Origin of the sequence: Streptomyces sp. NPDC048521, from assembly GCF_043199855.1 — a bacterium.
Lineage (GTDB): Bacteria > Actinomycetota > Actinomycetes > Streptomycetales > Streptomycetaceae > Streptomyces.
In genome coordinates, this window is the sequence record NZ_JBICWR010000025.1 from 1 (window position 1) to 40,478 (window position 40,478).

28 protein-coding genes, 2 tRNA genes, 1 pseudogene and 1 riboswitch are annotated in these 40,478 nt (G+C 73.1%); of the genes and pseudogenes, 13 read left to right on the plus strand and 18 right to left on the minus strand.

The window, feature by feature from the left end; genetic code table 11:
- Positions 1-458: 458 nt before the first annotated feature.
- Entirely contained in the window at positions 459-1,007 is a 549-nt protein-coding gene (locus ACGFRF_RS37030; RefSeq protein ID WP_393747732.1) for a MarR family winged helix-turn-helix transcriptional regulator, read from the minus strand.
- Between the two features lie 110 nt (positions 1,008-1,117).
- Between ACGFRF_RS37030 and ACGFRF_RS37035 the strand changes: the two genes are divergently transcribed.
- Entirely contained in the window at positions 1,118-2,404 is a 1,287-nt protein-coding gene (locus tag ACGFRF_RS37035; protein WP_393747734.1) for an MFS transporter, read from the plus strand.
- A 225-nt stretch (positions 2,405-2,629) separates the two neighbouring features.
- Here ACGFRF_RS37035 and ACGFRF_RS37040 read toward each other — a convergent pair whose 3' ends face one another.
- Positions 2,630-4,276, minus strand: a complete 1,647-nt coding sequence (locus ACGFRF_RS37040) for a SpoIIE family protein phosphatase (RefSeq protein ID WP_393747736.1) — start codon at positions 4,274-4,276, stop codon at positions 2,630-2,632.
- 130 nt (positions 4,277-4,406) lie between these two features.
- Positions 4,407-5,783, minus strand: coding sequence for an NAD(P)/FAD-dependent oxidoreductase (locus tag ACGFRF_RS37045; protein ID WP_393747738.1), 1,377 nt, complete (start codon positions 5,781-5,783; stop codon positions 4,407-4,409).
- Positions 5,784-6,163: 380 nt separating this feature from the next.
- Here ACGFRF_RS37045 and ACGFRF_RS37050 point away from each other — a divergent pair, with 380 nt between their 5' ends.
- Positions 6,164-6,937, plus strand: a complete 774-nt coding sequence (locus ACGFRF_RS37050; protein WP_393747740.1) for a TetR/AcrR family transcriptional regulator — start codon at positions 6,164-6,166, stop codon at positions 6,935-6,937.
- Positions 6,938-7,451: 514 nt separating this feature from the next.
- Positions 7,452-9,371, plus strand: a complete 1,920-nt coding sequence (locus tag ACGFRF_RS37055; RefSeq protein ID WP_393747742.1) for a sigma-70 family RNA polymerase sigma factor — start codon at positions 7,452-7,454, stop codon at positions 9,369-9,371.
- 6 nt (positions 9,372-9,377) lie between these two features.
- Here ACGFRF_RS37055 and ACGFRF_RS37060 read toward each other — a convergent pair whose 3' ends face one another.
- Together ACGFRF_RS37060 and ACGFRF_RS37065 are read right to left on the minus strand one after the other, a co-directional pair.
- The gene (locus ACGFRF_RS37060) at positions 9,378-12,707 is read right to left on the minus strand and encodes a BTAD domain-containing putative transcriptional regulator (protein ID WP_393747744.1); all 3,330 of its coding nucleotides are present in this window, start codon (positions 12,705-12,707) and stop codon (positions 9,378-9,380) included.
- Between the two features lie 654 nt (positions 12,708-13,361).
- The gene (locus ACGFRF_RS37065) at positions 13,362-15,440 is read right to left on the minus strand and encodes an asparagine synthase-related protein (RefSeq protein WP_393747746.1); all 2,079 of its coding nucleotides are present in this window, start codon (positions 15,438-15,440) and stop codon (positions 13,362-13,364) included.
- Positions 15,441-16,198: 758 nt separating this feature from the next.
- On the opposite strand from ACGFRF_RS37065, the gene ACGFRF_RS37070 reads away from it, so the two are divergent.
- From ACGFRF_RS37070 to ACGFRF_RS37085, 4 genes are all read left to right on the plus strand, one after another.
- A complete protein-coding gene (locus tag ACGFRF_RS37070) occupies positions 16,199-17,623 on the plus strand; it encodes an MFS transporter (protein WP_393747748.1) in 1,425 nt (474 codons plus the stop codon).
- 167 nt (positions 17,624-17,790) lie between these two features.
- Positions 17,791-18,999: an L-2-hydroxyglutarate oxidase gene (gene lhgO, locus ACGFRF_RS37075; protein WP_393747750.1), complete on the plus strand. Its 1,209-nt coding sequence runs from the start codon at positions 17,791-17,793 to the stop codon at positions 18,997-18,999.
- A 101-nt stretch (positions 19,000-19,100) separates the two neighbouring features.
- Positions 19,101-19,925 carry a tRNA (guanosine(46)-N7)-methyltransferase TrmB gene (trmB, locus tag ACGFRF_RS37080; RefSeq protein WP_393747752.1) on the plus strand — a complete coding sequence of 275 codons (825 nt, stop codon included), beginning with the start codon at positions 19,101-19,103 and terminating at the stop codon, positions 19,923-19,925.
- A gap of 158 nt (positions 19,926-20,083) precedes the next feature.
- Positions 20,084-21,382 (plus strand): PrsW family intramembrane metalloprotease, encoded by a 1,299-nt coding sequence (locus tag ACGFRF_RS37085; protein ID WP_393747754.1) that lies wholly within the window; start codon positions 20,084-20,086, stop codon positions 21,380-21,382.
- 769 nt (positions 21,383-22,151) lie between these two features.
- Here the strand turns inward: ACGFRF_RS37085 and ACGFRF_RS37090 are convergent.
- The 5 genes from ACGFRF_RS37090 to ACGFRF_RS37110 form a co-directional block, all read right to left on the minus strand.
- Positions 22,152-23,096 (minus strand): aldo/keto reductase, encoded by a 945-nt coding sequence (locus ACGFRF_RS37090; protein ID WP_393747755.1) that lies wholly within the window; start codon positions 23,094-23,096, stop codon positions 22,152-22,154.
- Positions 23,097-23,190: 94 nt separating this feature from the next.
- Positions 23,191-24,222, minus strand: coding sequence for a M23 family metallopeptidase (locus ACGFRF_RS37095; protein ID WP_393747757.1), 1,032 nt, complete (start codon positions 24,220-24,222; stop codon positions 23,191-23,193).
- A 7-nt stretch (positions 24,223-24,229) separates the two neighbouring features.
- Positions 24,230-24,398, minus strand: a riboswitch (cyclic di-AMP (ydaO/yuaA leader).
- A 234-nt stretch (positions 24,399-24,632) separates the two neighbouring features.
- Positions 24,633-25,814, minus strand: coding sequence for a PP2C family protein-serine/threonine phosphatase (locus ACGFRF_RS37100; protein WP_393747759.1), 1,182 nt, complete (start codon positions 25,812-25,814; stop codon positions 24,633-24,635).
- Between the two features lie 199 nt (positions 25,815-26,013).
- Positions 26,014-26,087: transfer RNA gene (locus ACGFRF_RS37105), tRNA-Met, on the minus strand.
- Positions 26,088-26,176: 89 nt separating this feature from the next.
- On the minus strand, positions 26,177-27,310 hold the full coding sequence (locus tag ACGFRF_RS37110) for a dihydrofolate reductase family protein (protein ID WP_393747761.1): 1,134 nt from the start codon (positions 27,308-27,310) through the stop codon (positions 26,177-26,179).
- Positions 27,311-27,385: 75 nt separating this feature from the next.
- On the opposite strand from ACGFRF_RS37110, the gene ACGFRF_RS37115 reads away from it, so the two are divergent.
- Together ACGFRF_RS37115 and ribA are read left to right on the plus strand one after the other, a co-directional pair.
- On the plus strand, positions 27,386-27,916 hold the full coding sequence (locus tag ACGFRF_RS37115) for a MarR family winged helix-turn-helix transcriptional regulator (RefSeq protein WP_393747763.1): 531 nt from the start codon (positions 27,386-27,388) through the stop codon (positions 27,914-27,916).
- Between the two features lie 138 nt (positions 27,917-28,054).
- Positions 28,055-28,699, plus strand: a complete 645-nt coding sequence (ribA, locus tag ACGFRF_RS37120; RefSeq protein ID WP_393747865.1) for a GTP cyclohydrolase II — start codon at positions 28,055-28,057, stop codon at positions 28,697-28,699.
- 64 nt (positions 28,700-28,763) lie between these two features.
- Here ribA and ACGFRF_RS37125 read toward each other — a convergent pair whose 3' ends face one another.
- Positions 28,764-30,206 (minus strand): DHA2 family efflux MFS transporter permease subunit, encoded by a 1,443-nt coding sequence (locus tag ACGFRF_RS37125; protein WP_393747765.1) that lies wholly within the window; start codon positions 30,204-30,206, stop codon positions 28,764-28,766.
- Positions 30,207-30,220: 14 nt separating this feature from the next.
- Positions 30,221-30,871 carry an NADPH-dependent FMN reductase gene (locus ACGFRF_RS37130; protein ID WP_393747767.1) on the minus strand — a complete coding sequence of 217 codons (651 nt, stop codon included), beginning with the start codon at positions 30,869-30,871 and terminating at the stop codon, positions 30,221-30,223.
- A gap of 130 nt (positions 30,872-31,001) precedes the next feature.
- Between ACGFRF_RS37130 and ACGFRF_RS37135 the strand changes: the two genes are divergently transcribed.
- The 4 genes from ACGFRF_RS37135 (at position 31,002) to ACGFRF_RS37150 (ending at position 33,778) form a co-directional block, all read left to right on the plus strand.
- A complete protein-coding gene (locus tag ACGFRF_RS37135; protein WP_393747769.1) occupies positions 31,002-31,688 on the plus strand; it encodes a TetR/AcrR family transcriptional regulator in 687 nt (228 codons plus the stop codon).
- 117 nt (positions 31,689-31,805) lie between these two features.
- Positions 31,806-32,393 carry a TetR/AcrR family transcriptional regulator gene (locus ACGFRF_RS37140; protein WP_393747771.1) on the plus strand — a complete coding sequence of 196 codons (588 nt, stop codon included), beginning with the start codon at positions 31,806-31,808 and terminating at the stop codon, positions 32,391-32,393.
- A 231-nt stretch (positions 32,394-32,624) separates the two neighbouring features.
- A complete protein-coding gene (locus ACGFRF_RS37145; protein WP_393747773.1) occupies positions 32,625-33,173 on the plus strand; it encodes a hypothetical protein in 549 nt (182 codons plus the stop codon).
- A gap of 122 nt (positions 33,174-33,295) precedes the next feature.
- Positions 33,296-33,778 carry a DUF5994 family protein gene (locus tag ACGFRF_RS37150; RefSeq protein ID WP_393747775.1) on the plus strand — a complete coding sequence of 161 codons (483 nt, stop codon included), beginning with the start codon at positions 33,296-33,298 and terminating at the stop codon, positions 33,776-33,778.
- Between the two features lie 402 nt (positions 33,779-34,180).
- Here the strand turns inward: ACGFRF_RS37150 and ACGFRF_RS37155 are convergent, their stop codons facing one another.
- The 6 genes and pseudogenes from ACGFRF_RS37155 to ACGFRF_RS37180 form a co-directional block, all read right to left on the minus strand.
- Entirely contained in the window at positions 34,181-34,681 is a 501-nt protein-coding gene (locus ACGFRF_RS37155) for a DUF5994 family protein (protein WP_393747777.1), read from the minus strand.
- Positions 34,682-34,785: 104 nt separating this feature from the next.
- A complete protein-coding gene (locus ACGFRF_RS37160; RefSeq protein WP_393747778.1) occupies positions 34,786-35,793 on the minus strand; it encodes an STAS domain-containing protein in 1,008 nt (335 codons plus the stop codon).
- A gap of 364 nt (positions 35,794-36,157) precedes the next feature.
- A tRNA-Lys gene (locus ACGFRF_RS37165) sits at positions 36,158-36,230 on the minus strand.
- A gap of 98 nt (positions 36,231-36,328) precedes the next feature.
- Positions 36,329-37,843 (minus strand): amino acid permease, encoded by a 1,515-nt coding sequence (locus tag ACGFRF_RS37170; protein WP_393747780.1) that lies wholly within the window; start codon positions 37,841-37,843, stop codon positions 36,329-36,331.
- 57 nt (positions 37,844-37,900) lie between these two features.
- Positions 37,901-40,021 carry an FG-GAP repeat domain-containing protein gene (locus tag ACGFRF_RS37175; RefSeq protein WP_393747782.1) on the minus strand — a complete coding sequence of 707 codons (2,121 nt, stop codon included), beginning with the start codon at positions 40,019-40,021 and terminating at the stop codon, positions 37,901-37,903.
- Between the two features lie 233 nt (positions 40,022-40,254).
- Positions 40,255-40,478, minus strand: a pseudogene (locus tag ACGFRF_RS37180) (RNA helicase); the annotation flags it as partial.

Genomic DNA, 40,478 nt, shown 5'->3' on the forward strand with positions numbered 1-40,478 from the left:
GCTTCCTTCGTACTCACCCTCTCGGGCTTTCCTCCGGGCGCTTCCCTTCGGTGTTTCCGACTCTATCAGATCTTTTCTCGATCCGATTTCCTCGGTGCTTTCCAGGTTCCCGCTCTCGCGGTTTCCTTTCCGGCGGTTCCGACTCTATCAGATCCTTTCGGCGTCTGACTCCCAGTCAGGGGGGTTTGCCTTCCCGGCCGTTGGGCCGTTCCGACGTCTCAAACCTTAGCGGATCCGTCCGGCGATTCCCAATCGAGCCGCCGAGTCCCTATTCGAATTGAATTCGGGCAAGCCGAAATCAACCCGGTCGGGAGGTCCTGCTGAAGGTGTGAGGGGTGCCGCTCGAGGCGGCTGAGGTGCTACCGCAGAACCGTTACGGCCCCGTGGCAACCCGAAGAACCTTACGGATGCGGCGGGGGCGTGTCAAGCACCCCCTGTCAAGATCTTTTAGGGCGGGGTCAGTCGAGGTCGGTGAGTCGGCCGCCGGCATCCGGCTGCGCGTGTTCCACCCTGCGCAGGAGCCGGGTCAGGACCTCGCCGAGCACCGCTCGTTCCGTCGGCGTCAGGTCCTGGAGCAGGTCCTCCTCGAAGACGGTCGCCAGGCGCATCGCCTCCAGCCACTTCTCGCGGCCCTCGGGAGTCAGTTCGACGATGACCCGCACGCGGTTGGACTCGTCGCGCTCCCGGGTGACCAGGCCCTCGGCGACCATGCGGTCGATCCGGTGGGTCATCGCGGCCGGCGTGAGACCGAGGCGCTTGGCGAGGTCGCTGGGGCCCATCCGGTACGGGGCGCCCGAGAGGACGAGCGCCTTGAGGACCTCCCAATCGGCGTTGCTGATGCCCAGCTCGGCGGTCTGGCGGCCGTAGGCGACGTTCATGCGGCGGTTCAGACGGGACAACGCCGACACGATCTTCTCGACCTGGGGGTCGAGGTCCTGGAACTCGCGCTGGTACGCGGCGATCTGTTCTTCGAGTGTCGGCTCTGTGACGCCGGGGGTGTCGGCCATGGCCGCAGTATCGCATGCAGGCCCTTTGCTTTGAAGTCCTTCAGTGTGTACTCTTTAGCTTCGAACTTTAGCTTTGAAGTCTTCAGGTCTAACTAGTGAGAGAGGTGAACGTGACCAGGGCGATGGGCGCAGCGATGCGCCGGATCCACGTGGGCAACGCACTCAGCGCGTTCGGGCTCGGCTTCACGGTCCCCTACCTGTACGTCTACGTGGCGCAGGTGCGGGGGCTGGGAGCCATGACGGCGGGGCTCGTGCTCGCCGTGTTCGCCGTGGCCGCGCTGATCGTGCTGCCGTTCGCCGGCCGGGCGATCGTGCGACGCGGCCCGCTTCCGGTCCTGCTCGCCGCCCTGGTGACCGCCGCTCTGGGCGCGCTGAGCCTCGGTCTCGCGGGCAGCGCCGTCGGCGTGCTGGCGGCCGCGGCGGTCCTCGGTGCCGGGCAGGCCGTGATGCAGCCGGCGCTGGCGACGATGATCGTGGACTGCTCGTCGGCGGACACGCGGTCGCGGGCGTTCGCGATGCAGTTCTTCCTGCAGAACCTGGGGCTCGGCGTCGGTGGTCTCATCGGGGGTCACCTCGTCGACACCACACGCGTGTCCTCCTTCACGCTGCTGTTCGCGATCGAGGCGGCGATGTTCCTGCTGCTGGTCGTGGTGATGGCGACGGTGCGGATGCCGCACTCGCCGCGGATGGACGCTCCCGCGCGGTCGGCGAAGGGCAGCTGGAAGCAGTTGCTCGGGAACCGGGCGATGGTGCAGCTGTCCGTGCTGGGCTTCGTGCTGTTCTTCGCCTGCTACGGCCAGTTCGAGTCGGGGCTGAGCGCGTTCGGCGTGGAGGCGGCCGGGATATCCACCTCGGCGCTGGGTACGGCGCTGGCCGCGAACACGCTGATGATCGTGGTCGCCCAGTTCGCCGTGCTGAAGTTCGTGGAGCGGCGTCGGCGGTCCCGGGTGATCGCCGGGGTCGGGCTGATCTGGGCCGTTGCCTGGCTGGCCGCCGGGTACGCGGGGCTGGGCCACGGCAGCCAGGAGATGGCCACGGCCGCGTTCGTGTCGACGTACGCCCTGTTCGGGCTGGGTGAGGCGATGCTGTCGCCTACGGTCGCGCCGCTGGTCGCCGATCTTGCGCCGGAGGGCTTGGCCGGGCAGTACAACTCGGCGTTCGCGCTGGTCAAGCAGTTGGCGTTGGCGGTCGGTCCGGCCGTGGGCGGGCCCATGGGGGCCTCCCTGCACGCGCCGTACGTGCTGACCTTCCTGCTGTTCTCGCTCGGGATCACCGTGCTGGCGCTGCGGCTGGGGCGGCGGCTGACCGCCGTACAGGACCAGCCGTGGCCGGCGCGGGGCAGCCGGGTGGTCACACGCGGCGGGACACCCGCGGAGCCGGTGGCTGCGGAGGCGTAAGGCACCGTGTGCCGGTGCCGGCCGGGGGCGGGGTCGCTTGCTCCGCCGCCGGACGAGAGCCGGCCGGGCGGGGGGAGCGACGGCAGCTCCCCAGGGGTGCGGGGAGCTGCACGGTCGGTCCACCACACACCCACGGCCGGAGCCGGCCCACCCTCACGGGGCCTAGGGCCTGTCTGACAACTCCCGTCTGCCCTTCGGGCAACGACGCGAATGGTCAGACAGGCCCTAGCTGCTCGGCAGCAGGAACTCGCACCACACCGCCTTGCCGCCGCCAGGCGTTCTGCGGCAGCCCCAGCCGGAGGCGATCGTCGCCACGATCGCGATGCCGCGGCCGGACTCGTCGCCCGGCTCAGCGCGGCGGCGGCGTGGGAGGTGGTCGTCGCCGTCCGTCACCTCGATGATCAGCCGTCGGTCGGTGCGGCGGAGCCGGAGCCGCATGGGCGGGGTGCCGTGCTGGAGGCTGTTGGCGACCAGCTCGCTGGTGGCGAGTACGCCGAGGTCGTGCAGCTCGGCGGGGAAGCGCCAGCTGGTGAGGACGCCGGAGGCGAACGCACGCGCGCGAGGGGCCGCCTCGACGCCGCCGAGGAGTTCCAGGGCCGCGTTGCGGAAGAGATCGCCGTCGGGCCCCGTACGCGCCGGGTGCTGGAGGACGAGGACGGCCACGTCGTCGTCATGGTCGGCGGTGACGCCGGCCGAGCGGACCAGTCGGTCGCAGACGACCTGCGGGGTGCCGGTCGCGCCCGCGAGGGCACCTGCGAGCGCGGCGATGCCCTCGTCCAGGTCCGCGTCGCGGCGCTCGACCAGTCCGTCGGTGTAGAGGACCGCCGTGGCGCCGGGGCCGAGCGCGATCGAGCCGGAGGTGTGGATCCAGCCGCCGGTGCCGAGCGGCGGGCCCGTCGGTTCGTCGGCGCGGCTGACCGTGCCGCTCTCGTCGCGGACCAGGATCGGCAGGTGGCCGGCCGACGCGTACACCAGGCGGCCCTCGTTCGGGTCGTGGACGGCGTACACGCAGGTGGCGATCTGGTTGGCGTCGATCTCGGTGGCGACTCCGTCGAGGAGTTGCAGGACCTCGTGCGGGGGCAGGTCGAGACGGGCGTAGGCGCGGACGGCGGTGCGCAACTGGCCCATGACCGCCGCCGCCCGCACTCCCCGGCCCATGACGTCGCCGATCACCAGGGCCGTGCGGCCGCCCCCGAGGGTGATGACGTCGTACCAGTCGCCGCCGACCGCGGCCTCGGTGCCGCCCGGCTGGTAGGTGGCGGCGATGCGCAGGTCGTCGGGCTGCTCCAGTTCCTGGGGGAGCAGGGAGCGTTGCAGGGTGACGGCGGTCTCGCGCTGCCGGCGCTCGCTGGCGCGCAGGCGTTCGGCGGCCTCGGCGTGGTCGGTGACGTCGGTGGCGAAGACGAGTACACCGCCGTCGCGGTCACCGTCCTCGGCGACGGGGGTGCAGGTGAAGGTGTACGAGCGGCCGTCGACGGCCTTGCGGGACTTCAGCGTGCGGGGCTTGCCGCTGCGCAGCACCTGGTCGAGGAGCGGGAGCAGGCCCAGTTCGGCGAGTTCGGGCAGCGCCTCGCGCGCCGGTGCGCCGACGGGCCGGGCGCCGAAGGCCGCCGAGTAGGCGTCGTTGACGTAGTCGATGCGGTGGTCGGGGCCGTGGACCAGGGCGACGAGGGCCGGGACGCGGTCGAGGACGTCGCGCACGGGCAGTTCGTCGACGGCGGGCGCCGGGGGTGTCTCGTCGGGCTGCTGTTCGGCGCGGGCCGCGGGCACGGAGCCTTCCCCCCGCCGGTCCGGGGAGACCGGGGTCTCGGTCCGCGCTGCGGCGCGGCGCTGCGTTCCGGGGAGCCGGGCGCTCCAGCGCGTGAAGTTCACTGTGGGAAAGGCCTCGTGGGTGCGGAGGGCGGGCGGGTGGCCCGGCAGGGGACGTGGGCAGTCTGGCAGGGGGCGGGCCGCGGCGACATTCGTCAGACGCCTGGGCGGTCCGTGGAGTTCCTCGCTCCCGTCAGGACGACCCCTTCGGGTCGTCCGAGGGGCTGTGAGGAGGCTTTCCACCGGCCGCGAGTTCGAACTCCGCTCGCGGATGTTCGAGCGAACCGAGCGAGACGATCTCCCTCTTGAAGAGCCCGGCGAGGGCCCATTCGGCGAGCACTCGGGCCTTGCGGTTGAAGGTGGGCACCCGGCTGAGGTGGTAGACGCGGTGCATGAACCAGGCAGGGTAGCCCTTCAGCTTGCGTCCGTAGACCTGGGCGACGCCCTTGTGCAGGCCGAGCGAGGCGACGGAGCCGACGTACTTGTGCGCGTACGTCTGCAGGGGCTCGCCGCGCAGCGCGTGGACGATGTTGTCGCCGAGGACCTTGGCCTGGCGGACGGCGTGCTGCGCGTTGGGGGCGGTGTCGGTGCCGGGTTCGGCCGCGGTGACGTCCGGGACGGCCGCCGCGTCGCCCGCTGCCCAGGCGTGCTCCACACCGTCGACGGTCAGCTGTGCGGTGCACTTGAGGCGGCCGCGGTCGGTGAGCGGAAGGCCGGTGGCGGCGAGCAGCGGATGCGGTTTGACCCCGGCGGTCCACACGAGTGTGCGGGTCGGGAACCGCTGGCCGTCGCTGAGGACGGCGACGCGGTCGGCGCAGGAGTCCAGCCGGGTGTTCAGCAGGACCTGGATGTTGCGGCGGCGCAGCTGGGTGACGGTGTAGCGGCCCATCTCCTCGCCGACCTCGGGGAGGATGCGGTCGGAGGCCTCCACGAGGATCCACTTCAGGTCCTCGGGGCGGACGTTGTGGTAGTAGCGCGCGGTGTAGCGGGCCATGTCCTCCAGTTCGCCGAGCGCCTCCACGCCCGCGTAGCCGCCGCCGACGAACACGAAGGTGAGGGCGGCGTCGCGGATCGCGGGGTCGCGGGTGGAGGAAGCGATGTCCATCTGCTCGATGACGTGGTTGCGCAGGCCGATGGCCTCTTCGACGGTCTTGAAGCCGATGCCGTACTCGGCGAGGCCGGGGATGGGCAGCGTGCGGGAGATCGAGCCGGGGGCGAGCACCAGTTCGTCGTAGCCGACGAGTTCGGCCGCCTTGCCCTCCTCGGCGGTGGCGAGCGTGGTGACGGCGGCGGTACGCACCGTGTGGTCGATGGAGGTCACCTCGCCGATGACGACGTGGCACTGGTCCAGGACGCGGCGCAGCGGTACGACGACATGGCGGGGGGAGATCGAACCGGCGGCCGCCTCGGGGAGGAACGGCTGATACGTCATGTACGGGTCGGGAGTGACGACGGTGATCTCGACGTCACCCCGTTTCAGCTCACCCTTCAGCTTCCGCTGCAGGCGCAGGGCCGTGTACATCCCGACGTAGCCGCCGCCGACAACCAGAATGCGCGCACGTTCCTTCACCGTCCCATGACGCACCCGGCGCTGTTGTTTGTCCACAGCCCCGGCAATTTGTGTGACCGGCGGCCTGGTGTTCGCGACGCCGGCCGCGGTGTCCGGACGGGACGAAAGGGGCCAGGTCAGCGGGGGCGGACGGCAGGGCGCGAAGGTGGGGAATCAGGACGTACATGCCCCGTACTCCGATCGGGGGGCGCACTGTGCGGAACCTGCCCCTTCTGAATTGACTCTCTCTCAACTATGTTCGTGTGTCGACGGAGTGTAGGGAATGTGGTTGATCGGGTCCGCGACGGGCGGTTCCGGTCGAGACCGACGCCAGTTCCGCGCACTTCGCATTCAGTGGCGGGGAGAGTCTCCGGGGGGAGACGTCATTACCGGGGGAACACATGCATGTTCAGGACACGCATTGGTCATCTGCAGCCGCCATCGCGCCCGGTGGCGGTGTGGTGAGCGCGGCGACGGGCAAGGGACGCGCGGACGGGGCGCGTACGACGCCGCTGCGCGTGGACGCACAGCGCAATCTGGAGCACGTGCTGCGTGCGGCGCGTGAGGTGTTCGGCGAGCTGGGGTACGGCGCGCCGATGGAGGACGTGGCCCGGCGGGCGCGGGTCGGGGTCGGCACGGTGTACCGGCGCTTTCCCAGCAAGGACGTACTGGTCCGGCGGATAGCCGAGGAGGAGACGGCGCGGCTGACCGAGCAGGCGCGGACCGCGCTCGGGCAGGAGGACGAGCCGTGGTCGGCGCTGTCCCGGTTCCTGCGGACGTCCGTGGCGTCGGGAGCGGGGCGGTTGCTGCCGCCGCAGGTGCTGCGGGTGGGTTCCGGCGACCCGGCCGACGCAGAGGGTCCGGCCGGCTCCGTCGACGCGGCCCGGGTGCCTCAGCAGCGGGTGCAATCGGGGGCCGGTGAGCTGCGGCTGGTCGCGGACGAGGCCGCGGTGATGGCCGACGACACCGCGGTCGGGGTGCTGCTCGAGGTGGTCGGGCAGCTGGTGGAGCGGGCGCGGGCGGCGGGTGAGCTGCGGGCGGATGTGTCCGTGTCCGACGTGCTGCTCGTGATCGCCACGGCTGCGCCGTCGCTACCGGATGCCGCGCAGCAGGCGGCGGCGTCCGCGCGGTTGCTGGACATCCTGCTGGAAGGGCTGCGGTCCCGGCCGGCGTAGCTTGCCGTTGCGGCTCGCGTGTGGCTCGTCCCGGCTTCGCATTCGGCGGTCTTCGGGTTCCCACCCGCACTACCCGTGCGGCTGTCACGGTCGGGTGCGGGTGGCCCCCGTTGGGCGCCTTCGCCGTCGGCGACTGCGCGTGGGTGGAGAGCCGGCGCCGGTGCGGGTGACCCGTGGGTGCGTTCGCTGTCGGTCGCGGCGCGAAGCCGCCCCGAGATGGGTGACCCGTAGGTGCGTTCGCCGTCCGCGGGTGCCGGGGGCGGTAAGAAGCGGTGCCGATGCCGGTGACCGCCGTAGGCGTGTTGTGGGTGGTCGGTGTCGTGGTTCCCGGTGGCTGTGGGTGTGAAGCGTGCCGGTGGTTCTTGGTCGCTCGTTCGGGTGGGGTTCTGGACGGGGTGGTGACAAGTCCGCTCGGATGAGTGGATGGGGCGTTCGGGGGGCCTGGGAGAAAGGGCGGTGTGGCACTCTGAGCCGGTGACGGATGGGGCTGGGCCGGTGTCGGGGGCTTTCCGCGATGAGCGTTGACAGGTGGGACGGGTCCCGCGGTGACGGTGACGCGGAGACCGGCGGGCTGACCTCTCCCCAGGTGCCGAGTCAGGGCGGGCGCGCCGCGTCCTCCGGTGGGCCGCGCGACCGCAGTGTGCCGGCCCAGCGCGAGCGGAGCGTCCTGCCGCCGTCCCAGGAGGTGCCGCCCGCCGACGGCGAGCTGATCGAGCGGATGCGCGGCGGTGACGACTCCGCGTACGAGGAGCTGTACCGGCGGCACGCGGACGCCGTGCGCCGGTATGCGCGCACCTGCTGCCGGGACGGGCACACCGCCGACGACCTCACGGCCGAGGTCTTCGCCCGGATGCTGCAGGCTGTCCGCGGCGGTTCGGGGCCCGAGCACGCCGTGCGTGCCTATCTGCTGACCTCCGTACGCCGCGTGGCCGCGCACTGGACCAAGTCCGTCCGGCGCGAGCAGCTCGTCGACGACTTCGCCACCTTCGCCCAGCAGGCCCCACGGGTCACGGAGGTGTCCGACGACGCCACGCTGGGCCTCGGTGCCGATGTGCGCGCGATGCACGAGGCCGAGCGGTCCATGGCGATGCGGGCCTTCCGCTCGCTACCCGAACGCTGGCAGGCCGTGCTGTGGCACACCGAGGTCGAGGACGAGTCGCCGAGCGAGGTGGCCGTCCTGTTCGGGCTGGACGCCAACGGCACCCGGGTGCTGGCCAGCCGCGCCCGCGAGGGCCTGAGGCAGGCCTATCTCCAGGCCCACGTCAGCGCCGCCCTCACCGACGACGAGGAGTGCGCCCGCTACGCCGACCAGCTCGGCGGCTACGCCCGCCGCAAGTTGCGCATCCGAGCCGAACGGGGCCTGCGCAAGCACCTGGAGGAGTGCGCCAGGTGCCGGCTGGCGGCAGCGCAGATCGAAGAGGTCGCGAGCGGTATCCCCGGTGTCGTCCCGGTCGCGGTCATCGGCTGGTTCGGGGCCGCGGGGTACGCCAAGGCCCTCGGGATCGTCGCCGGAAGCGCCGGGGCCGGCGCCGCGGGTGCCGCCGCGGCGGCCACCGGGTCGTCCGGCGGCGCGGGGGGCGCCGCGGCCTCGGAGGGACTTGGGGCGCCGGTGAAGGCGGGTATCGCGGCCGGTGTCGTCGCGGTGGCTGCCGCCGCGGTCGCGCTGGCCCTGGCGAACGACAGCCGGCCGGCGCGGGAGGTCGCCGAGCCACCGCCGTCGGCACCGTCGGCACCGTCAGCACCGTCAGCACCGTCAGCACCGTCAGCACCGATCGTGCGCCCCGAGACGCCCTCGCCCGCACCGCCGGAGGACCCGGCAAAGAAGCCCTCACCGAAGCCGGTGGTGCTCGCGCCCGAGCCGGCTCCGACGCCGACACTCACCCCCACCCCCACCCCCACTCCGACGCCCACGCCGAAGCCCACGCCGCCACCGACACCGACGCCGGCACCGAAGCCGAGGGCCGAGCCGACTCCGACGCCCACTACCCCGCCGGCGCCCGCTGTCTACGAGTTGAGCGACCTGCGGTACGACGCCGTCGGCGACGGCACCCGGCCGGAGATCGCGCTGCGCGGGAGCAGCTGGGTGTGGCAGCGCTACGGCATGTCGATCGGCGGCAAGCAGTACGCGCGCGGGGTGACCGTCCACGGCGAGTCCTCCGTCACGATCGTCCTCAACCGCCGGTGCACCGCCTACGACGCGCTGGCCGGCGTGGACGACCTGACGCTGGGGCTCGGCAAGGTCTCCTTCGCCGTCCGCGCCGACGGCGTCCGGCTGTGGCGGTCCGGGATGGTCAAGGGCCGCGACCAGGCCGTCCCCGTCCATGTGGACCTGACCGGGCGCAAGACCGTCCAGCTCGTCGTGGAGCCGCACAGCAACACCTTCGACCGGGCGGCGCTCGCGGACTGGGCGGAGTCCCGGTTCAGCTGCCGGTAGCCGCTCCTAACGGCCCTCGGCAGCCGCCGCCGTCCTCGCACGCAGCTCGCGCAAGACGTCCGCCACGTCGAGGGTCGCGCCCCGGGCACACTCGGCAGCGAACCGCTCGGCCGGCAGTGCCGCGCGGGCGCCGGCGTGCACCCGGGCGGCCTCGCTGCGCTCCGGCTCGGGGCGCTGCCGGCCGTCGCGCCAGTGGTCCGCGGCGGCGAACAGCCGGAGCGCGCCCGGCAGATCGCCGAGCCGGGCCAGCAGCCCGGCACCGGTGTCCACCAGCCCTGCCGTGATCGACTCGGCACACCGCTGCACCACGGCCTCGCTCAGCGCCTCGGCGACGACCGGAAGCCCGTGCGCCGGACCCGACTCGTCGGCGGCGAGGAGCGCCTCGACCGTCCGCAGGGCCGCAACGAACTGCGGTGGCGGGGTGCCCCCGTGCGTCACCGCGCAGGTCGCCTCGTACAACTCGCGGGCCCGGGCCGGCTGCCCGTCGTGCAGCGCGATGTGGGCGCGCATCAGCAGCACGAAGGCACGTGACTCCGGCACCGCGTACCGGTCGGCAGCCGCCCCCGCCTCGTCCAGGGCGGTGAGCGCGGTGTCCCGGTCACCGGAGCGGTAGGCGATCTCGGCGAGCCTCGCCATGAGGAACGGCGACTCGGCGTACGCGCCCACCTCGTAGGCGAGCCGCAGCGCCTCCTCGTACTCGCCGCGTGCCTCGTCGAACCGGCCGCGTGCCATGGCCGCCTCGCCGGCCGCGCTGCACACCTGCGCCCGCATCCAGCGGTCCCCGACGCGTCGGCTGAGCGTCCGCAGCTCGGCCAGGTCCTCGTCCACGCCGCGCAGGTTGCCCGGGGAGTCGACCATGACGTGGGTGCGGTACATCAGGGAGACCCCGACCTCCCAGTCGCCGCCGTGTCTGCGGCAGTTGGCGACGGCGGCGGCCATGTCGGGGCCGGCGTCCGCCGGGCCGCCCAGGTAGTAGGTGGTCAGCGGCCAGACGATGCCGGGGAGCCGGGCGGCCGGCGGACCGCCGCGTTCGTAGGCGGCCCGGACGCGCGTGACGTACTCCGGGGCCCGCTCGTCGGCGCCCAGGTGGTCCATGCTCAGCTCCGACGTCAGGAACAGGTCGAGCATCCGCAGGTCCATGCGCAGCTCGCGCAGCGGATGCCCGGCCTCGCCGCCGGGGGCGGCGAGGAAGGCGCCCACCGGGTCGGCGGACTCCACGCGTGCCATCAGCTCATCCGTCGGCGCTCCCGCGGGCAGGCCGTCCAGGGCCACGCCCAGGCGGAGCACCAGCCGCACCCAGGCCACCGCCTCCTGGCGGTAGTTGCGCAGCCACCAGAACCAGCCGACGGCCAAGGCGATCGCGCCGGCCTCCGGCTCGTCACCTGCCCGCACGGCACGGTCCAGAGCCGCCCGGATGTTGTCCAGTTCGCTCTCCAGGCGGGAGATCCACGGCAGCTGGGCCGCGGAACGCAGCCGCGGCTCGGCCTCCTCGACCAGCGCCCGCGCCCATGCGCGGTGCCGGCGCTCGGCCGCGGCGCGCAGGCCGGGGACCTCGGCCGCGCGCTCGGTGGCGTACTCGTGGATGGTCTCCAGCATGCGGTAGCGCATGCCGCTCGCGCGGGCGTCGCCGTCCGGTCCGGGCGGGGCGGCCACGACCAGGGACTTGTCGACGAGCGCCCCGATCAGGTCCGCCGCCGGGCCGGTGCACACGGCCTCGGCCGCCGCGAGATCCCAGCCCCCGGCGAACACGGACACCTCACGCAGCACCGTGCGCTCCCGCTCGTCCAGCAGCTCCCAGGACCAGTCGACGACCGCGCGCAGGGTCTGCTGGCGAGGCAGCACCGTGCGGCTTCCGGTGGTGAGCAGGCGGAAGCGGTCGTCGAGCCGGTCGGCGATCTGCCGGGGGGTCAGCAGCCTGAGCCGGGCGGCGGCCAGTTCGATGGCGAGCGGCAGCCCGTCCAGGCGGCGGCAGACCTCCGCCACGGCCTCGGTGTCGGCGAGCACCGCGTCGGCGTCGGGACGGACGGCCTTCGCGCGCTCGGCGAACAGGCGGTGCGCCTGCTCCGGGACGAGAGGTTCGACCGGGCGCACCGACTCGCCGGGGACACCCAGGGGTTCACGGCTGGTCGCGAGGATCGCGAGCCCGGGGCAGTGGGTGAGGAGGGTCTCGGCGAGGGCGGCGGCCGCGCCGATGACGTGTTCGCAGTTGTCAAGGATCAGGAGCATGCTGCGCGGGGCGCAGTACTCGATCAGCAGGGCCGTGGGGTCGGCCTGCCCGGTCCCCAGGTCGTTGGTCAGCAGCACGGTCTCGCGCAGACCGAGGGCGTTGACCACCGCGCCTGGTACCGCCTCCGGATGGTCGAGCGGTGCCAGCTCGACCAGCCATGCCCGAATGAGCCCTGCGGCGGCTTCCTCGGCGAGGCGGGTCTTTCCGGAGCCGCCCGGTCCGGTGAGCGTGACCAGGCGGGCCCTGTGCACATCGGAACGAATGGCTTCGAGTTCGGGTTCCCGGCCGACGAACGACGTCAGGCGGGGGCGGAGATTGCCGGTGCGCTCGGGGGGCCGGGCGGGTGCGGCCGACGCCGCCGACGGCTCCGGTCGCGCCGGTGGCCCCGGTTGCCGTCGCGTGAGCAAGGAGGTGTGCAGGGACGTGAGTTCCGGGCCCGGGTCGGTGCCGAGGGTGTCGGCGAGGGTGCGGCGGGCGGACTCGTAGGCCGCGAGGGCGTCGGCGGGGCGGGCCGTGTCGCGCAGGGCGCGGATGAGGAGGGCGTGCAGCGGTTCGTCGTACGGGTGGGCCGCGGTCAGTTCCCTCAGCTCCGGTACGACGTCCTGGGCGCGGCCGAGGTCGAGGGCGGCGGCGGCACGGGCGCGTGTCGCCTCCAGTCGCAGGGCCTCCGGGCGGGTGGCCGCCGTGCGGTCGGGCAGGTCGGCGAGGGCCGGGCCGTACCAGAGGGCGAGGGCCTGGGTGAGGGTGCGGTGCGCGGTGGCCGGGTCGCCGTCGGCGAGGGCCTTGGTGCCGGTGTGGGTGAGCCGTTGGAAGACGTGGAGGTCCACGTCGTCCTCGGTGGCTTCCAGGCGGTAGCCGCCGGGCGTGGAGGCGACGGTGTGGCGGCCGAGGGCACGGCGGAGGCGGCCGATCAGGGCCTGGAGGGCGGCGGGGGCGTCCTGGGGCGGGTCGTCCGCCCAGACCTCGTCGATGAGGGTATCGGGGGTGGTGGTGCGGCCGGGGCGGAGGGCCAGGGCGGCGAGGAGCGTGCGGAGGCGGCGACCGCCGATGGGCAGGGGGGTGCCCTGGTCGTCCGCTGCTTGGGTCGGGCCGAGGATTCTGTACCGCACCCGGTCATTGTCACCGGGGGGTGCGGATTGGGGCACGGGGGTTTCGGAAGCGGTGGGCGAACGGTGTGCGCGCTGCCGCCGGACGGCGGTGGTGGACTTCGCGGAACGGATGCCCTGCGCTTACCCGGCCGGCGGTGGTGAGCTGCGCGACGCTGCCGCCCGGCGGCGGCGGTGAGCTGCGCGGAACGGATGCCCTGCGCTTGCCCCCGGACGGCGGTCGGGTCGCTCGCCCGCGCGGCGGCGTGCCGCCTTTCTCGGGAACGGGAGTCGGCTGCGCAAGATCCGCCGCTGCCAGGTGGCCGACGTCCCGCCGGGGGGATGGCCCGCGGGTACGCGAGTACGGGGGCCACCACCCGTGGGCGCCGCCCCGGCGGCACACGCCGCCCACCCCGAGCGCTACCCCCGCGTCCCCCTGGAGCAGCTGCGCGACTGCCCGCTGCGGCGGCGCGCTGTACGGGCGCGCGCGGGCGCGCGCGGGTGCGGGCGCGCGCGGGTGCGGACGCGCGCGGGTGCGGACGCGCGCGGGTGCGGACGCGCGCGGGTGCGGACGCGCGCGGGTGCGGACGCAAGTGACTGCGCGACCGGCCACAGCGAACCCGCGGGGGCGTACGGCGGGACGCTGTCGGCAAGGGCCGGTGGCCGTGGCCGTGGCCGTCAGGCGCCTGAGGCCAAGGCGCCTCTTCTCGGCTGGATCCCGGAGGGCACCGCACGCGCCCGGGCCGGAGTGCCGGTCCAGCAGGTGCCGCGGCGGGCGAGGAGGCGGTGGAGCCAGAGTTCGAGGGAGACCAGGTCCGCGAGGCCGTCCAGCGGGAGGGGTTCGCCCGCTGCCGCCGCTCGCAGGGCCTTGCGGACGACGCGGGCCTCCACCAGACCGGCGTCGGCCAGCAGAGGGGTGGCGAAGAGATCCATCAGGGGGTCGGCCGACACGCGCAGGCCCGCGCGCGCGGCGGCCGCGGAGGAGGCGTGGGAGGGGGCGCCCCAGCCGAGCGGGAGGTCGGTGACACCGGCACCCTCCAGGACCCTACGGAGGATGGCCGCGCGGGCGCCCGGCTGGACGCGCAGCGCCTCCGGGAGGTCGCGGCAGGCGCGGACGACCTGGTTGTCGAGGAAGGGGGCGTGCAGGCGCTGGGAGCGGATCTCGGCGGCCTGTTCCAGGACGCGCAGGTCGGCGGCGTACCGGGCGAGCGCCGCACGCGCGCGGTGGTCGCCGGGGCGCCGGTCGGGCCCGGCGGCGGAGCGGTCCGCCGCGCCCTGCAGCAGAACCGATACTTCAGCCAGCGCCTCACCCGTCAGCCAGCGCGCGGCCGGCCCGGGTCTGGCCCAGGTGAGCGCGGCCAGGGACGCACCGACCGCCCCCTTGGGCTCGTCGAAGCGGCGCCGCATCAGCCGCTCGGCCAGCACCTCCAGACCCGCGCGGTACGGCGTGCGGGCGAGCCGCCGCGCCGCCCCGTACACGCGCGCGGGGACCATCACCGAGCCGTCGGCCCGGGCGAGGGCGGCGACGGGCCGGACCAGGTGCCGGCGTCGGCGGTCCATCAGGAGATCGGCGAGGCGGGCCGGGTGGGCGTCCAGGACCTGGCGGGCGCCGTGGCCGGTGAAGTGGTCGGCGCTGCCGGCGGCGAGCCGGGCGCGGTGCCGGACCGCCGAGACCAGCGAGGGCCCCGGCTCGTCGGTGAGCGGGCCGTCGAGGTCGGCGTAGGGCAGGGTCTCCTCGCCGCCGGTGACCACGACGTGGTGCACGCGGGGGTTGGCGGCGAGGGTGCCGGCTCGTTCCAGTTCGGCCTCGCGGCCGCCCACGGCCAGGTCGTTGAAGGTGACGGCCAGGAGCCGTTCGCCCGCGCCCGTGCCGTGGCCGAGGAGCGTGCCCGGCCTGCCGGGCAGTCCGGCGGCCAGCAGCGCGAGGGTGCCGGAGGCCGGGCCGCCGGACAGGTCGGCGCCGATGCCGGGCGCCGGCATCCCGCGCGCGGCCCGCCGCTCGGCGGGGCCCATGCCGGGCACCGGCCCCGGGTCGAGGTCGGGCACGTGCCGGGGTGCCGACAGCCGGGTGCGGACCGCCTCCACGAGGGCGTCCCGTACGGCGTCCACGGCACGGTCGGGGTCGGCCGGTGGTGCGGCCACGGCGAGGGAGGCGACCGGCTCGTAGCCGACGATCTCGCGTGCTCCGGCGCGCAGCACCAGTGCATGCCCCGGCGGAATGCGCCGTACGCCGTCGTAGGGGGTGGTGTCGCGCAGCGCGGCCGGCACGTCGGGGGCGGCGAGCAGGGCGGCCAGGTGGCCGAAGTCGAGGTTGGCCTCGATGAGGTCGGCGAGGGGCAGCGCGGCGGTGGCGTAGGCCGTACCGCCGGCCCACGGGGTGTGGAACACCGGGCGGGCGCCGGCGAGGTCACCGCAGACGGTGATGCGGCGGCCCACCTGGACGACGGCCGTGTAGCTGCCGGGCCAGGTCGTCAGATGGCGCAGTGCGCCCCCGCGCGCGGTGAACAGCCCGCGCCGCAGCTCCTCGTCGGAGGCGCCGCAGATGCCGAGGACGGCGATCCGGTTCTGCCCGTCGGCGTGCACCACGCGCACCTCGTCCGGGCGCCAGTCGCCGACGGCCCACAACGGGTCCGGGTCACCCCACAGGAGTTGGGAGCCGACCGGGTGCAGGGTCTCGCCGTCGTAGCCCAGCGCACCCGCGGTGCCGATCCCGGCGGCGCCCGCGGCGGTGCTGCTCCAACCCACCAACCACCGCATCGACGCCTCCACAGGCTGTGGACCACCAGTGCACCGCACGAACCGGGTCCCCATGCTGCCATGAAGGAGACGCCGCGGAGGGGCGGTGGCGCCGCCTTCGATCGAGGGAAATCACGGGCGGTCCGGTTCGGGAGCCGATGCGACAGGGGCAAAGCCGCCGAGGGTCCTGGCGGGTGAACACCCCTACGAGCCAAGGTCGGAGGGCGGAGAGCCCGAGGTGGGTGCGATGCGAATGCGCCCCCGATATGCGCCCCGAAAACGCCCTTCGCGCCCTCAAGTTCCGTGGTGACAGCGGAAATCGCTCACCGGACCCACGGTTTGTTTTCGGCCAAATACGCGGCGGCCCTTCGGAGTTGCGCACGCTCCGTACACGCTTGCGGAGTGCTCCGCGACGCTCACACGCGCACGGTCCGGGAGGCGGGCATCGCCTCCCGGACCGGTCCGCCACCCGCGGGGATGAAGGTGGCGGTGTCCCCCAGCCCACTGGATCCAGTACAGCGGGCCGACCCACGCAAGACCCATGGAACCGCTCCCCCGGTGGCCGGAGAAGAGCGCACGGACGGGCGCACGGCCACACGGGCGGGGGCACGCGGCGACAGGCCGTGCACGGTGCGTACAGGGCCGCGCTTCCGTACGGACCACAATCCCGCCAACCGGAACAATGCCCCTTAACGCTTGGGATGCGGCGAACTACGCTGTGTTTACGAATGCCGCGTGGTTATGCCAGTGCGGCAGCCGTCTGTGTCGAGGGGTGGCGCATGTCCAGGGAGCAACGCGGGCCGAACGAAAAACTCGGCGCCGTTCTCGCCCTCGCGGGAATCAGCAACGCAGGGCTCGCGCGACGCGTCAACGACCTTGGCGCACAACGCGGGTTGACTCTTCGCTACGACAAGACGTCCGTGGCGCGCTGGGTGTCGAAGGGGATGGTCCCGCAGGGCGCGGCGCCGCACCTCATCGCGGCCGCCATCGGACAGAAGCTCGGCCGCCCGGTGCCGCTCCACGAGATCGGCCTGGCCGACGCCGACCCCGCGCCCGAAGTGGGCCTCGCCTTCCCCAGAGACGTAGGACAGGCGGTGAAGTCGGCGACGGAGCTGTACCGTCTCGACCTCGCCGGCCGCCGGGCCGGCTCCGGCGGCATCTGGCAGTCGCTCGCCGGGTCGTTCGCGGTGAGCGCATACGCAACGCCTGCCTCACGATGGCTGATAACACCCGCCGACAGCTCGGTCGCGCGGGAGGCGGGCCCCGTCGAGGGCTCGGGCGCACCGATCAAAGTCGGCCACAGCGATGTGAAGAAGCTGCGGGAGGCCGCCGAGGACGCCAGGAGGTGGGACTCCAAGTACGGGGGCGGTGACTGGCGTTCGTCGATGGTGCCGGAGTGCCTGCGGGTGGAGGCGGCACCGCTGCTGCTCGGCTCCTACTCCGACGAGGTGGGCCGCGCCCTGTTCGGGGCCTCCGCGGAACTGACCCGCCTCGCCGGGTGGATGGCCTTCGACACCGGGCAGCAGGAGGCCGCACAGCGCTACTACATCCAGGCGCTGCGGCTCGCGCGCGCGGCGGCCGATGTGCCGCTCGGCGGTTACGTCCTCGCCTCCATGTCGCTGCAGGCGACGTACCGGGGCTTCGGCGACGAGGGGGTGGACCTGGCGCAGGCCGCCCTGGAGCGCAACCGGGGGCTGGCGACCGCACGCACCATGAGCTTCTTCCGGCTGGTCGAGGCGCGGGCTCACGCGCGCGCGGGAGACGCGCAGGCGGCCGGCGCGGCACTGAAGGCGTCCGAGGGGTGGCTCGAGCGGTCCAGGGAGGGCGACAACGACCCGTCCTGGCTCGGTTTCTACGGCTACGACCGGTTCGCCGCCGATGCCGCCGAGTGCTACCGCGATCTGAAGGCGCCGCGTCAGGTCCGGCGGTTCACCGAGCAGGCGCTGTCGAAGCCGACGGAGGAGTTCGTACGGTCGCACGGGCTGCGGCTGGTCGTCTCGGCGGTGGCCGAGCTGGAGTCCGGGAACCTGGACGCGGCCTGCGAGCAGGGGGTGCGGGCCGTGGAGGTGGCCGGGCGGATCTCGTCGGCGCGGACGACGGAGTATGTGAAGGATCTTCTGCATCGGCTGGAGCCGTACGGGGACGAGCCGCGGGTGGTGGAGCTGCGGGAGAGGGCTCGGCCACTTCTGATGACGTCGGCGTAGAGAGCCCTTCGGCGTCTGCCGGGTCCGAGGCCGGGTGGGGGTGCGGCCGCGGGGCGTCCGTGGTTGCGTGCGCGGTCCCCCGCGCCCGCTGGCGGTACTGCACGCCCCGGCGTTTGAAGGCGTTGTCAGTGGCGCAGTGCACTATCGGTAGCGGGAGGTGGTGCAAGGTGCCGGTCGGGGCGTACGACTGCGACGTGCTCGTGGTCGGTGGGGGGATCGTCGGGCTGTCGACGGCGTACGCGATCACGCGGGCCGCGCCGGGTACGCGGGTGACCGTGCTCGAGAAGGAGCCGGGGCCGGCCCGGCACCAGACGGGGCGCAACAGCGGGGTCATCCACAGCGGCATCTACTACCGGCCGGGCTCGCTCAAGGCGCGGTACGCGGTGCGGGGCGCCGCCGAGATGGTGAAGTTCTGCGCCGAGTACGGCATCGCGCACGCCGTCACCGGCAAGCTGATCGTCGCCACCGAGCGGGAGGAACTGCCGCGGCTCCACGCCCTCGTGCAGCGCGGGCGCGAGAACGGGATCCCGGTGCGGGAGCTGGGGGCCGCGCAGATCGCCGAGTACGAACCGGAGGTGCGCGGCCTGGCCGCCATACACGTCGGCACGACCGGCGTGTGCGACTTCGTCGGGGTCGCGCGTCAGCTGGCCCGGGCGTCCGGGGCGGAGATCCGCTACGGCGCGAGGGTCGTACGGGTGGACCGGCGGCCGGAGCGGGGCGTGGCCGTGCTCACCGCCGGCGGGGACGTCGTACGCGCGCGCGTGCTGGTGAACTGCGCCGGGCTGTACTGCGACGAGGTGGCGCGGCTGACCGGGGACGATCCGCAGGTGCGGATCGTGCCGTTCCGTGGGGAGTACTACGAGCTGGCGCGGCCGGAGCTGGTGCGGGGGCTGGTCTATCCGGTGCCGGACCCGGCGTTCCCGTTCCTCGGGGTGCATCTGACCCGGGGCATCGACGGCGGCGTGCACATCGGGCCGAACGCGGTGCCGGCGCTGGCCCGGGAGGGATACGGCTGGGGAGTCGTCCGGCCCCGGGAGCTGGCCGGGACCGTGGCGTGGCCGGGGTCGTGGGCGATCGCCCGGCGGCACTGGCGGTACGGGGCCGGGGAACTGCGGCGGTCGATGTCCAAGGGCGCGTTCCTGGAGGCGGTGCGCAGGCTGTTGCCCGCCGTGGAGTCCGGGGACCTGGTGCGGGCCCCTGCCGGGGTGCGGGCGCAGGCGGTGCTGCGGGACGGGACGCTGGTGGACGACTTCCTGATCCGGGAGGGGGTGCGGGCGGTGCACGTCCTCAACGCGCCGTCGCCCGCGGCCACCGCCTCCTTGCCCATCGGCAGGGAGGTCGGGCGCCGGGTGCTCGAGCTGCTCGGCACGCTGTAGGGCCGTACCTGGGGCTCCGCCCCCTGACCACCCCGTGGTGCGCACCCGCGACTCCCGGTCGGAAGGGGTCCACCATGCGGCGCCGTAAAATCGGTCTTACTGTGTCTGACTCCCTGAGCACCCCCGAAGCCCCGCCGTCGGCCCCTGCGGCCCTCGATGCCTCCGTCCGGCACACCCGGGCCAAGGGGGAACCCCGGTTCCCCGACGGGCCGAAGGCGGATCCGGCCGGGTCGCACTTCGAGCGGCGGATCCGGAGTTTCCAGCCGCGGCGCAGCCGGGTGACGGCCGGGCAGGCCGACGCCCTGCAGCGGCTGTGGCCCCAGTGGGGGCTGGACATCGACGGGCAGCGGGTCATCGATCCGGCCGAGCTGTTCGGGAACGGCAACCCCGTCGTGCTGGAGATCGGCTTCGGCATGGGTGAGGCCACCGCCCAGATGGCCGCCGCCGACCCGGACACCAACATCCTCGCGGTCGACGTGCACACCCCGGGGCAGGGCAATCTGCTCAACCTCGCCGACCGCAACGGGCTGTCCAACGTCCGGGTGGGCAACGGGGACGCGATCATCCTGCTCCGCGAGATGCTCCGGCCCGACTCGCTGGACGGGCTGCGCGTGTACTTCCCCGATCCCTGGCCCAAGAAGCGGCACCACAAGCGGCGGCTCATCCAGCCCGAGTTCCTGACGCTCGCCGCGACCCGGCTGAAGCCCGGCGCTCTCGTGCACTGCGCGACCGACTGGGAGCCGTACGCCGAACAGATGCTCGAGGTGCTCAGCGCGCATCCCGACTTCGAGAACACGCAGGCGGAGGGCGGTTTCGCGCCACGCCCCGAGTTCCGGCCGCTGACCCGTTTCGAGGGGCAGGGACTGGACAAGGGACATGTCGTGAACGATCTCCTCTTCCGGCGCGTACCGCACCAGGACCGATAGACAAGGGGCCGGCAGACAGGCCCGACACGGGACCGGCAGACAGGACCGGCAGGCAGGGCCGACGGACAGGGCCCGGTCGGCGGTTGTGCGCCAGGTCCTGCGGGCAGGTCCGACGAACCGGTCCAGCCCCTCGTCCCGCCACCGTTAGGGTCGATGCCGTGGCCACCAGTGCTCCCTACCCGATACCCCCCGCCAGCCCCGGTTCCGGGACGCTCCGTCACCCGCACTGGTGGCAGCGCGGATGGGTGCGGTACGGGGCGCTGATCACGCTCCTGGCGCTGTCCGGGCTGGTGATCCTCGCGCTCGTGCGGCGGCAGACCGGGACGGAGGGGTTCCTGGTGGGGCTCGGACTGGCCGTGCTGCCCGTGCCCTGGCTGACAGCCGCCTTCCGGTGGCTGGACCGGGTGGCGCCGGGCCCCTGGCGGAACCTGGTCTTCGCCTTCGCGTGGGGCGCCTGTGCGGCGGCGCTGATAGCCATCGTCGCCAACACCTTCGCGACCAAGTGGATAGCCACCTCCACCGCGGATCCGGCCAGTGCCGACACCCTCGGCGCCACCGTGATAGCGCCGATCGTCGAGGAGTCCGCCAAGGCCGCGGCCGTGCTGCTGGTCTTCCTCTTCCGCAGACGTGACTTCACCGGGATCGTGGACGGGGTGGTGATCGCCGGGATCACCGCCACCGGGTTCGCGTTCACCGAGAACATCCTCTACCTCGGTACGGCCTTCGGGACCGACCAGCTGACCGGCGGCCGGGGCATCGCCTCCGTCACCGCCGCGACCTTCTTCGTGCGCATCGTGATGTCCCCGTTCGCGCACCCCCTGTTCACCGTCCTCACCGGCATCGGCTTCGGCATCGCCGCGCTGTCGGGGGAGCGGCAGCATCTGCGGAGGGTGCTGCTGCCGGTCGGCGGGCTGCTGCTGGCGATGAGCATGCACGCCCTCTGGAACGGCTCCTCCACCTTCGGCCAGTACGGGTTCTTCGCCGTCTACGGCGGGTTCATGGTGCCCGCGTTCGCGCTGCTGACCTGGCTCTCGATCTGGACGCGGCAGCGGGAGCTGCGGACCGTGCGGGAGGAGCTGCCGGCGTATGTGCTGGCCGGGTGGCTGGGGCCGGCCGAGCCGTTCGCGCTCGGGTCGATGCGAGCGCGGCGGATGGCCCGGGAGTACGCCCGGCACCACTTCGGGGGGCGGCCGGCGGCTCGGACGGTGGCCCAGTACGAGGCGTACGCCACCTCGCTCGCGTTCCTGCGGCACCGGGGGCGGCGGGGGCGGGCCGGGGCCGACTTCGTCGTACGGGAGCGGGAGTTGCTGACCGAGCTGTGGCAGCGGCGGGGCATGGCGCGGCCGGCCCTGGAGTACGCGGCCAGGGCCTCCGCCCCGGCGCCGGTGTACTGGGCACCGCCGCCGTACGGGTATCCGGCCGTGCCGTATCCCTCCTACAACCCGTACCGCACCTAGCGGGGTCGCGGACCGCCGGGCACACACCACCGTCGCGGCTGATCACCGTCGCGGCGGAGAAGAAACAACCGACGACCACGGACTCGCCCCGCGACGCCCGCCCCGGCACCACCGACGCCCGCAGGGCCGCCCGCGGCGGACCCTACGACCGCGGGACCGCCCGCGGCGGAATCGACGACCGCGGGCCCGGCCCCCGGCGTTACCTACGGCCGCAGGCCCGGCCCACGCACAACCGACGACCACGGACCCGCCCCGGCACAACCGACGACCACGGACCCGCCCTCGGCGGAACCGAGGACCGCGGGCCCGGCCCCCGGCGGAACCCACGGCCGCAGACCCGGCCCACGCACAACCGACGACCACGGACCCGCCCCGGCACAACCGACGACCACGGACCCGCCCCCCGGCGGAACTGACGACCACAGGCCCGCCCCGCCGCAACCGACGACCACAGGCCGCCCTCGGCGGAACCGAGGACCGCGGGCCCGGCCCCCGGCGAAACCCACGGCCGCAGGCCCGGCCCACGCACAACCGACGACCACGGACCCGCCCCGGCACAACCGACGACCACAGGCCGCCCCCGGCACAACCGGCGACCGCAGGGCCGGCCTCCACCCAACCGACGGCCCCAGACCCTCCCCCATCACGAACCGACGACCCTCAGGCCCCCGCCCCCATCACAAACCCACGACCGCAGACCCCCGCCCCGGCGCACCCGACGACCGCAGGACGAGGTCGGGCCGGGGCAGGGTCGGTCGGTGGGGTGGGGTCAGGCGGAGGCGTCCGTCAGTTTCTTCAGTTCCTCGTCCGTCAGGCTCAGCTGCGCCACTCCCAGCAGGGCCGGGAGCTGTTCCGGTGTGCGGGCCGAGGCGATGGGGGCCGCGATCGTCGGCTGGGCCGCGAGCCAGGCCAGGGCGACCGTGGCGACCGGGGCCTCGTGGGCGGCGGCGATCTCGTCCAGGGCCGTCAGGACCTTCTGGCCGCGCTCGGAGTCCGCGTGCTTCTGGGCCCCGTCGGCGCGGGCGCTGTCCACGGTCGTACCCGGACGGTACTTGCCGGTCAGGAAACCCGAGGCGAGGGAGAAGTACGGGACGGCGGCGAGGCCCTCGCGCGCGGCCAGGTCCTGCAGCGGGCCCTCGTAGGTGTCGCGGGAGACCAGGTTGTAGTGCGGCTGGAGGGCGACGTAGCGGGCGAGGCCCTCGCGCTCGGAGAATTCCAGGGACGCCCTGAGACGTTCGGGGGAGATGTTGGAGGCGGCGATGTGGCGGACCTTGCCGGCCTTCACCAGCTCGTCCAGGGCGCCGATGATCTCCTCGACCGGCACCTCGGGCTTGTCGAAGTGGGTGTAGTAGAGGTCGATGTGGTCGGTGCCCAGGCGGCGCAGGGACGCGTCGGCGGCGGCCTTGATGTTGGCGGCGGACAGGCCCTGGTACTCGGGGTGCTGGCTGACCTTGGTCGCGATGACGACGTCGTCGCGGTTGTCGCGGGCCTTGACCCACTTGCCGATGATCGTCTCGGACTCGCCGCCCTGGTTGCCCTCGCCCCAGGCGCTGTAGCTGTCGGCGGTGTCGATGAAGTTGCCGCCGGCCGCCGCGTAGGCGTCGAGGACGGCGAAGGAGGTCTCCTCGTCGGCGGTCCAGCCGAAGACGTTGCCGCCGAGGGAGAGGGGGAAGACCTCGAGGTCGGAGGAGCCGAGTGTGCGCAGAGAAGTCATGCTCCACGTCAACGCCGACGGCGGATGATCGCATTCCGCCGTCGGCGCCAAGTTCACGCAAAGGGGTGCCCCCGCGGGCTCCCTGAGGGGCGTGTCAGGGGTTGAGGCCCTTGTCCCGCAGCCAGGCCATCGGGTCGATGCCGGTGGACTGGCCGCCCGGGTGGACCTCCAGGTGCAGGTGCGGGCCGGTGACGTTGCCGGTGGCGCCGACGCGGCCGATGACGTCACCGGTGGAGACCTTCTGGCCCACGGAGACGCTGATCGAGGACTGGTGGCAGAACCACACCTCGGTGCCGTCGTCGAGGGTGAGGACCGTGCGGTAGCCGTAGGAGCCGGCCCAGCCGGCCTGGGTGATCGTGCCGCTGTGGACGGCCTTGATGAGGGTGCCCGTGGGGGCGGCGAAGTCGAGGCCGGTGTGGTAGCCGGAGGACCACATCGAGCCGGCCTGGCCGAACGTCGAGGTGAGCGTGTACGAGGACGTCGGCAGCGCGTACTGCTTGGCCAGCTCGGCCAGCCGCTTGGCCTCGGCGGCCTTCTCGGCGTCGGCCTCCGCCTTCTCCTTGGCGGCGGCGGCCTTGGCGGCGGCTTCCTTCTCCGCCTTGGCCGCGGCGTCCGCGGTCTGCTTCTCGGCGGCGGCGAGCACGGCGGCGGTGGCCTTGCTGTCGGCCTTGGTCTGCTGCTGCTCGGCCTGGGCCATGATCCGGTTGCGCAGGGTCTCACCCGCGTCGGCGTGCTGCTCGGCGTCGGCGGAGGTCACGCCGACGCCGCTGAGCGCGGTGGTGGTGGCCTCGGGCGCCGGGGAGGAGGTGTCCTCGAAGAGCGAGCCGACGGAGGGCAGGTCCGGCAGGGAGATGGAGACCGGCGGCTTGCCGGTGTTGGCGCTGGCCATGCCGCCCGCGCCGACCGCGGCGATCACGCCGACGCCGAGGACGGTGGAGCTGCGGGCGAATCCGCCGCGCTGCTTGGCGACGCGGTGGCGGCCGCGGACCGGGGCGAGGGAGTCCTCGGTGGGGTTCCACTCCTCCCAGGGGCCCTCCTCGGCGCGGTAGGAACCGTAACCGAAGGTCTCGGTCCCGGCTTGTGCCGGTATGTACGGGGCTTCTGGGGCAGGCCGGTTGGACGCCACGCAGGCGTACTCCTTTCCTTCCTCCGCCTACCGGGTTAGCTGACGGGTTCGGAGCAGGAAGGTCTCCTACGCGCGTATACCGGGCGTGGACTCAGCGAGTCCACGTCGGTGTCCGCGTGATTCACCCCAAGGTGGTGGTTCCCCGGTTCCCTTGCGGGATTCGGCGCGTGCGCACGGAGCCGCCTCTGGTGACGGCTGGGACGACCGCGCTGCGTTATCGAACGTTAATAGACGTGCCAGGCACTTTCCAAGCCGTTCGGCTTGATCGTTAACGTTTCCGGCCGTGGACTTACCCGTCAGGACCCCTGCAAACCGGGCGAGTTGGCCGCGGTTCAGGAGTCACAGAAGTTTTGATGGTGACTCAGATGTTATGCGGACGGCGGTCGCCCGGTCACCCTCGGTGAGGGCGCTCAGGGCTGCCGTACGGCGAGGAGCGCCATGTCGTCCGTCATCCCGCCGCCGGAGTGCCGCCGCACCTCCTCTGCGAGTCGGCCGAGCAGCGCGCCGGGACCGGGGAAGGTGCGTCCGGCGAGCCGCCGTTCGGGTTCGTAGAACCGGCCGTGGGCGTCCCGGGCCTCGGACAGTCCGTCGGTGTAGAGCAGCAGGGTGGCCCCGCTCGGGAAGTCGGCCTCCAGTGCCCGGTCGGGCCACATGCCGAGGTCGGCCATGCCGAGCGGCAGCGCCGGCTCGGGCGCGGTCAGGGTGCGCAGGGTGCCGTCGGCGTGCAGCAGCAGTGGGGCCGGATGGCCGCGGTTGACGATGCGTACGACGCCGTCGCCGTGCGGGAGTTCGGCGAGGACGGCGGTGGTGAAGCCCTCGAACGCGTCGATGCCGTCCCGCCGGGTGCCCTCGCGGGCCAGTGCCCGCTCCAGCCGCTCGGCGACCGCCTCCAGCGTGGGTTCCTGCTCGGCCGCCTCCCGGAACGCCCCGATCAGCACAGCGACGGCGGCGACCGCGCCCAGGCCCTTGCCGCGCACGTCCCCGACGACCAGCCGGACGCCGTACGGGCTGTCCTGCACCGCGTAGAGGTCGCCGCCGATGAACGCGTCCTGGCGTGCCGCCTCGTAGCAGGCGGCGATCTCGAAGCCGCCGATGCGCGCGGCGGGCTCGGGCAGGACGGCCCGCTGGGCGGCCTCGGCGATCTCCCGGGCGGAGGCGAGCCGCCGGTCGCCGAGGCGGACCACGCGGTTGATGGCGACGGCCAGCAGGGCGACCGTGGCCACGGTGACCACGTCGGTGACGGTGGCCACGGCCGGGTGCGCGCCGGCCCGGGCGTGCACGGCGTAGGCGGCGGCGAGTGCCACGAGGCCGGTCAGGACGGTGGTGCGCAGCGAGGCCAGTGGGGCGGCGATCAGCGGGGCGGCGGTGAAGAACGGGACGGCGGTGAAGTCCTCGGGGGTGAGCAGTCCGTAGAGGACGCCGCCGGCGACGAGGAGGGCGGGGAGGGTCCGGGCCAGGGCGCGCGGGCTCGGGCGGCGGGTCCCGCGCACCGGTGCCGGCTCGTCGCCGAGCCCCGGGTCGGGCACGGGGTCGCCGGGGAGCCGGCCACCCGCCCTGGCGTACGTGTTCTGCTCCACCTCACCAGGGCGCACCGCTTGTCTCCCACGTGTCCGACGTACGTCCAGGTTTGCGGGCAGGGGGGCGCGGGGCGACCGCTGTGGACCGACCGGATGACCGGCTGTGACGTATGCCACTCGACAGAAATCCAGGACATCCCGGGAACCCGTGAGTGTCCCGGGAAAACGCTCAGGGCCGGAATCCGTGAACTGGATTCCGGCCCTGAGCCTTCAGTAGCGGGGACAGGATTTGAACCTGCGACCTCTGGGTTATGAGCCCAGCGAGCTACCGAGCTGCTCCACCCCGCGTCGTTGTGTCTCTACTGTACGCCATACGCAGGACGGATTGCACATCGCCTTCCCGCGGGCCCTGCTCGGCCCGGTTCCCGGGGGCCCTCTCAGCCCGGCAGGTGGGCGTTCGGGGCCTTGGCGAGCGCCTCGAACTCCGGGAGTACGACCACCTCGGCTCCCCCGTCGCGCAGCACGGCCGTCCCGTCGGCCGCCGCGACGAAGGTGTCCGGCTCCCGCCAGGCGGTGACCACCCGGCGCACCCCGGCCCGCAGGATCAGCTCGGCGCAGGGCGCGGGGCGGGAGGCACGGCGGGCGCAGGGCTCCAGGCTGCTGTAGACCGTGGCACCGGCCAGCCTGGGATCGGCCCGGTCGATCTTCGCCAGCGCGGCCTCCTCCGCGTGCACCACCGGGTCGTCGCCCTCCCGGGAGTGGCCACGGGCGAGTTCGGTGCCGTCGGCGGCGACCACGACCGCGCCGACGCTGAAGGCCGTCTCCGAGGGCGGGCACAGGGCGGCGAGTGCGCAGGCGGTGCGCAGCCAGTGACGGTCGGCGGCGGTGGGGGCCGGGCCGGTGCCGGGGGCCGTGGGTTCGTAGCGCATGAGGACGACGTCCTCGATGCGGCGGGTCTCGACCAGACGCAGCCGGCCGCCCTGGTAGACGCCGGGGCCGAACAGGCGAGGTGCCGCCGGGTCGCCGACGAACAGGGGGGCGAGGACCAGCTGGAGTTCGTCCGCGAGGCCCTGCTGGAGAAGCTGGCTGTGCACCTGGCCGCCGCCCTCGACCATCAGGCGCCGGACGCCGCGCACGTCGTGCAGGTGCTCCAGCAGGGCACGCCAGTCGATTCCGGTGCCGAGCGGGACGACGTCGGCGCTGCTCCCGAGGAGCCGGCCGGCCCGTTCGGCGCCCTTGTCGGTCGTGTAGACGAGCTTCTCGCCGCCGGTGTGCCAGAAGTTGGCCCCGGGGTCGAGTTCACCGGAGGCGGTGACGGTCACCTTCAGCGGGTACGCGGGCTTGCCCGCCGCCAGCCGGGCGGCGCGGCGGTCGGCGGAGTTGACCAGCAGGCGGGGGTTGTCGGCGCGGATCGTGCCGGCGCCGACGAGGATGGCGTCGACGGAGGCCCGCACGTCGTCGACCCGGTCGAAGTCGGCCGGGCCGGACAGCAGGAGCCGTTCGGGGCCGGTGTCGTCCAGGAAGCCGTCGAGCGAGACGGCGGCGGACAGCAGCACGTACGGCAGGGGCATCGGCGCACTCCCTCGCGGCGGCCCGGCGGGCCCGCCAAGTCTTGTTCAAGTTTGAAACAAACTTACACTGGCGATATGACGACCCGCTGGCTCAGCCCCGAGGAGCAGCGCGCCTGGCGCGCCTACATCGCCGCCTCGCGACTCCTGGAGGACGCGATCGACCGGCAGCTCCAGCAGGAGGGCGGCATGCCCCACCTGTTCTACTCGGTGCTGGCCAACCTCTCCGAGGCGCCCGACCGGCGGCTGCGCATGACCGACCTCGCCGAGACGCTGAAGATCACCCGCAGCAGGCTGACGTACGCGGTGACCCGGCTGGAGCGCGACGGGCTGGTGCGCCGGGAGGACTGCCGGTGGGACAAGCGCAGCAGCCTGGCGGTGCTGACGGACGAGGGGATGGCCGTGCTGGAGCGCACGGCACCGGGGCACGTGGAGACGGTGCGCACCACGCTCTTCGACCGGCTCACGCCGGAGCAGGTGGGGCAGCTGGAGCAGATCTGCACGGGGATCGCCCGCGGGCTGCAGGGGGAGGACGAGGCGGGGGCGGCGACGGAGGACGTGCCGTGGCGGCGGCGGTCGTCACCGTGTTCGGGCTCCGCGACCGAGTGAGTCGCCCGTCGCGGGTCTCATGAGGCGCGCCGCCCCGTCTCCATTGCTTCAAGTTTAAAGCATGAGGTAGGGTCCCGATCCTGGACATCTGCTTCAAATCTGAAGCAGATGGTTACGGCACAGATCCCGGAGACCCGCATGCCCGACATCCCCGCCGCCACCCCGCGTGCCCGCGTCCGGGTACCGCTGCGCTTCCCCGACGGCTACAGCGCCGACGCGGCACTCGTCACCTTCCACGGGCTCGCCGACGGCCGGGAGCACGTCGCCGTCGTCCTCGGCGACCCCGGCCCGGTTCCGCTGGTGCGGCTGCACTCCGAGTGCCTGACCGGAGACGTCTTCGGCTCCGCCCGCTGCGACTGCGGGCCCCAGCTGCGCGAGGCGGTCGAGCGCATCGCCGAGCGCGGCGGCGTACTGCTCTACCTGCGCCAGGAGGGCCGCGGCATCGGCCTCTACAACAAGCTCGACGCCTACGCCCTCCAGGACCAGGGCCTCGACACCTACGAGGCGAACGCCGCCCTCGGCCTCCCGGAGGACGGCCGCGACTACACCGCCGCCGCACAGATGCTCGCCGCCCTCGGCATCGGCGAACTGGATCTGCTGTCCAACAACCCCGACAAGGCGGAGCAGTTGCGCGCGCTGGGCACCGTCGTCCGGCACCGGGTGCCGACCGGTGTCTTCACCACGGCCCACAACGTCCGCTACCTCCGCGCCAAGGTCCTGCAGACCCAGCACACACTCCCCCTGACCGAGCTGAACGAACTGACGGAACTGAGCGCGGGGTGAGCGGGGGCCGGGCGCGGGGCGGACGCCGGCCGGTGGCGAGGTGCCGGCCGGGGCCCGCCGGGGCTCAGGGCTCGCGGTGGGCGGGGAGCCGGAGTGCCGAGACGGTCCCCAGGGCGAGCAGGACCGCGGCCACGGTGTAGGCGACGCGGAAGCCGGCCGGGTCCGTGCCCGCCCAGCCCAGGACCACCGACAGCGCGGCCGTGCCGACGGAAGCGGCCAACTGGGCGTTGATGCTGAGCGCGGTGCTCGCCCCGGCCAGCCGGTCCGCGGGCAGGTCACGGGTGGCGGTGGTCATCGTCGGCATCAGCGTCATGCCGACACCGACGCCCATGACCATGCCCGCGGCGACGATCCGCCAGGGCGCCACGTCCGCGGTACCGGTCTGCCAGGCCGTCAGGCCCATGCCGAGGGCGGCCACCGCACACCCGGCCGGGATCAGCCGGCGCGGTGCCACCCGGTCGATCCGCCGCGCCGCGATCTGCATCGTCGTACCGACCACGAGCCCGATGGGCGCCCCGAGCAGCCCGGCCGTCGTCGCGCTCATCCCCCGCTCCTGCTGCCAGTACAGCGGCCCGAGCAACGCCGCGCCGAAGTAGCCGCAGGTGAACGGGGCGAGGGTGCGGACGGCCGCGCCGAAGGTACGGTCCCGCAGCAGCCGCAGGTCCAGCAGCGGCGCGCGGACGGTGAGCGCCCGCCGTACGAAGGCCACGGTGAGGGCGGCACCGGTGAGCGTGGGCACGAGGGCCCCGGGTGCGGTGAACTCGCCGCGTTCGCCGCCGCGCGCCAGGCCGTAGAGGACCAGGGCGAGACCGGGCGAGAGCATCAGCAGGCCGGGGACGTCCAGCCGGGGCAGGTCCGTGCCACGGGCGTCCGGGGCGTCCTCGGGCAGGAGCCGGACGGCGAGCAGCAGGGCCAGGGCACCGACGGGCAGGTTGATCAGGAAGATCCAGTGCCAGGAGGCGACGTCGACCAGCCGGCCGCCGAGCACCGGGCCGGCGACCGGGCCCACCAGGATGGGCAGTCCCAGCAGGCCCATCGCCCGGCCGAGCCGTGCCCGGTCGGCGACCCGCATGCCCATCGCCATGCCGACCGGCTGCAGCAACCCGCCGCCCAGCCCCTGCACCACGCGGAAGGCGATGAGGCTGCCGGCGTCCCACGCGCAGGCGGCGAGCAGGGAGCCCAGCGTGAACAGGACGAGGGCGATGACGTACGTGCGCTTGGCGCCGATGCGGTCCATCGCCCAGGCGGCGATCGGGATGACGGCGGCGAGCGCCAGCGTGTAGGCGGTGGCCGTCCACTGGACGGTCTCCAGCGGGGCGCCGAAGGACTCCGAGAGGCGGCGCAGCGCCACGTTGACGATCGTCATGTCGAGCACCGCCATGCCGCTGCCGAGGACGACGACGGTGACGACGCGGTAGAGGGAGCCGGGTGCGGGCGAGCCGGCCCCGGCCCGGCTGGACTCGATCCGTCCGGTGGCCACGCCGGGGCGGGCCGGGCGGGTGCTCATCGTCCCGCTCCCCCTCAGCCCGCGTAGGGGCGCTCGGCGCGGGCGGTTCGCAAGGTCCGTCCCCACCAGTCGAGTTGGCCGAGCATGCCCTTGGCGGCTCCGGCGCACACGGCCGCGTCGCGCGGGGCGCCGTCCGGGCCCAGGCCGGACCAGGGCCCATGCAGGCTGACCGAATCGCGCACCGTCACGGCGTGCAGTTCGGCGAAGACCAGGCGGAGTTGCTCGACCGCGCGCAGCCCGCCGCCGAGACCGCCGTACGACACGAAACCGACCGGCTTGGCCCGCCACTCGGCGTGGTGCCAGTCGATGAAGTTCTTCAGGGCCGCCGGGAAGCTGTGGTTGTACTCGGGCGTCACGAAGACGAACGCGTCGGCGGCGGCGAGCCGCGGCGAGACGCCCCGCAACACGGCGCCGGTCTCGGGACTCGGCGTGCCGCCCCAGCCGGGCAGCACCAGCGGCAGATCCACCTCGGCCAGATCGATCACATCGAGGTCGGGACCCGCCTCGCCGGCGGCGGTGGTGAGGAACCAGTCGGCGACGGCCCGGCCCTGCCGTCCCTCCCGCACGCTGCCGACGACGACGGCGAGGCGGAGCGGACGGTTCTCGGGGCCGGCGGACCCGGGCCGGGGATCGGTGACCGGAGCAGTGGACGCGGCAGCAGACACGGGTGTCCCCCATCTCGTGACGGGCGGGCCGCTTCTGCGGCCGCCTCTCCAGCAAAGTACAACGCTCGTTGTAAAAATTACAACGGTCGTTGTAGATCGGCTAGAGTGGCAGGTCACCAAGGAGGTGGGCGTGGGCGAAACGAACGAGTCCCGGCTGGAACAGGCGCGGCGCGAGGTCTCACCGCGCAAGCTGGAGAAGCGGATGGCCATCGCGAGCGCGTCCTGCACGCTCTTCGGCCGCGAGGGCTACACGCGCGCATCGGTCGACGCGCTCGCCGCCGAGGCCGGCGTCTCCACGCGCACCCTCTACAACCACTTCCCCGGCGGCAAGGCGCAGCTCTTCCAGACCGTCGTGACCTGGACGTCGAGCGACGTCCGCGACGCCCAACTGGCCCTGCTGCGCGCCATGCTGGACCCCGAGCGCCCGCCAAGGCCCGACGACCTCGAACGCGACCTGGTCGCCCTGGCCCGCGCCTTCGTCGGCCTCATGAGCGACTACCGGAACCACTTCGCACTGGTCCGCCACATCCACGCCGAGGCCGACCACGTACCCCCGGAGGTCCTCGAGGCCTGGCACGAAGCGGGCCCGGAACCTGTCGGCCGGGCCCTCGCCGGGGCGATGACACACCTCGCGGACGCGGGTCTGCTCGACCTCCACGGCGACGCGGCCCTCGCGGCCGCCCACTTCTCGGCCCTGACCTCCCACGCGATCGTCCAGTCCACGCACTACGGCGTCCTCCCCCTCCCGCCCGCGGAGACGGACCGCCTGGTCAGGGGCGGAGTTGCGGCGTTCCTGCGGGCCTACGGGGCGACGTGACGAACACCGCCGGGGGCCGGTGAACCGCCGTACGGGACCGCGCGGCTGACAACTTCGCATGCAGTACTCTGCCCGAAGTGGTGATGCCCAGTGCGAGCGCGTCGGGAGTCGAGGCCCATGGTGAGACGGAACGACCAGCGGCGCGCCGCGCTCGTCGACGCCGCGATCGAGGTACTGGCCGGGGAGGGCGCCCGGGGGCTGACCTTCCGGGCGGTGGACGCCGCGGCCGCCGTGCCCCTCGGTACGGCGTCCAACTACTTCTCCAGCCGCGACGACCTGCTCACCCAGGCCGGCGCCCGCGTCTACGAGCGGCTCCAGCCCGACGAGGCCACCCTCGCCCGCCAGCGGACGGCCGACCGCGACGGGGAGACGTACGCGCGGCTGATGCGCGAACTCGTCGGTCGTGTCGCCTCCTTCCGCACCGGCTACCTCGCGCTGCTGGAACTCCGCCTGGAGGCCACCCGCCGCCCGGAACTGCGCGCGGTCCTCACCGAGCGGGTCCGCACCGACCTCGACGCCAACATCGCCTACCACGAGGCCTCCGGCCTGCCCGGTGACGCCATGGCCGTCAAACTGCTCTACCTCGCCCTGAACTGGCTGATCGTCGAACAGCTCACGCTGCCGGACGTCCTCAACGAGGCGGAGCGGGACGAACTGGTCACGGCCGCGGTCGAACGGATCGTGACGGGCCCCGCCTCCTCCTGACGCGACGAGGCCCACGTCCTGCTGAGATGCGCGTCAGCCGCGCCCTCCGTACCGCTGCCCGCGTCGCACCGGGACGGCGCCCCCGGTCGCCCGGTTCAGGCGGAAGCCGCCGAAGCGCCCGTGCAAGCGGCGATCGTCCGGGCCGTCGGGCCGAGCCTGTCCCGTTCGGCGTATTTCGGTGGTCCGCACGGGTGACAGCGCGAATCGAACGCGAACCCGCATGCGGCGCCCATGGAACTGCTGATTGCGACCCTCACAGACAAGGGAGCAAGCATGAAATTCGGAATCAGCGCCGCCAGGGGACTTTCGGCAGTGGCCGGATCCGTGATCGCCGGGTTTCTCATTGCCTCACCCGCAGCCGCCGACGCAACCGGCGCAGCAGCACCGGTCCCGCCGAACACGACGAACTCGGCAGCCTCGCACACAGCCGCCAAGGGATTGAGCGAGAACGATCAGAACAGGGACGAGCGGATCGTGCGGGCCGTCGTGAGGGCGGACGGAACCCTCGTTCCCGGGCAGAGCTTCGGTGCCACCTCGGCGACCAGGGTCGAACACCCCGTCGGCACCTACCAGGTCTGCTTCGCTGTTCCGATCACCAACGGCACGTATGTCGCCAGCATCGGATTTCCCGGCAACTCCGGCGCGTCCGCACCCGGGGAGATCACCGTGGTGGGCCGGGCGGGCACGGACAACTGCCTGTACATCCAGACGTTCAACTCGGCGGGGACGCTGGCGGACCGCGGCTTCCACGTGGTCGTCGTCTATTCCGGCCAGCGATAACAGCGACGACAGGGACCCGGCGGCGAGCTCCGATCCGCCGGTGCGGGTCGGGACCCGGAGTACCGTGGTCAGGGGCGAGGCGAATCCCGTGCTCGCGCCGGATCTCGAACGGGTGGTCCCCCATGACCGACTCCGACACATCCCCTGCTTCCCAGCGCCTGCCGAGCGGGGTGCACCACGCCGTGCGGCCGGGCTGCGCACTGCTCCGGCTGGAGACGACGGCATCGCGCGAGGGCATCCTCGACGGGGCGTGGTGGCCGCGGTCGCGGGACATCGGTGCCGAGTTGCCCGCACTGCTCAGCGCCCTCACCGAGCACCTGGGCCCCCTGACCCGGGTCGGGCTGGACGCCACGGCCTGGGAGGAGCTGCCGACGCGGATCGTCGTCGACGACCGGGTGGTGCACGTGGACTCCTTTCCGGTGGGTGACGACACCGTCCTGGTCACCCGGGGCGACCAGGACCACTTCTCGCTGCTGGTGATCCCGCCGGACGCGACACCCGAAGCCGCCCACGCGGCGATGGCCCAGGCCGTCCTGGCCGGCAACGTCAGCCCCGCCGAGCAGATCCTCATCGACACGGGAGGCGGCCAGACGCCGACGGGCTGACGGCCGGACCACATCGCAGCGGCAGGCCGACGGTCGGACCATCGTCGCGGGACCGACGGCCGGACCATCGCAGCGGCAGGACCGACGACCGGGCCATCGCAGCGGCAGGCCGACGGCCGGACCATCGCAGCGGCAGGACCGACGACCGGGCCATCGCAGCGGCAGGCCGACGGCCGGACCATCGTCGCGGGACCGACGGCCGAACCATCGCAGCGGCAGGACCGACGGTGACGGGCCGCCCCGCCCCGCGGCGGATGCCGGCGGCGAAGCCGGCCCGCACCACCCCACCCCGGCCGGATCAGCGGCATTAGCCCACCCGGCGGCCAGATCAGCGGCACCAGCCCACCCGGACACAGGCGGCGGTCTCGGCCGGCGAGAGGGCTGCCCTGTTCGTCGGCTCCGTCAGGGGCCGTTCCGCTCCCCGGCGCCGTCCTGGCCGGCGTCGTCCTCGACGCGTGCCAGGACGCGCTCAGCGGACAGCGGGTTCCAGGGGTCGGCGGCGGCGGACAGCAGTCGCCCGGCCGCTGCGGCCGGCTCGTCGGGCGGGATGACCAGCAACTCCCAACGCCCCACGGTGCCGCAGTCCAGGGTGATGGCATGCGCCTCGTCGGCGACGTCGCTCAGGACGACCTCGATCACATGGTCGGGCGCCGACACCGTCCGTGGGGCATCACGCCAGGCCGCCCCGCCCACCGTGACGCGGGTGACCGTGCCGCGGCCGGGGTCCAACGAGCCCACGAGCGCGGGCAACTCCAGTTCCAGGGAGGCACAACGCGGCCACCACGCTCCGTCCAGCGGGCCGTGGCTCGCCTGCGGCGTGAGGCTCAGCCGCGACAGCGGCATGCTGTAGGTGTGCGCGTCACCCGGTGACGTGCCTCCGGCGGGCGGCGTGAGGGAGTCCATGGTGCGATCCCGTCCCGGGCGGCCTCGGACCACCCTCGTTCGACACTCGCCGGGAACGGCGCCACCGTGATCGTGCGCCCGACATGCTCTCGGTGCCTCCCAGGCTACGCCCGGCCTCGGCCGACGGCCCGAGGCCGGGGGACCGGGAGTCCGCCTTCCCCGGACAGGGCCAGTACACAGGGAGCACCCTGGCCGGGCAGCCCGACCATCTCCCCGTAGTTCCGCCAGCCCCAGGACTCGAAAGCGGCTTGTCCGGCCTGGTCGGCGGGATGGAGCAGGGCGACCGCGAGTGCGGCGTGCCGGTCGGCCAGCAGACGCTGCTGCAGACGGCGGGCGATGTCGCGGCACTGGGCGTGCGGATGCGCCACGACCTGGGTGAGCAGCAGGAACCGGGCACAGCCGGTGAGCCGTTCGACGCTCTCGCGCAGCGCTCGGTCGGACCGGGAGACGGGGCTGATCGGGAAGCCGAAAGCGCATCCGACCAGACCTGTCGTCTCGGCGACCACCAGTGCGAAGCCGGGCCGCCGGGTGCTGGCGGCCAGCCGCCGCAGGAAGTGCCCCCGCTCCTGGCACGCCTCGTGGCAGGTGCCCGCGACGGACGCCGCGGCCAGGTCGGCGAGGTCCTCGCTCATCCCCTCCGCCTGCCATCGACTCAGCCGGCGCAGGCGGATCCCGTCCTTGACGACCGGCACACGGGCACGGTCACCGGACGTCCGCGTCGCGTCGCCCGACGGACCCGTGGGACCCGGCGCAGCCGTCTCCAGCAGGTCGTGGAGCAGGACCGGTGTCACCGGACGGGCCGGGGCCGCGAGGAGCAGGGGGGTGGAGCCGGTGACGGTGAGGAGCCGGGTGATCTGCGCGCACGGATGGTGCAGCCGCAACGAGGCGTGCACCCGGTCGGCGCGCTGCGACACCGTCCGGAGCACCTCCAGGCCTCCGGCGTCGCAGGAGCCGACGGTGGTCAGATCGACGTCGATGGCGCTGACGCCGTCGCGCAGGCACTGCTCCAGCGCGGCCCGCAGCAGCGGCACGGTGGCCGGACCGATCTCCCCGGCCAGCGTGACGAGGGCCCGCTCGCCCCGGTCACGCCGGTGGATGTCGAGCCGTCGCACGGCCGTCACACCGCCCTACGGCAGCGGAGCGGAACGACCGGGCGCGGTGGCGGAGTTGCTGTGATCGCGGCAGACATGACGCCGACCCGTCTCCGCACCGTCCGCTCGGGCGGCCCGGGGCTCGTCCCTCGCCGAGGACGACCCGGCGTGACGGCCGGAGTACGCGATGCCCTCGGTACTTCCACGGTACGTCGTCGGCGACGAGAACCGCCGTGCCGGACGCACTCATCCCGGCGAGCACGTCCGCTCCCGCCGGCGCATCGCGCACGCGAGGGCGGCGCAAACGCGGCAGCGCCCGAGCCGACCGAAGCCGACCCGAGCGCTGCGTAGCAGGTCAGAGGGCGTGGAGCCCGCCTGCGGACCGTAGGCCCTGTGGGACTCGAACCCACAACCAATGGATTAAAAGTCCACTGCTCTGCCAATTGAGCTAAGGGCCCAGGCGATGTTGCCTGTCTGAGCATAGCCGGACGAGGCCGGGTCTCCGATCGGGTATCGGATACCCGGCCGCGTCGGCGGGTACGGAGCGGGGCGTTGGTCACTTTTCGGCGGGGTGCGGGGCGGGGGCGGGGGTGCGGTTGAGGAACCAGTGGCGGGCCGAGGCCAGCCACCAGGTAGCGGCGAAGCCCAGGACCACCAGGACGGCGACCGGGGCGTAGTTGAAGGTCTTCCAGGTGACCGGGGACACCTGGGGGAGCATGAAGAGGATCGTGATCACGGCGACCCAGCCGACCGAGACGACGCCGATCGGCCCCGACCAGCGGCCCAGGTGCCATGGCCCGCGCTCGAAGGCGGCGCCCTTGCGGACCCGCAGGAAGGTCGGGATGACGTATGCGATGTAGAGGCCGATGACCGCGATCGAGGTCACCGCCGCGTAGGCCGTCGAGTTGATGAGGTAGGGCAGGCCCAGGGCGAGGGCGGCCAGTGCGGCCAGCCAGACCGCCGCCACGGGGGTGCGGGTGCGCGGGCTGACGGTGTGCCAGACACGGGAGAAGGGCAGCGCGCCGTCCCGCGAGAAGGCGTAGATCATGCGGCTGTTGGCGGTGACGGAGGCCATGCCGCAGAAGAGCTGGGCGCCGATGACCACCAGGAGCAGGAGTTTGCCGGTCGTGGCGCCGAGGGCGTCCAGAAGGATCTGGGCGGGCGGGGCGCCGGTGGGGGAGGTCAGTTCCTTGTCGTAGGACTGGATCGCGAAGGTGAAACCCAGCAGCAGGACGAAGCCGGCTATCCAGGACGTCCAGATGGAGCGGACGATGCCCTTCGGGCCCGCCGTGGACGCGTCGTGGGTCTCCTCCGTCATATGGGCGGAGGCGTCGTAGCCGGTGAAGGTGTACTGGGCCATCAGCAGACCGAGCAGGACCACGTACGCGCCGCTGCCCCAGCCCGTCTCGTTGACGAAGTGGGTGAACACGAAGGACGCCGACTGGTGGCGGTCGGGTACGAGGGCGAGCGCGCCGACGATCACCGCGACGCCGAGAACGTGCCACCACACGCTCACGCTGTTCAGGAACGCGACGATGCGGACGCCGAAGGTGTTCAGCAGGCCGTGCAGCACCAGGATCGCCGCGAACAGCAGCACCGTGCGGCCCGGGGTCACCTCGAAGTCGAACTGGAGGTTCAGGTAGGCGCCCAGGAAGGAGGCCGCGCCGAAGTCGATGCCCGCGGTCACCGCCACCTGGCCCAGTACGTTGAACCAGCCCGTGAACCAGGCCCAGGCCGCCGCCGAGCGCGGGGGCGCGAGACGGTGGGCCCAGAAGTACAGGCCGGCCGACGTCGGGTAGGCGGAGCAGATCTCGGCCATCGACAGGCCGACGAGCAGGGTCATCAGGCCCACCGCGACCCACCCCCAGGTGATCACGGCGGGGCCGCCGGTGGTCATCCCGAAGAGGTACAGGGTGAGGCAGCCGGACAGCACCGAGATGATCGTGAAGGAGACGGCGTAATTGGAGAACGCCGACATGCGGCGGGCCAGCACCTGGGTGTAACCGAGCTGGGCCAGCCGTTCCTCGTCCGACAGGCCGCCCGGCCCACCCGCTCTCGCGTCATCTGTCATGCCCCCAGCAATTCCCTCACCGGGGGCGTGACATGCGTCACCCGGGACCCGGTGTGGCTAGAAGACGCCCTTGTAGCCCTGCCAGCCGCTGCCGATCTTCACCCGGGACGCGAACGAACCCTTGCCGTCACCGGCGTTGCGGTACAGGTTGCCCGCGGTGTCCCGTGCCACCAGGTCGTTCTTCCCGTCGCCGGTGATGTCCCCGATCCCGACGACCGCGTTGTACGAGGCACCCCAGTTCGAGAAGACCTTCACCCGTTCCTTCACCTGGCCGGAGCCCGTGCCGTCGTAGCGCCACAGCGTCCCGGCCTTGTCCAGCGCCAGCACCTCCCCGAAGCCGTCGCCGTTCAGGTCACCGACACCGGCGATCTTCTTGTACGTCGACCAGGTGCGGATCCTGACGCCCTTCCTGAGCTTTCCGGCGCCGTCGTCGGCGAACAGATAGACGTCCCCGGTCGACGCCTTGCGCGCCAGCAGGTCGGTACGGCCGTCACCGGTCAGGTCACCGGGAGCGGTGAGGACGTTGTACGCGTTCCAGCCGCTGCCCAGGGAGGTGTGGCTGTTCGACGGGGTGTACGACTCGCCGCACCGGCTCGCGTAGCGCCGCAGTTCGCCGTTCGGCATGCGGACGAGCAGCTCGGCGCAGCGGTCGCTGCCCATGTCGCCGAAGGGGACGGCCACCGTCCCGGCGGGCCAGCCGGAGGCCGACCGCTTCCAGCCGAAGGTGCCCTTGCCCTCGGTGTAGTGCAGGGTCAGCCCGCCCGACGAGTTGAGCGTGACCAGCTCGCCGTAGCTGTAGTACCCCTGGTCGTGGAAGCCCGGCAGGCCGCCCTGGTACCCGAGCGGACCGCCCGTGGTGTACGTGCCGCCGCCGTCCTCCGCCGTGGCCGTCAGGCTCCAGGTCTTCGGGCCGTTGGTGAGGTAGGTGCCCGAGTCGGATTTCAGGTCCCAGTTCACCTCGACGTGCGCACCGCGGCCCGTGATGGTGCGCTGGGTGCGCCCCAGGGCGTCCTTCACCGTGAACGTCCAGCGGGCCGGCTTGTTCAGCTGCCAGATGCTGTCCCAGTAGTGGACGCCGTTGCGGCCCTTCACGTCCACCGAGTCGCCGCCCAGGTCCGACTCGATCTTCGTCAGGCGCTGCGTCGGCACCCCGCTCTGCACGATCCGGATCACCTTGTCGGGGCCGACGTAGGCGATGTCACCGCCGAACTTGTCCACCGTCCAGCTCAGCCGCCGCTGGTCCGCGGTGGTGCCGGCCGGCAGGTCGGCGATCGTGCGCGGGGCGGCAGCCGTACCGGTGTGGTAGTCCGTCAGCATCAGCTTCCCGGCCGCCCGGTCGTGCTGGACGAGGTAGCCGTCACCGATGAGCGCCGGTCCGGAGGGAACCTTGATGTTCTTCTTCGCCGTACGGTCGTACACGCCCGCCGCGCCCGTCGGCCCGCAGTTCCAGTACAGCCAGCGGCCGATGGCCTGAAGCTCCTTGACCGTGCACGGCGCACCGGTGGAGACGGTCTGTACGGTCTTCTTCTGCTCCAGGTCGTACGCGGTGACGACGCCGTTGCCGGTGCCCGGCGCCCACAGCGCCGAGCCCCACACGGAGGCGGCCGTGATGGACCGGGTCAGTCGCACGTCGGCGGAGCGGTAGGAGTCCACCGCGTCGACGTACTGCTTGCCGGTCGAGGACGCCTGATAGACGTAGTAGCGACCGGTGGCGTCGATGAAGCGGGCGCCGGTGACCTTCGGCTCCGTCGTACCGCTCAGCGAGTTCTCGGTCAGCAGGATCCGGGCGGTCTGCTTGCCGGTGTCGTCGACCATGAAATCGCCGAGGTACGTGTTGCCGAACGAACGCATCGGCACACAGCCCGCCGGGCCGGCGTCGCACGGCACCCGCTGCACGTGGAAGCCACCCGCCAACGCGTCGGCGTTGCCGCGGTACGTCTTGCCCAGCACCGTCGATCCGTCGGTGGAGATCTGCCGGCCGACCACCCACTGGTAGCCGCTGGGGGTGTTCTCGACGGTGGTCAGGAAGCCGCCCGCGTAGTCGATGCCCCAGACGCCGTCCGTGCTGATCGGTGTCGGGGTGGTGTCCGCGGCCGCCGGGCCCGCGGTGGTCAGGCAGCCGGCGCCCAGGGCGGCCAGGCTGACAAGCGTGAGTGCGATCCGGGAACGCCGGGTCAAAGGGTCCCTCCCCAGGGAAGTCAGAAAAGGCGCCGCGGCAGGCCTCGTCACCGTCCCCCTCGGCCACATCCGCCACGCCAAGCCCTGGGATGCTACAACCGTCGCACAGCTTCGGACAGGGGATCTCGGCGGCCGCGGAGAAAGCCGTTTCCGTGGTGCCGCTCGCGACCCCGCGCACGCGGAAGGGCCCGCACGACCGGAGTCGTACGGGCCCTTCCCTTGTTCAGTCGGCGTCAGCCGTTGCGCTTCCAGCGCGGCTTGTCCTCGCGGCGGCCGAAGGAGCCGGTGCCACGATGGTCGTCACGACGGCCGTAGGGGCGCTCGTGGCCGCCGGAGCGGAAGCCCGGGCGGTCGTCGCGGCGGTCGCGGTTGAACGGACGGTCGCTGCCCCGGTGCCCGCCACGCTCGTCCCGGCGGAAGCCGCCGCGGTCGTCGCGGCGCTCGAAGGAACGGCCAC

Bases quoted from the DNA above. Each gene is read 5' to 3' on its own strand.
- ACGFRF_RS37030 (WP_393747732.1), bottom strand. From the start codon at position 1,007: ATGGCCGACACCCCCGGCGTCACAGAGCCGACACTCGAAGAACAGATC.
- ACGFRF_RS37050 (WP_393747740.1), top strand. From the start codon at position 6,164: ATGCATGTTCAGGACACGCATTGGTCATCTGCAGCCGCCATCGCGCCC.
- ACGFRF_RS37055 (WP_393747742.1), top strand. From the start codon at position 7,452: ATGAGCGTTGACAGGTGGGACGGGTCCCGCGGTGACGGTGACGCGGAG.
- ACGFRF_RS37065 (WP_393747746.1), bottom strand. From the start codon at position 15,440: ATGCGGTGGTTGGTGGGTTGGAGCAGCACCGCCGCGGGCGCCGCCGGG.
- ACGFRF_RS37070 (WP_393747748.1), top strand. From the start codon at position 16,199: ATGTCCAGGGAGCAACGCGGGCCGAACGAAAAACTCGGCGCCGTTCTC.
- ACGFRF_RS37090 (WP_393747755.1), bottom strand. From the start codon at position 23,096: ATGACTTCTCTGCGCACACTCGGCTCCTCCGACCTCGAGGTCTTCCCC.
- ACGFRF_RS37110 (WP_393747761.1), bottom strand. From the start codon at position 27,310: ATGCCCCTGCCGTACGTGCTGCTGTCCGCCGCCGTCTCGCTCGACGGC.
- ACGFRF_RS37115 (WP_393747763.1), top strand. From the start codon at position 27,386: ATGACGACCCGCTGGCTCAGCCCCGAGGAGCAGCGCGCCTGGCGCGCC.
- ribA (WP_393747865.1), top strand. From the start codon at position 28,055: ATGCCCGACATCCCCGCCGCCACCCCGCGTGCCCGCGTCCGGGTACCG.
- ACGFRF_RS37125 (WP_393747765.1), bottom strand. From the start codon at position 30,206: ATGAGCACCCGCCCGGCCCGCCCCGGCGTGGCCACCGGACGGATCGAG.
- ACGFRF_RS37140 (WP_393747771.1), top strand. From the start codon at position 31,806: ATGGTGAGACGGAACGACCAGCGGCGCGCCGCGCTCGTCGACGCCGCG.
- ACGFRF_RS37145 (WP_393747773.1), top strand. From the start codon at position 32,625: ATGGAACTGCTGATTGCGACCCTCACAGACAAGGGAGCAAGCATGAAA.
- ACGFRF_RS37150 (WP_393747775.1), top strand. From the start codon at position 33,296: ATGACCGACTCCGACACATCCCCTGCTTCCCAGCGCCTGCCGAGCGGG.
- ACGFRF_RS37155 (WP_393747777.1), bottom strand. From the start codon at position 34,681: ATGGACTCCCTCACGCCGCCCGCCGGAGGCACGTCACCGGGTGACGCG.
- ACGFRF_RS37170 (WP_393747780.1), bottom strand. From the start codon at position 37,843: ATGACAGATGACGCGAGAGCGGGTGGGCCGGGCGGCCTGTCGGACGAG.